Consider the following 57,671-nt stretch of genomic DNA (forward strand, 5'->3'; position numbering starts at 1 on the left):
GATTATATCAGCTCACACTTTCTTCCTTCATAGGTAATTCGTGCCGCCATATGCCAACCTGTTCCGAATATACCTACGAATCTGTGGCTCGATATGGTCTGTGGAATGGCAGTTGGATGGGGCTTTTGCGGATCATGCGTTGTGGCCCGATGGGTACCCACGGCTTTGATCCAGTGCCGAGAGAATTATCTAACCATTATCGTTGGTATTTGCCGTGGCGCTATTGGCGCGTTTCGTCACCGAAAAATTAAATTCTTTTGTAAAATCTGTTGATGAATTTTGCGCTGATTAGAATTCGTTAATGATAATTCTGTTTTATCGGGAAACGCAAACCAGTTTTAACCAACGTCTTTTTGACGCCGCATTTCAGCTGCATTTGCATCGTGTTTTCTAGTCTTGCGAGCCATCATGCATAAATCGTCCTCCCGCATCGCCCAGCTTATTGCCGGTGTTGCGCTTTCTGCCAGTGTTTTCTGTGCAACCAGCGCCATGGCCAATGTTTCTTGGGTCGTATTTGATGCGGATACGGGCGTCGTGGTGGGGCAGGACGGAGCAACTGAGCAACACGCGCCAGCATCGCTGGCAAAAATGATGACGCTCTATTTGGCATTTGAAGCATTGAAGACTGGTCGTATCCATTGGGATGACGAAATGCCGGTGACAAAAAATGCTTCGGCGAAAGTCCGCATGAAGCTTTATCTCAAACCCGGCGAGACGATTTCTGTACGTGACGCTATCAATGGCATGATTATTGTATCGGCCAATGATGCTGCGACAGTTATGGGTGAGTATCTCGGCGGTTCGGAAGCAGGTTTCGGACGCCTTATGACGCAAAAAGCCCGAAACCTTGGCATGAAGAGCACTTATTTCGTCAACCCATCGGGTTTGACAGGGCATTTGCCACAGCTGACAACGGCGCGCGATATGGCGGTGCTTGGAATGTCGCTGCGTCGCGACTTTCCGCAGGAATATGCGCTTTTTTCGCAGCGTTCGTTTGAATATAAAGGTCGCCTATTTAACGGCCATAACAATCTGATGTATCGTTATCAGGGCGTTGACGGCATTAAGACCGGATATACTGACGTCTCTGGCTATAATCTGGTTTCATCTGCAATCATCAATAACAAGCATCTTGTTGGTGTCGTTCTCGGAGCCGGATCCTCACGTGAGCGTGATGATCGCATGTCGAAGCTCCTGACGCGTTTTGGCACAGAAGGTGCCGGATTTGCAGGGCGTGAGTTAACTGCCTTTGCTGCGCCGATTGAAAACGCTTTACCAATCGTCACACAGATTAAGACGCCTGAGCCAAAAGAAGATGCCGTCTCGGATATGATCGATGATTCCAAGATAGAGCAGGGCGATGGTGGTTTTCTGGTCAATCCTGCAGCGTCGCCATGGCGTGTTCAGGTCGGCATGACTCCATCGCGCAAAGGTGCGGACGAGTTGCAGGCGAAATATTTGCCAGTTGTAGATCGATTGGTGCCGGGCACCAAAGCTGAGATTTCGACCGCACCGCGTGGTCGCAAGCTTTATCGCGTTCGCTTTACCGGCTTTAAAGATTCCGATGCTGCGCAAAAAACCTGCACCCAGCTTAAATTGCAGGGCGTTCCGTGTTTGGCTATTCGCAACTGATTTCAGCCAGATTTAAGACGTCCTGAAAGCACCGTGATGCAGTTTGCCACGGTGCTTTTGCTTTACGTAATGGCCAAAAAAGATTATTAGCCGGTCTTCATTTCCTGTTGTGTAAGCAACATATAGATGGTTCTGCCAATTCAAAGCAGGATCGTTTCATGACTAACCACCCGCAATCGTTGGCGGGACTGGATAAGGACAATACGATGTCGAATGTTTCCATGCAGTTTCCTGATGGATCGGTGCGCGAATATGATGCCGCAACAACCGGTTTCGAGTTAGCTGAATCAATCTCCAAATCACTCGCAAAAAAAGCCGTGGCTTACGCCGTAGATGGCACCGTGCGCGATCTGTCTGATCCGCTTGGCGCTTCCGGTGCAATTGAAATTCTGACCCGCGAAGACCCGCGCGCGCTCGAACTGATCCGTCATGATACGGCACACGTTCTTGCAGAAGCCGTGCAGGAGCTTTTCCCGGGCACACAGGTTACGATTGGTCCGGTTATCGAGAATGGTTTTTATTACGACTTTGCGCGTAATGAACCTTTCACGCCCGATGATCTGCCGGTGATTGAAAAGAAAATGCGCGAAATCATTCAGCGCAACAAGCCGTTTACCAAGCAGATCTGGTCGCGCGAAAAGGCTAAGCAGGTTTTTGCCGATAAGGGCGAGAGCTATAAGGTTGAACTCGTCGATGCGATTGCTGAAGGTCAGGATCTCAAGATCTACAATCAGGGCGAATGGTTCGATCTTTGCCGTGGCCCGCATATGGCGTCCACAGGCCAAATCGGCAACTCTTTCAAGCTGATGAAAGTTGCTGGTGCTTACTGGCGCGGCGATTCAAACAATCCAATGCTGACCCGCATTTACGGAACAGCATTTGCCAATGACGCCGATCTCAACGCTTATCTTCATATGCTTGAAGAAGCCGAAAAACGCGATCACCGCCGTCTTGGCCGCGAAATGGATCTGTTCCATTTCCAGGAAGAAGGTCCGGGCGTTGTCTTCTGGCACGCCAAAGGCTGGCGCATGTTCCAGACGCTTGTGGCCTATATGCGTCGTCGTCTCGACAGCCATGGCTATCAGGAAGTGAACGCACCGCAGGTGCTGGATAAGTCACTTTGGGAAACTTCCGGTCACTGGGGCTGGTATCGTGACAACATGTTCAAGGTCACAGTTGCCGGTGATGACACCGACGATGACCGCGTGTTTGCGTTGAAGCCAATGAACTGCCCGGGTCACGTACAGATATTTAAGCATGGTCTTAAGTCTTACCGCGATCTGCCTATAAAGCTTGCAGAGTTCGGCAATGTGCACCGCTACGAACCTTCGGGTGCTTTGCATGGTCTGATGCGCGTTCGCGGCTTCACACAGGACGACGCGCATGTGTTCTGCACTGAAGAACAGATGGCTGCCGAATGCTTGCGTATCAATGATCTTATCTTGTCGGTCTATAAGGATTTTGGCTTCAAGGAGATCACGATCAAGCTTTCAACACGCCCTGAAAAACGCGTCGGTTCTGACGAATTATGGGATCGCGCCGAAAGCGTGATGATGACGGTTCTTGAGCAGATCAAGGAACAGTCGGATGACATCAAGACCGGCATTCTGCCGGGTGAAGGTGCCTTCTACGGTCCAAAGTTCGAATATACGCTGAAAGATGCGATCGGTCGCGAATGGCAGTGCGGAACGACACAGGTTGACTTCAACCTGCCAGAACGGTTCGGCGCATTCTACATCGACAGCAACTCGGAAAAGACCCAGCCGGTTATGATCCATCGCGCGATCTGCGGTTCGATGGAGCGTTTCCTCGGCATTTTGATCGAAAACTTCGCTGGTCACATGCCACTATGGTTCGCGCCAATTCAGGTCGTTGTAGCAACCATCACATCCGAAGCTGACGGTTATGCTGCTGAAGTTGCAGCTAAGCTTAAGGCTGCTGGCCTGCAGGTTGTGACTGACGTTCGCAACGAGAAGATCAACTACAAGGTCCGTGAACATTCGGTTCAGAAGGTTCCGGTCATTCTCGTTTGCGGTATGCGTGAAGCGGAAGAAAAGACGGTCAATATGCGCCGTCTGGGTTCGCGCGATCAGGAATCGATGACACTGGATGAGGCGATTGCGCGTCTCACAGAAGAAGCAACGCCTCCAGATTTGCTGCGTCTACGCAATGCATAATAGCAAAAGGCCCGCTTAAAGCGGGCCTTTTCATTTCAGATATAATTTCATTAGTCTTGCGCGGCATCATCGTCCGTGAGTGCTTCGGATTCGCGGTTTGCGACCACCTCAACTTCTTCATTGGCACCAGAAGTCACTTTGAAATCACGCTGATAAATACGATCCTTGTTTTTTGCGACGGCAACATAGTCGCCCTCGATCAAAACCATGGACGAGTAAGCACCAGCACTTTCACGAACAACGTCGCCAGAGGCATTTAGGATCGACCATGAAGTGTCGGCGAGGGCTTCGCCGCCTTTTTTCGCCACCAGCTTGAGCAAGACTTCCGCTGCGCGATGCTGAACCGTTGCTTCTGTGAGCTTGCCCGCTTCCACGCGAATATCTGCGCGGATAATGGCATTCGCTGTGCCGTAGTTGGAAACGACGTGATAGGTGCCGCTATTCAACCGGATGATCGTGTCTGGCTTTACATCTGGCACGATGAGTGAACGGTCGCTGTTGTCTTCATCGGCATAAATTGAGAAGCGCACGAGATCGCTTTTGATTTTGCCCTGATCGGGCAAAACGGCGCTCAGTTTCATTCCGCCAGCATCAAGCGTCATAACTTCATGACGTGCATTTTTGTTCAGTGTAATACGCTTAGTTGCTCCAGCGCGCCCATAAGCAGCATGAACGAGATAACTGCCTTCCGGAAGGTTGAAAACTGTGCTGCCACCTTTGGCTGATGCAATCAGAGCCAGCTGTCCGTCTACGCCAACCTCTGGCGCAAATACGCGCCAAACGATTCCCGAAGAAATATCCGGTCCATCCTGCTTGAGGCGCGCCTTCAGATCGAGCTCGCTCGTTTTAATCAGCGGATTATTCTCTGGACTTGTCGGGTCGGCATAGGGACTGATTGATGGCAAATTCAGTTGTGGATCTGGGATATTTGGCAATCCAATCCCATTGTTAGACTGCGTTGGTCCAGTGTTTCCTGAAGGGGATTGCATTGCTGGTGCTGCTGCCGGTGCGGGTAATTCGAGCTGAAAGCTCGGTAATTTGAAACCACTGCCACCGGGACCACCTTGCGGCCCACCACCAAATCCGCCGCCGGGTCCACCCGGTCCACCGCCAGGACCACCTGGGCCTTGCGCTAAAGCAGACGATGCGATCAGGACAAACGAAAGTGTCGCTGCAAGTTTCTTGCGGCGCGATGATTTTGCACTGTTTGCCCGAAACGGACCCAGACTATCTGACATGATGTTGTTTTGAACCGAAGCGGGTGGCGAATTCAAGGCTAAATTGCCGGACACCTCCGCAAATTTACGTTTATGCAAAAACACCATCATAGATTTTTGACTTTACACCCCGATCCTATCGGGCGAGAAGGAACCGCCTCCACATTAAACTGGAGTGACATATACAGATTTCAGCGATGAGGTTTCCCCCGTGACGCATCCGGTTTTTGAGTTTCTGACACAGCGCAGCTCCACACCAATTTCCGCAATTTCAGAACCAGCTCCGCAAGGTGCTGAGTTGGATGAGTTGCTGAAAGTGGCTGCGCGCGTGCCTGATCATGGCCGTCTGACGCCATGGCGCTTCATTCTCTATCGCGGTGATGTGCGTCATAAGGTTGGTGAATATCTTGCCAAGCGCGCGGAGGAGCGGGAAGGACCGCTGAATGAAAGCCGTAAAGATCAGGAAAAGGCGCGTTTTGCGCGTGCACCACTGGTCATAGGCGTTGTTTCTTCGCCAGTAGATCATGAACGCATCCCCGAATGGGAGCAGTTTTTGTCGGCGGGTGCTGTCGCCATGAACCTCTGCACCGCTGCCAATGCGCTTGGTTATGCAACCAACTGGATTACCAACTGGTATTCCGATGATGCGCCAGCTCGCGCCTATCTCGGCCTTGCACCAGAAGAGCGTGTTGCCGGATTTATCCACATCGGCACGGCTGCAAACAAAATGCCAGAGCGTCCGCGGGCGGACATGGATAAGATTGTTTCTGATTACAGCGGGCCATGGATATCTTAATCGTTCTCCTCTAAAATTAGATATAAGTGACGGAAAACGCTGATGTTTTATGAACCTTCATCTGGTCATAATCTTCCTCATAATCCATTCAAGGCAATCGTTGCACCGCGCCCAATCGGTTGGATCGGTACGCGGTCGAAAGACGGTGCGGTGAACCTTTCACCATACTCATTCTTCAATGTGGTCAGCGACACACCGCCGATGATTATGTTTTCGTCCAGCGGTTTCAAGGACAGCGTTTCATTTATCGAAGAGACGGGTGAGTTTACCGCCAGTCTGGTCAGTGATCATCTCAAAGAGCAGATGAATGCGTCTTCAGTAAATGCGCCGCGCGGCGTGAGTGAATTCGACTATGCCGGTTTGACTGTTGCGCATAGCAAACTGATTGCAGCACCTTTTGTCAAAGAGGCTTATGCGGCACTGGAATGCGTTCTGGTCGAGATCAAGCGCTTACAGGACAAGGAGGGCAGGCCGACTGACAATTACATGGTGATTGGCGAAGTCGTCGGCGTTCACATCGATGAAAGCGTGCTGACCGATGGGCTGTTTGATATCAAAAAAGCCAAGCCGGTGACCCGCCTTGGCTATATGGACTTTGCGACAACAGATGATGTTTATCAGATGTTCCGTCCGAAATGGGACGATAAGATTTGAGGGAAGGGGCTGATTACAGCCCCTTTTTCTTTGCCTCGCCCCAGATCGCTTCCATGTCGTCGAGTTGGGCCGCTTCAAGGCTGCTGCCCGATTCCTTCAATGATGTTTCAATGAAGTCGAAGCGACGTTTGAACTTGTCATTCGCCGCAATAAGTGCAGTTTCTGCATCAATTTCGAGGTGCCGGCCAAGATTGACCATCGCGAAAAGCAGATCGCCATATTCTTCTGTGATATGCGCCTTGTCCTGCGATGCCATCGCTTCTTTAAGTTCAGCTGTTTCTTCAGCAATCTTATCAAAGATTGGGGCTGCCTCTGACCAGTCGAATCCTACCTTGGCGGCCTTTTGCTGGAGTTTAAGAGCACGGAGAAGGGCAGGGAAAGCATTTGGAATATCGTCCAGATAACGCGTTTTCTCGACCGTCTCCAAACCGAGCTTCGCACGGCGCTCTGCACGCTCGGCTTTTTCCTCTGCCTTGATGCGGTTCCAAGATCCCTTTGCCATTCCAGCATTTCTGGCTTCTGCATCACCGAAGACATGCGGGTGGCGGCGGATCATTTTGCGAGTAATGGCCTCCACAACATCGCCGAAACCGAATTTGCCGTCTTCTTCTGCCATACGTGCATGGAAAACGACCTGTAACAGCAGATCGCCCAGTTCTTCGCGAAAATCATCCATATCGTCGCGCTCAATGGCATCAAGCACTTCGTAGACTTCTTCGAGCGTATAGGGTGCAATAGATTGTGATGTCTGCTCTACATCCCAAGGGCAGCCTGTTTTCGGATCACGCAGCGCAACCATGATTTCGAGAAGACGGTCGATATTTTGCGAGGGTTCCATCTTCACTCCGTAAGAATTGATGTCGCATTGTTGGTACAAGCTGCAAGAATCAAATGGTTTGGGTTGCAGTCGGTCGCGGTATTTGCATAGTCAGCTCGCAATCGGGATCGCACATCAAGGCGATATGTTCAACAAGCAGGTATTTAAACAATGACGATTCTTGTGACAGGTGGTGCCGGATATATTGGTTCGCATACATGCGTTCAGTTGATTGAGGCCGGTCATGAAGTTGTTGTTGTCGACAATTTCGAGAACAGTAGCCCTGAATCGCTTCATCGGGTTGAGAAAATCACTGGACGCGCGCCGATCCGCGAGCCGGGAGATATCCGTGATCGTGCCTTGCTGGAAAAGATTATCACACGGCACAAATGCTCAGCTGTCATCCATTTTGCTGGGTTGAAGGCTGTTGGTGAGTCGGGTGAAAAGCCACTGCATTATTACGACTGCAATGTGCTAGGCACGTTGCGTCTGTTGCAGGCAATGGAATCCACCGGCGTCAAGACTCTTGTTTTCAGCTCTTCCGCCACCGTTTATGGTGACCCGCAAAAGCTGCCGATCACCGAAGATCAGTCACTTTCTGCGACCAATCCTTATGGTCGGACGAAGCTTGTAGTCGAAGATATGCTGCGCGATCTCTATAACAGCGACAACAGCTGGAAAATCGCGATTTTGCGTTATTTCAATCCGGTTGGTGCGCATGAAAGTGGTCTGATTGGCGAAGACCCAAAGGGTATTCCCAACAATCTGATGCCAATTATTGCGCAAGTGGCTACCGGGCGCCGCGAAAAACTCAATGTCTGGGGCAACGATTATGCTACGCCAGACGGAACAGGTGTTCGTGATTATATCCATGTCGTTGATCTTGCGGCCGGTCATCTCAAAGCACTGAAAAAGCTTGATCAACCACAGTGCTTCTCAGTTAATTTGGGAACCGGGCAGGGCTATAGCGTGTTCGATGTGGTCAAGGCTTTTGAGCATGTCTCTAACCGAGAAATCAAATATGAAATTGCCCCTCGTCGCCCGGGCGATGTGGCCGAATGCTATGCCGATCCGGCATTTGCACGCGATTTTCTAGGCTGGACTGCGCAGAAGGATTTGCGCGAAATGTGTAGGGATATGTGGAACTGGCAGTCCAAAAATCCGAATGGATACGAACCAGACTGACGATGCTCACCTTCCCGCAAATGTGAACTGATCAGCTGCTTAGCCTATCCTTTAGTATTGTACCAAAGTCTGATTGGACTATTACAAAAGGGAAAAGAGCTGATCAGCTTGCGGCCTGAAGGTTCTACGCGAGCTTATTAAGGACTATCGAGATAATGCGTTTTCTACCGGACAAATTCACCTCAATGTTGATTGCAACCATTGTGCTTGCGTCATTTCTTCCAGTGCAGGGTGATTTCGCCGAGTGGTTTGGCATAGCGACCAAAATCGCTGTTGGGCTCCTGTTCTTCTTGCATGGTGCGCGTCTATCGCGTGAAGCTGTCGTTGCTGGCGTCACGCATTGGCGTCTGCATCTGGCCGTCGCAAGCTCTACATTTATTCTGTTTCCTATACTCGGCTTGGTTGCTGGCTGGACCATTCCGGGATTGTCGCAATCGCCATTCTATCTCGGTATTCTCTATCTCTGCGTTCTGCCTTCGACTGTGCAATCGTCGATTGCTTTCACGTCGATGGCTGGTGGCAATGTATCAGCGGCGATTGTATCAGCATCCGCATCCAACATTTTCGGCATGTTTTTAACGCCTTTGCTCGTGGGGTTATTGTTTGCTGTTAAGGGCGGTGGCGGGATTTCCGTCGATGCACTTGAATCTATCCTACTGCAATTGCTCGCGCCGTTTGTGCTTGGCCAGATTCTTCAGCCATGGATCGGCAATTTTATGCGTCGTCATGGCAAATCATTGGGCCTTGTTGATCGCGGTTCAATCCTGATGGTGGTCTATCTAGCGTTTAGTGAAGCGGTTGTTGAAGGCTTGTGGCACAAGGTTTCTTGGAACGATCTGAGTGTGATGATCGGCGTCAATATCCTGCTTCTGGTGATCGTCATGCTGGCCACGTGGTATGGAAGTAAATGGCTTGGATTTAATCGCGCCGACCGGATTACGATCATGTTCTGCGGCTCCAAGAAAAGCCTTGCCAGTGGTGCGCCGATGGCGAGCGCTATTTTCATCGGCGCTGATGTCGGCAGCATCGTATTGCCGCTAATGCTATTTCACCAAATACAGCTTATGGCTTGTGCCGTTATAGCGCGAAAACTTGCTGATCATAAACCCGCATCCAACACGGTAACGTCGGCAGCGGAATAGAACTGTTCTTGCTGTTAAGGCGTTATAAGGTTAGGAGGGCAGGAGGTCTCAAGAAAAGGCAATGCATATGTCCGAGCAGAACGGCAAATCCACCGATACCGAGTCATTTGATCAGGAAGCTTTAGCAGAAGCTTACAATCAGGCACTTGCGCTGGAAAAAGCTGGCGATTTGGATGCTGCCGCGCTGGCCTATCAGGCCGTTCTTGAAATCGATCCCGAGGATCATGGTGGCGCTGCTGTGCGTCTCGCCAGCATGGGACGTGGCGCTGTTCCACCAAAAGCACCAGATGCCTATGTATCGACGTTGTTTGATCAGCATGCTGAAATGTTTGATACAATTCTAGTAGATCAGCTAGGCTATGATGTGCCTTTGCAGTTGCGTGAAATGCTTCTCGAAATGGATGAAGAATTTCAGGCTGAGAGAATGCTTGATCTCGGATGCGGAACCGGACTTTCAGCCGACGCGCTGGATGATATGGCTGACCACAAAACCGGCGTTGATATCTCCGAAAATATGATCGAAGTTGCCTATGAAAAAGGTGATTATGATGCGCTGTTTGTGGGTGAAGCGGTGCGCTTTCTTGAAGATACCAAGGAGGACGCCTGGGATTTGATCGTCGCCACCGATGTGTTGCCTTACATGGGTAATCTTGAGCAGTTCTTCGCTGGCGTGGCTGCGCATTTGACATCTGGCGGCTACTTCAGTTTCTCAAGCGAAACACAGCCTGACGAGCGATTTGCCGGACGTGATTTCATGGTTGGCGATTATCAGCGCTTTGCACATGCTCAGACATATGTACGTTCGCTTCTATTTAAGCATGGTATGGAATGTATCCGCTGCGAAGACATTACAGTGCGTAGTGAGCAAGGTTCGCCAGTGCCAGGGCATCTTTATATCGCCAAACGCAACTGATCGTAGAACGGTTAGCATATTTCGGTTCCATAAGATAGATTATGCGATCAACGTTTGTAGCCGGGGTGGATTATAGTTTAAACTGCGACTTGCAAATGATAACAATGAGTTATCCAATGCAAGGAACCTGTCAAGGACCGTACCTATTCCATATTGGTCTGGATGGACGCCGCAGAATAGCGCTTTGCTGCACAACTCTGCGTCCAATAAACAAAACCGGATGAGCGTTGCTCAACCGGTTTTGTTCTCTCTTAGATTTTCTGCCCTACATCGATGCGATTTCCATCCGGGTCTTCAAAAACAAAGGCCCGCAATCCATAGTCCTTATCCTGTAAGCCTTTTATGATCCGTAATCCGCTTTGCTTGCATATTGTGTGCAGAGCGTCGACATTATCCACCAGCATATGAGCGATGTTGAAATTTGCAGCCTTATGCTCTTTTTGCAACGATAAATGCAATTCGCCGTTCTCACGGCGCAGGATCATGAAACCCACCGGATTTCCGTTCTCAAAGACTTTTTCAAAGCCCAGTACGTTCATGTAAAAGCTACAGGCCCGGTCCATATCTTTAACGGGAATCATAACTGCAATTCGTCCGAAACCGACATTCTGATTAGCGACATTATTCATCGCGTAACCTCTGTTTGCGAAGGCCTTGCCTTCAGGCAGACGGTGCTGCTGAAAGAAATGCGCTTCATTGTTGTTATGAGAAGGACGGTGCCAACGCCCTATTCCTACTTTGTTTTCATTCCATTGGGAACTCGTTCGTGTTGATTAAAATCATTTTTCGGCTGGTGTATTTTGATATAGCTGCTGAGAGTTGATCTAAGACGAAAGCATGCGTGTAATAGCTGACTGCTTAGGCTATTACCTCTATGCGCCGACTCCGAATGCCAGTGTGAACATCCCTGCACGGAGAGCGTTGTTTCCAGCCTTCTGGGCTGGTCTGCAAGGAAGGTAAATTACATGTTGGAAGCTCGTATCAGGAACACATCTCTGCGTGATAAGATCATCACTGCGGAAGAAGCAGCAAGCCTGATAAAAGATGGCATGATTGTCGGCATGAGCGGTTTTACCCGCGCAGGTGACGCGAAGGCCGTCCCCCTCGCAATGGCAGCGCGTGCGAAGGATGACCCGTTTCAGATCACTCTGATCACCGGCGCTTCGCTTGGTCACGATGTCGACAAGCTGCTGACAGAGGCTCATGTTCTTGCACGCCGTATGCCGTTTCAGGTCGACCGGACTTTGCGTTCAGCCATCAATCGCGGTGAAGTCATGTTCATCGACCAGCACCTGTCCGAAACCGTAGAGCAACTGCGTTCCAACCAGATTGGCCCAATTGATTATGCCGTTGTTGAGGCGCTGGCGATTACCGAGAACGGCGGAATTATCCCGACGACTTCCATCGGCAATTCTGCAAGTTTTGCAATCCTCGCTGAGAAAGTGATTGTCGAAGTCAATCTCAATCAGCCATTGGCGCTTGAAGGGCTGCACGATGTGTATATTCCGACGAAGCGCCCTTCCCGCGACCCTATCCCTGTGACTGCTTGCGATAGCCGTGTTGGTTTGCCCTATATTCCAATTTCGCCTGAAAAAATTGCTGGCATCGTTATTACGCATGAGAATGATAGCGCATCTACGGTTGAGCCTGCCGATGGTGAGACAGTAGCTATTGCTTCGCATCTCATCAAATTTCTTCTCGATGAAGTTGAAGCCGGTCGTCTTGATCTGACGCTTAATCCTTTGCAGGCCGGTATTGGGACAATTGCCAATGCAGTTCTGAATGGTTTTGCTGAAAGCCCATTCCATAACCTGCGCATGTATAGTGAGGTGTTACAGGATAGCACTTTTGACCTGTTTGATGCGGGCAAACTTGATTATGCATCTGGCTCATCAATTACGCTAAGTCCAGCCTGTGGCGAGCGAGTATTTAACAATATTGATCGTTATCGCGATAAGCTGATCCTGCGCCCGCAGGAAATCAGCAATCATCCGGAAGTTATTCGTCGCCTTGGTATTATCGGTATCAACACGGCACTTGAGTTTGATATTTACGGCAATGTTAATTCCACGCATGTGGATGGAACGCATATGATGAATGGCATTGGCGGTTCCGGTGACTTTGCGCGTAACGCGTACATTTCAATTTTTGTTAGCAAGTCAGAAGCCAAGAACGGCGCTATATCGTCTATTGTTCCGATGGTCACCCATGTTGACCATACTGAGCATGACGTTGATATTCTTGTCACCGAACAAGGGCTGGCGGATTTGCGTGGTTTAGCACCGCGTGAGCGTGCAAGGCTCATCATTAATAATTGTGCTCATCCCGATTATCGCGGTCAGCTAAATGATTATTTTGAACGCGCATGCCAACGCGGCGGGCATACCCCTCACCTACTTGAGGAAGCATTCAGCTGGCATAGCCGCCGCAAACAGACTGGCTCAATGCAGGTCTAGCAAAGGCTGCTACAAGAGCTAAGGTTGGGCGACTAAAAGTGCGATCCACGCTTTGAAAATTATTTGGATCGGCGGCGTAAGTCGCCGATTTTGTGGAACCTTATTCTGATTGGAACGTTAACCGGCATATCATCTCTGCATCTGGGATGATGGAGATCGGGGACAGTTTCAGGCTCTTACATGAGCCGCGCTTCCCATATTATATGCACTTTCGGCATCGCGATGGAACGGCCGTCGAAAGTGTTAATAAACCGCCGTTCCGGGAAGGGTTCGACTGCCTATGTCTATCCTCATTAGCCTTCTGATAACAGTTCTTGTTATCTTTCTCGTCCTGTATCTCATCAATATGCTGCCCCTTGATGGCAAGGTGAAACAGATTGCTCAAGTAATCGTTATTATCATCGGTATAATATCGCTTTTGAAATATTTGGCAGTCTTCTAAAAATCGTGTTCCCTTTTTGTTATTGTAGAGGGGCGTCTTATGGCGCCCCTTTTTTGCGTTAATTATAGTCACATAAATTAGAAACATGTTAAAAATTACATTTCGTGTAATTTTTATTAAATACTGTTGCCGTGCGAATAATGTTTATGTAATATAATTTTCACCACCTGAGATTGCACTAATAGAGATACAAATTTATCAATAATTGCATATGGGCGGGGATATAACTTTCAGTATCAGTGCTCTTCTCCTATAAGCCCCCTGACGATTAGGTCTGTTCATAGAGGGTTCAGAAACAGGCACATAAGTATCTTCGGCGGGTTTGGGGAGTTGTTAGGCATGAAGACGGCTTTATGGAAAGCAGCGTTGATAACGTTGTATGTTGTTCTATTTTCCGTCGGAGTGAGCTTTCTCGTTGGATTAATTTCTGGATCTATGCCTGGCCGCGTTGCAATTGCTCTCAGCACGGGCATTCCGTTGGTGACGGCGTTTCCATCGCTTGCTTACATTTTCATTCAGCATAGCAAGCTCGGTGAAGCGTACTCACAGCTCGAAAAGGCGCATAGCGAGCTACAGGCGCGCTCGCGCGTCGATCACATGACCGGGTTGCTCAACCGCGAAGCATTGTTTGATGCGATGAAGATAAGCCGCTCGCGCATCGAAAGTGGAACCTTGCTGGTTATCGATGCAGACCACTTCAAAGCGATTAATGATACATTCGGACATAGCGTTGGTGATCGCGCCCTCAAGCTGATTGCTTTTGCACTGCAGAATGTGACGCGTAAAGGCGATCTCGTGGGGCGTATTGGCGGCGAAGAGTTTTGCGTCTTCCTTCCGGGCGCCACAGGCGAAACTGGCGTACGCGTGGCGCAGAGAATCCGCGCAGAAGTGGAAAACACACCATTTCACGCTACTGAATATCAGATATATCCGCTGACGATCAGCATCGGTGTCGCGTCGGCCCCAAAGAACGAAACCAATTCTCAAGTGTTAAGCCGCGCCGATCGCTGCCTTTATATGGCCAAGCAGCGCGGTCGCAATTGTGTTGTTTTCGATGAAGAAAGCGGTCGCATTACGGGCGCATCCGTCGTTTCGATCACCAACGGACGCGAAATCGCACGCGGTTAGTTTATTCCCACGGTGTGACTTCTTCTTCGGACCAGCCGACGGGCACAAATCCCATTCTCTGATAAAGCTGTAATGCACGCGGGCTATCAAGCGTATTCGTATGAATAGCCACTTTATGCGGTCCGTGCGACCATGCGGTCGAAATGGCTTCATTCAGGAAAAACTTGCCAAGTCCCCGCCCCTGATAGTCCGGCATGAGACCAAAATAGAGGATTTCAGCTGTTTCTGGCAGAGCCGACAAATCAAGCTCTAAAAGCCCTGCCGGGTTACCATCGACATAGAGAACATGAATATCGGTCGTTTCTGCATGGATTGCCGCCGCCACTTCTGCGTCGCTTTGCACGCGGCGCATCATCCAATGATGCTGGCGTCCGACCTGCTCATAAAGGTAGCGATAGAAATGCACCGGCGTTTGTGTCGAACGCATCAGTGCAAGGCGCAGGCCAGATGGCACTGGAGCCGACAACGCCGGACGCGCTGTCATTTCCAGATGGGTCACTCTGGCAATTAGTTTTTCAGCCATACTTAATCTGCTTCACCGGTCACCACAGGCGTATCCTGCCTGCTGCCCCATTCGCTCCATGAGCCATCATAAAGCCGATTGTCTTCATGGCCCAATGAGGTCAATGCGAGTGTGATGACCGCCGCAGTCACGCCGGAGCCGCAACTGGTGACGACCGGCTTATTGAGATCAACACCCGCATCAGCAAAGATTTCACGCAAGCTATCAAGGCTTTTCAGTTCGCCATTTTCAGACAGCGTACCAACGGGAACGTTTCGTGCGCCCGGCATATGGCCTGAACGCATGCCTTCACGCGGTTCTGCGTCGCGACCTGTGAAGCGGCCCGCAGCGCGCGCATCGGCTATTTGCGAACTATGGTCTTCGACGACTCTGCTCATCTCTTTGAAGCTAACGACTTTGGCTTCGTTGAATGTTGGTGTGAAAAGCGTTGCTGCGATTTTTGTAACTTCATCGGTGACGGGAAATCCTGCCGCCTTCCAGCCATCTAAACCGCCATCAAGCACCAAAACGTTCTTCACGCCCATCACGCGGAACATCCACCAGACACGCGGCGCGGAAAACATACCGGGGCCATCATAGACAACAACGGTTTCATCCGCCGTAATTCCCATTGAACCGACATGGCGTGCAAAAAGCTCTGGCGATGGCAAAGTGTGCGGGAGACCCGAATCCTTGTCTGCAATCAGATCCTGATCAAAGAAGACCGCGCCCGGAATGTGCGCTGCATCATATTCATCGCGCCCGTTGCGACCAGCTGCGGGCAAATACCAGGATGCATCCACGATTGCGAGACCCGGCTCGCCCAGACGAGCTTTCAGATCATCGCGGGAGATAACAAATGCGCTTTTATCGGACATGATTGCTCCTGAACTTAAACTAATGGTGCATTGCCAAATCGAATGCGGAAGCGGCGGTTTTCCTTGCCCTTCTTTTCGATTTTGCCGATGTGGATTTCGCCCACTTCCTGCGTGGTAGAAACGTGTGTTCCGCCGCAAGGTTGCGAATCCACCGAACCATTTTCACCAATAACCACAAGACGAAGACGCCCTGCGCCAACGGGCGGGCGTACATTCTTTGATTTCACAATATCCGGATTTGCCAGAAACTCTTCGTCGGTAATCCAGTGCAGCGTGACGGGATCATTGGCCTTCACCATCTCCATCAGCTTTTCAGTGACGAATTCCTTGGTGTAGCTCGCGTCCGGCAGATCAAAATCTACGCGGCTTTCCTCTTCACCAACGGCAGCACCCGTGATCGGAAATGGACAGGCTACAGAAAGCAGATGACAGGCCGTGTGCATGCGCATCAGCTTGAGACGACGATCCCAGTTGATATGCAGAGCAAGCTTCTCGCCGATCTCGGGAGACGCCTGCCCTTCGGCTGGCACATGGATGATTTCGCTTTTGTTCTCGCCGGTAACGGTCGCAGCAATCTCAATACGCGATCCATCAGCACGTTCAAAAAAGCCAGTATCTCCCGGCTGTCCGCCGGAAGTAGCATAAAAATTGGTCTGATCGAGAATAATGCCGCCGGTGTCTGTCACAGCTAAGACAGAGCCCTCCGCGCTTTTAAGATATGCATCTTCGCGGAACAAAGCTTCAGTCTCATATGCCATGGTCAGTCCTCGTAGGGGATGTCAATTTCAGTCTTCGTTTCCAGCCAACCCGGCACTGGCAGGTTTTTGCCGCGCAGGAAGGCCGGATTAAACAGCTTGGACTGGTAACGATTACCATAGTCGCAAAGCACAGTCACAATGGTGTGCCCCGGCCCGAGATCTTTTGCAAGGCGGATCGCACCGGCAATGTTTATGCCTGATGAACCACCCAAGCAGAGACCTTCTTCCTGCACTAGATCAAACACAATATCCAACGCGTCCGCATCGCCAACACGGTAGGAAAAATCGGGGGTAAAGCCTTCGAGATTAGCCGTAATACGCCCTTGCCCGATGCCTTCGGTGATGGAATCGCCTTCAGATTTCAGCTCGCCTGTCGTGTAGAAGGAATGAAGCGCTGCACCATGCGGATCAGCAAGTGCGATCTTGATGTCCGCATTCTTATCTTTCAGACCAAACGCCGTGCCTGCGAGTGTGCCACCTGAGCCTACAGCCGAGACAAAGCCATCAACCTTGCCATTGGTGTCGCGCCAGATTTCCTGCGCGGTGGTTTCAATATGTGCGATGCGATTGGCGACATTATCGAATTGATTGGCCCAGATTGCACCGTTCGGCTCGGTTTTGGCTAGTTGCTCGGCCAAACGCCCGGACAGACGTACGTAATTATTTGGATTACGATAAGGCGCGGCTGGAACCTCAATCAGCTCAGCACCTAGCAGACGCAGCGCGTCCTTCTTTTCCTGACTTTGCGTTTCGGGGATAACGATCACAGTGCGATAGCCAAGCGCCTTCGCAACAAATGTGAGGCCGATGCCGGTATTTCCAGCTGTACCTTCAACAATGACGCCACCGGGCTTTAGCAGCCCGCGCTTTTCAGCATCACGGATAATATAGAGTGCTGCGCGGTCCTTAACCGACTGGCCGGGATTGAGAAACTCGGCCTTGCCGTAGATTTCGCAACCTGTGATTTCAGAAGCCTTTTTCAAGCGGATCAGTGGGGTGTTGCCGATAGCATCGAGTGCAGAATTGAGCATGGCTTCTGTTCCTTCTGTTGAGAGGAAACTATGTTGAAGCATGACTTTCTTCAAGCAAGCGCGAAATAATTTTCCGTGTTAAAGCGCAATTGCGAACTGGTTAGTATCAATGAAACGAAAAAACCGCCCTGTTGAGGGCGGTTTAAAGGAAATGTCATTCTGGCAGATTAAGCAGCGCGCTGACCGCCACCGCCGCCACCTGTGCGGCGCTTGCGATGGAATGGACGCTTTGGCTTCGCAGCGCCTTCACTACCCGCAGGCTTTGAACCCTGGGAACCCTGACCCGAACGATGTTCGCCAGACTTTGCCATCTTGTTTGCAGGACGGCGATGCTTCTGCGGCACCGAGTGCGAACCAGGCTTGCGGTCCGAACGTGGCTTGTCTTCTCCATCACCGAACTTTGCGACTGGTGCAGGTGCCAGCTTAACAGGCGCTTCCTTGATGGTCAGCTTGTTACGCGTCACACGCTCAACGGCGCGTAGCTTTGTATCTTCCGTTGCTGCATCGTAAAGGGTGATCGAAGCGCCGCTTGCACCGTTACGACCGGTACGGCCAATACGATGCACATAGGTTTCAGGCTCATCTGGCAGGTCGTAATTGACGACATGGCTGATGCCAGGAACGTCAATGCCGCGTGCAGCAATGTCGGTCGCAACCAGAATGCGCAATGTACCATCGCGGAAACCGTTCAACGCGCGCTGGCGGGCGTTCTGCGACTTGTTGCCGTGAATTGCAGCAACATCAAAACCATCGCGTTCGAGATGACGAACGACCGCATCCGCGCCATGCTTGGTGCGCGTGAAGACGATAACCGACTTCATCGCTTTATCGCCAAGAAGACCGGAGAGCAGACGACGCTTATCTCTGGTTGGAACCGGATGCACAACCTGTGTGATTTCAGCGGCAGTTGTACCCTGCGGTGCAACTTCAACGCGTACTGGGGTGCGTAGCAGGCTCTGTGCGAGTTCTGCGATTTCCTTTGGCATTGTTGCCGAGAAAAGCGCTGTCTGGCGGTTCTTATGTGTGCCCTTGGCGATGCGCTTCACATCATTGATGAAGCCCATGTCGAGCATACGGTCAGCTTCATCGAGAACCAGCCAGCGGGTTTCCGACAGATCAACGCAATTTTCGCGGACCAGATCGGTCAGACGACCCGGTGTTGCGATCAGAACGTCCACGCCACCCTGCATGCGCTTGATCTGGCTCAGGCGCGACACACCACCGAGAATAAGCGCGGTGGAGATATGGGCCTGCTTGGCAACAGTGCGAATTGTTTCTTCGATCTGCACAGCCAGTTCGCGGGTTGGTGCGAGGATCAGCGCACGTGCAGTCTTGCCCTTACGCTTGTCGCCAAGTGCAATGATTTTCTGAAGGATCGGCAGGCTGAATGCAGCCGTCTTGCCGGAACCTGTCTGAGCGATGCCCAGAATGTCGCGGCCTTCCAGCTGATGCGGAATGGCCTGCGTCTGGATTGGCTTTGGCTCGGTCATACCAGCAGCTTCAACGCCCTTAAGCAGAACGCCGGTAATACCCAGAGCGGCAAAGCCGCTGGTGCTTTCAGCAATATTTTCAGTCGTCAATTTAAACTCTTTCGGCGGCACCGCAAAGTTGCGGTCCGCTTTAAAACTTCGGACAAGCGCAACTTGCCGAACGGGAATTTCATGGATGTACGACGGGACGCCGGAACAATCCGGTCGACTTGCGCTGCCGTGCCCGAAACCAGCCGGGTCTCCCCTGCTATCAGACCATTCTGACTGCAAGAGGCGAGACGCAACAAGTCCGATTCCGGGAAGGCTGAAACTGTTCAGCCCATGCGCCTGAGCCGCCATATGGGGTATTATGCCCCAAAAAGCAAATGAATTTTGTGTTTAGCTCTATCAGATGATGAAATCTGCAAGCACCTGATTGTCTGTAATATCCTGATAAGCCCAGCCCGCTTCCGCAAACTTCTTTTCAAGAATTTTGAAATTTCCAGCGTTCTTAGTTTCAATGCCAATCAGCACAGAACCAAAATTACGGGCAGACTTCTTCAGATATTCAAAGCGGGCAACGTCGTCTTCTGGTCCAAGCAGGTCGAGGAACGAGCGCAGCGCACCAGGACGCTGCGGGAAGCGGAAGATGAAATATTTCTTGAGACCTTCATAGCGAAGCGCGCGTTCTTTCACGTCCGGCAGGCGTTCAAAATCGAAATTGCCGCCAGAGACAACGATAACAATACGCTTGCCCTTAAGCTCGCTTTTCTTGAAATCCTTGAGTGCATCAATGCCGAGCGCGCCAGCGGGTTCAAGCACAACGCCTTCAATATTCAGCATTTCAACCATTGTGGAGCACAGGCGGTTTTCTGGAACCGTGATCACAGCGCTCTTGTCGAAGCCTTTGAGAAGCTTGAAGTTTTCTTTTCCAATTTCAGCAACCGCAGCGCCGTCGACAAAATTATCAACTTGCGAAAGCTTAATCCGCTTTCCTGCTTCAAGGCTACCTTTAAGGCTTGCAGCACCTCGTGGTTCAACAAAGCGATAAGACGCTTTCCAGCCGATACCATCGAAATACTGTGTCACACCCGCAGACAAGCCACCACCGCCAACTGGCAGAAATACGAAATCTGGCTTTTTGCCATCTGGTAACTGACGTTCGATTTCGAGCGCGACAGTTGCCTGCCCTTCGATGATGCCCTGATGATCAAATGGCGGCACCATAACGCCGCTGTTTTCTGCTGCATATTCCTGTGAAGCGGCATAGCAGACGTCGAAAATATCGCCGATGAGTTTGATTTCAATAAATTCCGCACCAAAAGCGCGGGTCTTGTCGATTTTCTGCTGCGGAGTCGTTACAGGCATGAACACAACGCCCTTGCGGCCAAAATGGCGGCAGGCGAAGGCGAAGCCTTGTGCGTGATTGCCAGCGGATGCGCAGACGAAAACTGCATTTTCATCCGTTGTCTTCACTGCGCGCGAAATGAAGTTGAAAGCGCCGCGTATTTTATACGAACGAACGGGCGTCAGATCTTCACGCTTGAGCCAAATCTCTGCGCCGTATTTCCGTGAAAGATAGTCATTGAGCTGCAATGGTGTCTCTGGAAAGAGCGCACGCATGGCAGTTTCAGCTTGAACTACGGCTTTAACGAAGGCGTTCATCGGTCGGCTTTCTGCATCCATAACAATATTCGCGCATGGCTACATGGCTTTCACGCCGCAAACAAGCGTGAAACGCAAAACATGAGTAAAATTGTTATGTTTTACCGATGAAGACAGGTGGTGCGGTCGGCGGGACTTGAACCCGCAAGCCTAAAAGGCGACGGATTTTAAGTCCGTTGCGTATACCAATTTCGCCACGACCGCAGCTGAGACTTTCTATGTCATGATTTGTGAAGCAAATTCAAGCGGTTTTGAGCAGTTGTAACAACTGGTTTTGATGACAGTGGAAAAAATTTAAAAAATAGCTCGCAACGTTTTCGTTGAATAAAAGTTATATTGATAACAATCAGCCGCATGCGGGGTCTCCAGCTTGAAAAACACAGAAAATCAGTTGCAGCTTTCATCTGCCGGGGATTAACTGTGCATATACAGAATGGAGTCTGGGCATGACGAATACCCCGCAGCAGGCCGTAACGGCTGCAATGCTTGCTATTGGCGATGAACTTCTCTCAGGACGCACCAAAGATAAGAATATTGGCCATTTGGCCGACGTAATGACGGCCGCCGGAATCGATCTCAAAGAGGTTCGCATCGTTCCTGATGATGAAGACGCCATCGTTACAGCGCTCAATGCTTTACGCCCCGGTTATGACTATGTTTTCACCTCGGGCGGAATTGGACCGACCCATGACGATATTACTGCCGATGCTGTATCCCGCGCTTTTGAAGTACCTTGTATCTATGACGAAAAGGCTATGAAGCTGCTGGCGGATAATTATGCCAAGCGCGAACTTGAATTCACGGATTCGCGTAAGCGCATGGCGCGGATGCCACAGGGATCAGAGCATATCGATAACCCAATATCAGCCGCACCCGGCTTTCATATCGGCAATGTTTACGTGATGGCAGGTGTGCCGTCAGTGTTTCAGGCGATGCTCGACAATGTTTTGCCCACGCTAAAAACGGGTCGTAAGCTTTTATCAAAAGCTGTGCGCTGTCCATTTGGTGAAGGTGTGATCGGCGCACCGCTGACGGCAATTCAGAAAGAAAACCCGGAAACAATAATCGGATCATATCCGAAATTTGAAAATGGTCGGTTCAGCACTGAACTCGTGGTCCGTGGCAGTGATGAAGCAAAAATCGACGTGGCAGTTGCTGCAATCGAAGGAATGATTGCAACACTGCAAGAACAAGGTGCAGCGTAAAGGCTCAAACTTTACCTAAGCTTAAAGTGCGCCATATGTTAAAAAGAGAGTATAGCCGGAAGGAGATCTGATATGTCCTACAAAACGGTCGTGGCCTATTCCCGCAGCGAGGCAGAACTGAAGCGGGTGTTGTCCGCAGTTGCTCTTCTGACACGCAGAACGCCTGATATCCATGTTATTGGCCTTTACTCTGTTCCCTCGCCCATCGTTTATGCCGACCCAAATGGTTTTATTGATCCGGGCATGTTTGAGCTGCATGATAAGCAGCACAAAGAAATATCTGAGCATCTGAAAGCGCAGTTTGAAGAAGAAATGCGGCGTCAGGGAATCAATCATGAATTCCGCATCACACGTTCTGAAACCGGAACCGCTGCCGATGGTGTATTAACGTCATGTCTCGGCGCTGAATTGCTCGTTGCAGGTCAGCCTGATCCAGACGATTCAGCGACCAACGATGAAACCGCCGATACGCTGGTGTTTAATTCGAGCTGTCCCGTTCTGTTGGTGCCTCATGCGCCCGTGGTTGCGATGGAAGCCATTGATCGCATCGTAGTCGCATTCAACGGCAAGCGTGAAGCATCACGCGCTGCTTTCGATGCTTTGCCTTTAATGAAACATGCGAGCCGAACGGAATTGGTTTGGATTGATCCACCGGAGCGCGAAGGTGAAGATGAAGCTCTTGCAGGCAGTGAACTGGCTGAAGCCTTGTCGCGTCACGGGGTGGATGTCAGCCTTACACCGCTTGCATCCAATAGCCGCAATGCGCAAGACGTGCTTCGGGAGCATATTATCGCGCACCGCACCGATCTTTTGGTGATGGGTGCATATAGCCATTCGCGATTGCGCGAACTGGTTTTTGGTGGTGTTACCCGTTCAATGTTGAACGACCTTCCCATCCTAACGCTGTTCTCACGCTAAAAATATCCATAGCGCCGGGCTGTTTCATGCAGTCTGGCGCTATATTTTTGGTGTTGAGAGAACGTGCGATCTCACGCCGCTCTTGCGCAAAAGGTGATTTTGCGGTTATCAGCATCACCCGGCGCTGACTGTGCCGGGCGGAGAGCCTTTCCTTCTTGGGCAGCATGCATATGAAATGCTGTGCGCGCATCAGGGAAAGCAGCAGATCCAGACAGTTCAGCGCGAGTGACACCCGTCATCGCGCATTTTTGGTTTGACAGATCCGGAGTGAAACTCGCGGATTTTCCATGGAGCGTTCCGATGTCGTTGCCTGATAAAGCCTTTCCCGTTTCCTGGGATCAGTTCCACCGTGATGCCCGTGCACTCGCCTGGCGTATTGCCGATATGAATCAGGAATGGCGGGCTATCGTCGCCATTACCCGCGGCGGTTTGGTTCCAGCAGCTATTGTTTGCCGCGAACTCGGCATTCGTCTGATCGAAACGGTTTGTGTTGCGTCATATCACGATTACACATCGCAGGGTGAAATGGAGATTCTCAAAGGCATCAGTGCTCCGCTTCTCGAAAATGGCGGTGAAGGCGTGATTGTCGTTGACGACCTGACAGACACCGGCAAAACCGCCGCTATCGTACGCGAAATGATGCCGAAGGCACATTTTGCGACCGTCTATGCAAAGCCGAAAGGCCGCCCGCTGGTCGATACTTTCGTAACGGAAGTCTCGCAGGATACGTGGATTTATTTCCCATGGGATATGGGCTTCACCTATCAGGAACCAATTGCTGGCGCAAAACGCGGCTAAACGAAAATAAATGAAAGTCGATTGCGGTGGTAAAGCTGCCGCAATCGCACTATATTGAAAGTCTGCCGAAATTATATGGAGGCGTAACATCAGGCTTTATAGCTAAAGCGTTGCGTTTACTAATTTAAGCAAGGCCTTAAAAATAAAAGCATTTTAAGCTTCTTATCTCGAGACCCTGTCAAACAAATCCATTGTTATTTTGGCGAATCAATCCATTCTGTTTTGAAAATGGTGGGACTTTCGCGGTGAAAACACAGGCTAAAAAATTTGTTGCAACGGAGAAGCGTATTTTGACGCCTTCTGGCCGTTTGCAGCAAGTTGCGGCTCTTGTTTACCGTTACGAGGCTGAAGAACGACAGGTTCTCGTCATCACCAGTCGCGGAACAGGCCGTTGGGTCATCCCTAAAGGCTGGCCGCAAATCGGTCGTACCCTTGCTGAGACGGCTGCGCGTGAAGCTTATGAAGAGGCTGGCGTGCGCGGAGAGATTTCATCTCATCCGATTGGCAGCTTTGACTATTGTAAAAACGATCTTCCGCCTGAATGCATCAATCAGTTTACCGTGGCAGTTTATGCTTTGCACTTCGTTGAACGTGCGAAGGACTGGCCGGAGCGTGAGCAGCGTATCTGTGAGTGGGTTTCCCCTCGTCAGGCAGCGGAACGTGTGGATGAAGTTGACCTGAAGCGCATTCTTTTGGGCTTTGATGGTTCGCTCACGGCTATTGCTGCGGAATGACAGCCGTATCCGCGTGATAAGTCGCTGTTTTGTCTGATAATCCCTCAATACAATGACCGGTGTTGCTGATTGGCATGTGTCACAGCATTATTTGAGCTGACCTTCATATATCTGTCATTCTCCCCGTTATCCACATTTACCCCCAAGGCTTGATCACAATATCTAGCGGCGGGAGCCATATGGTAAACCAAAGCTTGACGCTCATGTCCGAGTCGTTTTTTATGAGAATGTCGTTGCATACGTAGCGTGGCCGAGCGTAAAATTATGTCGGTCTTTTCTTCAATTTAGTCGGTCGAGTAACGGGCGTAGCGTTGAAAATACGTTTATCGCACGAGATTTTTTGCGTCTAAATTTCAAATGCTTAGCTTGGCGGAAAGATTTCGGTTTATTGGTGTCGATGTCGGATTAATACTAGATTTAGTATTTTTAATCATGATAACATACCAGATAAGCAAAGTCTTATCCGTGAGCATGTATGAATGGCTCTAAAACTGGCCCCATGGCTGGAACGTTCATCATGCCCTGTTTGAGGCATTTGATCGAAAGAATTCTTGAGGAGCTTGCTCCTCGATATGATTGCCCTCCCGCATTGGGGGGACGTTCGAAACGGATTTGCAAGACGCCGGTTGTGGCTGGCGTGCCAAGGCTGAACCGGGGCTGAAATCGATCAGCCCGGTTACTATATATAGAACGTTTGGATGGGACAGATGAAGATCGAACGCCGTTTTACGAAAGAAAACCAGTCAGCTTATGCGGAGATCGAATTTCGCACAGCGACGAGCGAGATCAAGAATCCAGATGGTTCGGTGGTGTTTCGCCTTGAAGGCATCAATGTTCCGGCACAGTTCAGCCAGGTAGCAGCCGATATTCTCGCGCAGAAATATTTCCGCAAAGCCGGTGTCCCTGCTTGCTTGAAAAAAGTTGAAGAGAACGATGTCCCATCGTGGCTCTGGCGTTCGATCCCAGATGAAGATGCTCTTGCAAAGCTTCCCGAAGAAGATCGCTTTGGTTCCGAAATGGACGGCTGCCAGGTTTTTGATCGCCTCGCCGGAACATGGACTTATTGGGGCTGGAAAGGCGGCTATTTCAATTCAGAAGAAGATGCACGCGCTTTCCGCGATGAACTGGCTTATATGCTGGCGACACAACGTGTGGCGCCGAACAGCCCGCAATGGTTCAACACGGGTCTTCATTGGGCTTACGGCATTGATGGTCCGGGTCAGGGGCACTTCTATGTTGACTGGCAGACCGGCAAACTGACCAAATCCAAGTCGGCTTACGAACATCCGCAGCCACATGCCTGTTTCATTCAGTCGGTTGGCGACGATCTGGTAAACGAAGGCGGCATCATGGACCTTTGGGTTCGCGAAGCACGTTTGTTCAAATATGGTTCCGGCACTGGCTCCAACTTCTCGCATCTGCGTGGTGCTGGCGAAAAATTGTCTGGCGGCGGCAAGTCTTCCGGCCTGATGAGCTTCCTCAAGATTGGCGACCGTGCAGCGGGCGCGATCAAGTCAGGCGGTACGACACGTCGCGCAGCCAAGATGGTGGTGGTTGATGTCGATCACCCCGATATTGAAGAATACATCGACTGGAAAGTGAAAGAAGAGCAGAAGGTTGCTGCCCTCGTCACCGGTTCCAAGATCGTAAAGCAGCATCTGACTGCAATAATGAAGGCTTGCGTGAACTGCGAAGCCGATAATGACGATTGTTTTGATGCGTCGAAGAACCCTGTTCTCAAGCGCGAAATCAAGGCTGCTAAGAAGAACCAGGTCCCTGAAAACTACGTCAAGCGCGTCATTCAGTTTGCGCGTCAGGGTTATACGGACATTGAGTTCAAGACCTATGACACCGACTGGGATTCAGAAGCTTATCTGACTGTTTCCGGTCAGAACTCCAACAACTCCGTGTCGCTCAAGGATGAATTCCTGCGCGCTGTTGAAAATGACGGCGACTGGAATCTGACTGCGCGCCGTGACGGCCGCGTGATGAAGACGCTCAAAGCCCGTGATCTTTGGGAAAAGATCGGTTATGCGGCATGGGCTTCGGCTGATCCGGGTCTCCACTTCAACACCACAATGAATGATTGGCACACCTGCCCTGCGGCTGGCCCAATTCGCGCATCCAATCCGTGCTCGGAATATATGTTCCTTGATGACACGGCTTGTAATCTGGCGTCGATCAACCTGCTGACCTATCGAAACAAGGACGGCTCGTTCGACATCGAAGCTTATGAGCACACAGCACGTCTCTGGACGATGGTTCTCGAAATCTCGGTGATGATGGCGCAGTTCCCGTCCAAGGAAATCGCCCGCCTCTCCTATGAATATCGTACGCTTGGTTTGGGCTTCGCCAATATTGGCGGCCTGCTGATGACGTCCGGCATTCCATATGACTCAGACGAAGGTCGTGCGATCTGCGGTGCGTTGACTGCAATCATGACCGGCGTTTCCTATGCGACATCTGCGGAAATGGCCAAGGAACTTGGCGCATTCCCAAGCTATGAGCCAAATGCTCAGAGCATGCTGCGCGTTATCCGCAATCATCGCCGCGCCGCTTATGGTGAGAATGATGGTTATGAAGGTCTGGCCGTTAATCCGGTTGGTCTGATTGCTGAAGATTGCCCTGATCAGAACATGATCATCCGCGCACGTGCTGTATGGGACAAGGCGCTGGAACTTGGTGAAAAACACGGCTACCGCAATGCACAGGCGACTGTTATCGCGCCAACCGGAACGATTGGCCTCGTCATGGATTGCGATACAACTGGTATTGAGCCTGACTTTGCGCTGGTAAAGTTCAAGAAGCTTGCTGGTGGCGGTTATTTCAAGATCATCAACCGCGCCGTTCCTGAAGCACTGCGCACCCTCGGCTATTCTGAAAGCCAGATTGCTGAAATCGAAGCTTATGCAGTCGGTCATGGCAATCTCAATCAGGCACCGGGCGTCAATCCTTCGACACTGAAAGCTAAGGGCTTTACAGATGAGAAGATTGAAGCACTGAATGCTGCGCTCAAGAGCGCTTTCGACATCAAGTTTGCTTTCAACAAATGGACGCTGGGCGAAGATTTCTGCAAAGACGTCTTGAAGCTGACCGATGAGCAGCTCAACGACTTCTCGTTTGAAATGCTGCCAGCAATTGGCTTTGGCAAAAAGGAAATCGAAGCAGCAAATGTTCATGTTTGCGGTGCGATGACCCTTGAAGGTGCTCCTTTCCTCAAAGAAGAGCATTACGCCGTATTTGATTGCGCCAATCCGTGCGGCAAAATCGGCAAGCGTTATCTTTCGGTCGAAAGCCACATCTGGATGATGGCAGCGGCACAGCCGTTCATTTCGGGTGCAATCTCGAAGACCATCAACATGCCAAATGAAGCAACGGTTGAAGATTGTAAGAGTGCCTACTTGCTTTCATGGAAGTTGGCTCTCAAGGCCAATGCGCTTTATCGCGACGGCTCCAAGCTTTCGCAGCCGCTCAATGCATCGCTGATCTCGGATGATGAAGACGAAGATGATGCCGTTGAAGCGCTGATCGAAGCGCCTGCTGCTGCACGCGCTGTTCAGATCACAGAACGCGTTGTTGAAAAGGTCATCGAAAAGATCGTTCATGAGCGTGAAAAGCTGCCGAACCGTCGTCAGGGTTACACCCAAAAGGCAGTCGTCGGCGGTCACAAGGTTTACCTGCGTACAGGTGAATTTGGGAATGGTCGCCTCGGTGAAATCTTCATCGATATGCACAAAGAAGGCGCCGCCTTCCGTGCAATGATGAACAACTTCGCCATCGCTGTATCGCTTGGTCTGCAATATGGCGTGCCGCTCGAAGAATATGTTGAGGCATTCACCTTCACGAAGTTCGAGCCTGCTGGCATGGTCATCGGCAACGATGCGATCAAGACAGCTACGTCGATTATTGATTATGTGTTCCGTGAACTGGCTGTGTCCTATCTTGGCCGCAATGACCTTGCGCATGTCGATACCAGCGACTTCTCGAACACCGCACTTGGCAAGGGCATTCAGGAAGGCAAGACCAATCTCGTTTCGACCGGCTGGACACGCGGCTACAAGCCAACGCTCGTGTCGAACACACAGGCCGGTACTGAATCAAAGGGTTCGGTCACATCGGCACCGCAAGGTTCCAATGTTACCACGCTGAAAGCGTCTGCGACACGCGCGGCAACTGTTGGTCTGGCAACGGATGGGGCAACTGCGCTGAAGCGTGAGTTTGAACAACAGCCAACGACTGCACCGCAGCAGGATAATGTCGCGGCAACGGAATTGTTTTCCGACAAGGCAGCGGCTGATGCAGCATCTGCGCGAGCTGAGACAAACAGTGCGGCTAAGAAGCTTGAGGCCGACCGTCGTATCAAGTCGATGATGCAGGGTTATACGGGAGATAGCTGCTCCGAATGTCAGAACTTCACCATGGTTCGCAATGGCACTTGCCTGAAATGCGACACCTGTGGCTCCACGAGCGGTTGCAGTTAATCTGAAGTTTAATTGAATATAAAAAACAGGCCGGATAATTCCGGCCTGTTTTGTTTTGGTACATCTGAATTCTTTTTCTTAAGCACCAGACTTCAGAAAAAAATCATATTAAAAATTGGAACCCTATTCGCATCTCTACGTTCAACTAATGGAACAAGATGAACAAAGGAGATGATTATGCTTAGAACAACACTGCTGACAACGACATGTGCGCTGCTGATTAGTGGTTCGGCTTTTGCCCAGACAGCGTCTCCCGCACCGACTGAAGCTGCGCCTGCGCCTGCTGCCGCAGAGCTTCCAGTCTCTTCGCAGAACATGTTTGGTAGCCCGCCAGCCGCAGAATCCGAAAAGATTGGTTTTGTGGAAGCGAAAGATGGACAGCTGCTCGTTTCGAGCTTCATCGGACAGACAGTCTATGAAAGTGATGCAGCCGATGCAGCCTCTGTCGGTAATCTCAATGATTTGATCGTTAGCCCCGACGGTGAAGTGCAGGCCGCAGTGATCGGCGTTGGCGGTTTCTTGGGCGTTGGCCAGAAGGATGTGGCCGTAAGCCCTGACCAGTTGCAGCTTGCAACACGGAGTGACGGTAAGAAATGGTTGGTGATCAAGGCTACTAAGGATCAGCTAACCGAGGCACCTGCCTTTGATCGTTCAGTGCTGTTTGTTGATGGTGTAGCCGACCCAGCCGCAGCGGGCGCAACAAATGCACCAGCGGCTGATCCTGCTCCGGCAGCACCTGCTGCGCCAGCGCAGTAAAGAAAAATACCCATTATATCGCGATAAAAATCCCGGCCACTGGTCGGGATTTTCTTTGAAACGAGGCCGAAAGGTTGATTTCAGAAGTTCACACACGTAGGACTCGTGAAAATCACCAAGCTATACGGGAAAATATATTGTCGGAATTTTTTATTGCCCACCCATGGGCGCAGACGCTTGCAGCCCTTACAGGTCTTTTCCTTGCAGCCTTTGTGACAAATTTTCTCATCAAAGCGATATTGCTGAAAGTTCTCGACCGAATTGTCCAGAAGACTGCTTTTGGTCAGGATGAAGAACTCAAACAGCACGGTGTGATTGCGCATTTGGCTAACATTGTGCCGGCACTGATCATTGCAACGGGCATTGTGGCTGTGCCTGAACTTCCGCAGACTGTATTAAAAGTCATCAGCAATGTTGCTATTGCCTTCATTATTTTAACGCTAGCCTTTACCGTCAGTGCGGCTCTGAGCGTTGTCGACACACTCTATAGCCGCCGTGAAGAATCCAAAGATCGTCCGATCAAGGGCTACGTACAGGTCAGCAAACTGGTGATTTACCTCGTCGCGGTGGTGCTGATCATCGCGACGCTTCTGGATCGTTCGCCTGTGATCCTGCTGTCAGGTGTTGGTGCCATGGCTGCGGTGCTTATTCTGGTTTTTCAGGATACGCTGCTTTCGCTTGTCGCCAGTATGCAGATTGCCTCATCAAATATGGTGCGCGTCGGCGACTGGATCGAGATGAAAAATCTTGATGCCAATGGCGACGTGGTGGAAATTGCGCTTTATACTGTCAAAGTTCAGAATTTCGATAAAACGATCACTACAATTCCAATTCGCAAGCTCATCACCGAGCCGATGAAAAACTATCGCGGAATGCAGCAATCGGGTGGCCGTCGCATTAAGCGTGCGCTTTTCATCGATCAGGCGACAATCCGCTTTTTGAGCGAAGATGAGCTTCATAGTCTGGCTTCTATCGATCAACTGACGGGCTATCTGTCGAAGAAGGAAAAGGAAATCGCTGACTGGAATGCCAAGCTTGGCGATAAGGCAAAGAACCCGGTCAATACGCGTCGCTTCACCAATATTGGCACGTTCCGCGCCTATGTCGAAACCTATCTGCGGAATCATCCCAACGTTCACAAGGGCATGACGCTGCTTGTACGCCAGATGGACCCGACGCCGGATGGTTTGCCGCTTGAAGTCTATTGCTTCACCAACACGACCGTCTGGGCATCTTACGAGCAGATCCAGTCTGATATTTTTGATCATCTCTATGCGGTTATGCCTGAATTTGGCCTCTATCCATTCCAGAACCCAAGCGGCGGCGATTTCCGGAAGCTCAATCTTGTGGACCTCACTCCATCTTCTGCAAAGCCTGAATGATAGCAGCCTGAAGTTCAGGAACCTTATATCCAGTGCGTGATGGCGTGAGGCCAAGGCGAACAATGGCGAGGTTCATGGATGGTACGATGATCAGGCTTTGACCATCGTGACCCGACATCCAGAAGGCATCCGCCGGAATGCCTTCTGTACCGGCTTTAACGCCCGCAGTTTGCAGCCAGGTCTGCGCTGATCCGTAGCGACCATCAGAGGCCTTGGATGGCTCCTGCATCAGTTGAATGAAATCTTCGCTTAGAAGCTGTTTGTCGCCCACTTTGCCTTTATCGAGCAGCAGGCGGGCGATGGAAAGCCAATCATGGGCATTGGCATAAAGATAAGATGAACCAACAGGAACGCCGCTGGCATCAGCTTCGAGTGTGGCGCTCGCAATGCCCAATGGCTCAAAAAGTGTGGTTTGCGCATAGGTCAGCGCCTGTTCGGGTGTATCAAAGCTTTCCATGTAAAGCCTTGATAAAATGTTGGCCGTACCGCTGGAATAGTTGAATTTGGTGCCGGGCTGTGCTTCGAGCGGAAGTGAGGCCGCTAATCCGGTCATATTGTTTTCGAGGAACAGCATACGCGTTACGTCGGTGACGTTGCCATAATCCTCATCAAATTTGAGGCCGCTTTCCATTGCCAGCAAATCTGCAAGCCTGATCTTAGATCGGTCGCCGCCTTCCCATTCCGGCAAAAGATGATCGCGCTGCAAATCCATTTTGCCTTCAGCAATGCGCATGCCAATCAGTGTTGCCATAACAGATTTTGTCATCGACCAGCCAAGCAGCGGTGTGTTGGCATCAAAGCCCGGCCCGTAGGTTTCAGCGATGATCTGGCCGTCTTTCAACACGGCAATCGCACGCATCCCCGACCCGGCCAATGCTGGATTTTCAATAATGTTTTGTATTGCCGGATTGATATTCACATCGGCAATGAGCGCTGCCGCATCCATAGGCTGATTCAATGAAGGACGCAGATCGGCGTCGTGCACATTGGCGCAGCCAAATCCCGGGCGATAAACGGCCTTGCTCGGTGCAAAGAAACCGAAAATATGGGAGGTAACTGTCTCGCTGGTATGATCGACTGAAACATCGACAAATTTCAGTAAAGGGTGACCGGGAGCCTGCACATCAAGAGCCAGCACTTCTTGCGGATCACGATTGGCCAGAAAGACATTCGAGCAGACGATTTTGGCAGCATAGCCGGTGCCAACTTTAAGAAGCTCGGGCGGGCGAAAACCAAGCCATAAGACAACAGCCAGAATAACAAGAAGGAGAATGGAACCGGTAACTTTCAAAAAGCGCATCGCATTTCCTCTTTGATACTAAAATGACTAACTGCCTTTCGTGAGCCAGTTATCTATGCCGTTCGCCGCCGCTAAGCCCGTTGCAAAACATGCGGTCAGAAGATAGCCGCCAGTCGGCGCTTCCCAGTCAATCATCTCGCCAGCGACAAACGTGCCCGGCAATTTGGTGAGCATGTAATGCTCGTCGATCTCACTCCATTCTATGCCACCAGCCGAGGATATAGCTTCCTCAATCGGGCGCGTACGAACGAGCGGAATTGCAAGTGCCTTAATGGACTGCGCAAGCTTGCCCGGGGCTTTGTCGCGCTGAAATTCAAGCACGAGGGCTGCTTTAACGCCCGTAAGTCCCGCACCTTTTCGCAATAGATTACTGATACTTAGCTTCTTATCCTGACGCGATAGATCATGCGTTAGGCGTTCAAGTGTGCGACCCGGCGCAAGATCGAGAATAAGGCCTGCATGACCGTCACATTGCAACGCATCACGTAAAGCACTTGAATGCGCATAGACAAGACTGCCTTCCACACCGCCGCGTGTGATCACAAACTCACCCTGAGTAACAGCTGCCTCGCTGGTGATGGTCACAGACTTAACCGGCTCACCTTCGAAACGCTCGGCAAAAAAATCGCTCCAGTTTACATCAAAGCCGCAATTGGCAGGGCGCATTGGAGCGGACAGAATGCCCTGCTTCGTAAATGGTTCAACCCATGCACCATTCGAGCCAAGTTTTGGCCAACTCGCACCGCCAAAGGCAAAGAGTGCTGCGTCACAGCTTATGGCCTCTGTACCTGTCGACGTTTCGATGACTGGCTTTCCATTCTCAAAACCTGTCCACTTATGGCGGGTGAGAATTTTGACGCCTTGTTCTTCCAGTCGCTTTATCCATGCGCGCAATAGCGGCGATGCTTTCATGGCTTTTGGAAAGACACGACCGGATGAACCAACAAAGGTTTCCGCACCCAGCGCATCTGCCCAGTCGCGCAAATTCTGCGGCGTGAACTTTTCCAAAGCAGACCGGAGGCGCTCATTGCTCGCACCATAGCGTTGCACAAATTGAGCGAAATCTTCCGAATGGGTGATATTGAGGCCGGACTTTCCAGCGAGCAGAAACTTGCGCCCGACGGTTGGCATCTGCTCATAAACACTAACGGAATACCCAAGCTCGGACAAATGTTCGGCGGCAAAAAGCCCTGCTGGCCCGCCGCCGAAAATTGCAATCACGCGCTTACGCATCGCTGTCTGCACCGCGTTCAGGCATTAATCTTCTTTCTCCAGCATCTCTTTAACAGCAGTTGCTAACTGCTTGAGAGAGAATGGCTTTGGCAAGAAACCAAACTTGGCATCCGCTGGCAGATTGCGCGCAAATGCGTCTTCTGCATAACCAGAAACGAAGATGAACTTGATGTCTGGATGGGTCTTGCGCAATTCTCGCAGCAGCGTTGGTCCATCCATTTCTGGCATCACAACGTCTGAAACAACAATGTCCACCTCGCCGTTGAGTTCTTCCAGAACCTCAAGCGCTTCAACACCGGATGCTGCTTCGTGCACGGTATAGCCACGCGATTGCAGCGCACGCACGCCGCCCATACGCACAGCATCTTCGTCTTCAACAAGAAGCACGGTGGCAGAGCCGGAAAGATCGGCCGCCTTTTCGACCTTCTTTTCCTTGACTGCGACAGGCGCATTGTCTGCGCCCTTTTCTTCGATATGGCGCGGCAGGAAGATTTTGAAGGTTGTGCCTTTGCCGACTTCTGAATCGCAATAGATGAAGCCGCCGGTCTGCTTGATGATGCCATAGACCATCGAAAGGCCAAGGCCCGTGCCCTTGCCTACTTCCTTGGTGGTGAAGAACGGCTCGAAGATTTTTTCGAGCACATCGGCCGGAATGCCGGTGCCGCTGTCTTCCACTTCAAAAACAACATAATCGGCTTCAGGCAGTTCGCGATAGTTGAGCTTTGCCGATTCCGAGGCTGTGACATTGCGCGTGCGTAGCGTGATTTCGCCACCCTCTGGCATTGCGTCACGCGCGTTAACAGCCAGATTGACCGCAACCTGCTCAAACTGGCCAAGATCAGCCTTCACCGGCCAAACATCGCGTCCATGCTCAATCTTGAGTGCAATATCCTTGCCCACCAGACGGGCCAGCAGCATACGCAGATCAGCCAGAACATCGGTGAGGTCAAGAACCTCTGGACGCAGCGTCTGGCGACGTGAGAACGCCAGCAACTGCCGTACGAGCGAAGCTGCACGGTTGGCATTCTGCTTGATGTTCATGACGTCAGGGAAGGACGGATCAGACGCGCGATAATTGCTCAACAGCAGATCTGACGACATGATGATCGCAGTCAACACGTTGTTGAAATCGTGCGCGATACCGCCAGCCAATTGGCCGACTGCCTGCATCTTCTGGCTTTGTGCCATCTGATTTTCGAGCGCTTTCTGCTCGGTGGTTTCCACGGCAGATATAATCGCTGCTTCTTCGCTGGTTTCGCCAAGATCGGTAACAGCGCTGAGGTAGAAGCGGATGTGACGATCTTCATTGCCCGGAAGCACCGTATCAACGGGCGAAATACTTGCCTGCCCTGCGAAAGCCGCCGCAAGCGCCTTGTTGAAGGTTTCGCGGTCACGCTCATGCACAACATTTTCAAGCTTCACACGGTTATCGACCGCATCACGATCAACCACTGGCGCAAAAATATCGAGGAAACGCGCATTGGTGCGCAGCGTATGGCCTTCGGCATCAACCGCAGCAATTGCCATCGGAGCTGAATTGAAGAAGCGCGTGAAGCGCACTTCGGCAGAACGCAGTGCGGCGGATGAATCTTCGCCCTCTGCACGATCCAGAACAATTGTGCGGCTTGTGCCGCGCGTGCCATCGCGCGCAGCCTGAACGCGGTGATAAAACCGAACCGCAAGGCTCTGACCATTGCGCTTGATAAGATCAAGATCAATCACGGTGTTGCGGCTGGTGCCCGGCTCTGCCTTGACGGCCTTGATGAGCGCCATGCCACTGCCCGCAACAATGTCTTTCAACGTAAGCGAACCCGGCGTGAATTGCGTCAGGTCAACGCCAAGCCATTCGGCAAGTGTTGCATTGAGATAAATTATCCGGCCCGAAGGATCAGCCGAGAAAAAGCCTGCAGGTGCATGATCGAGATGATTGATAGCTTCCTGCAATTCCTGAAAGAAGCGCTCCTGTTCGGCGCGTTCGTCTGAAATGTCGGCAATCTGCCAGGCGACGAGCTGACCTTTATAGTCCTGTCCGCCATCAACCGGGCGTGCTTTGATGCGATACCAGACCGGCGATGCGGAGCTTTGACCATCCCGCGAAAGACCACCAGAAATGCGCACTTCTTCTTGCGCAGAAAGCCCATCGCGCACCGCATTTGTCAGGCGATAGATTGCGTCAGACGCTGCCGGTTCACTTGTCAGAATATTATCAAGCGAGCGCACGCCATCAGCTGCCGCTACACCGGTCATTCCAGCATAAGCGTTGTTTGCATAGACGATCTGGCCACGCGCATCGGAAATAACGGTACCTTCCGGCATCGTATCCATAAAACGATGCTCAAGATCCCGCTCGCCATGGCGTTGGCCGAACTCGATCAATCCAGTTGCAGCGCCAAAAAGATAGAACACGCCGATCATCGACAGAATGCCCATCAAAACGATAGCAAATCCATCGCCAAGCTGATCGCGAAACACGAAATAGACGAGTGCTGCAACTGTCAGCACAATGCCGATGATCAGCAGCCGCAAAGCTGAACTTGAGCCACGCTTCGGCATGACGAGCGGTTTCGGATAATTATTGTCCGTCGGTCGCGACATCAGGCCCACTGCCCTTTCATGCTGTTTAGCTGAACTACAAGGGCCGCAAATCGTCCCGCTGCTGTTTGTTTCAGCTTAAGCGCTATCTTATTCATCAAGCAAAACCAATCACGTTCCCTGCTTCGTTTTCCAGCTTTATATCTTGTGCCAGATTTTGACGCATATTGCAGGGTATATACGATTCGCAGAATGCGTTAATCGCCCGGCAGCACAAGCTTGCAGACCTTAAATCAGCGTGGAATGGCGCGTTTTGCACTGTTTTGGCTGGGGATCATATGTTTCAGCCAAATGGATGGAACATTCCCAAGTGAGACAAATTGAATTAGTGTTGCATAAGAAATGCGTTGTCCGTGATTTGTGGCTTGGGGATTGAGGCGCGGGGAATGGTAGTTTCCGTCACGGACATTGTTGGTTTTAGTATGAGAGGGTTACCCGCATGAAAGAATGGCTCAGCGGTCTTGTTGGGGAAAGTGCTGCAAATATTATCGGCTTTATTCTCATTTTTGCGATCATTCTCGGCGGAATTTTCGTTGTTCTGAGCATTATCCGTCGGTTCAGTGGCAATAGTTTTTCCACGAATGGTCGAACAGGCCGTCAGCCAAGGCTTTCAGTCATGGATGCAGCAGCTGTTGATGGGCGCCGCAAGCTGGTTCTGATCCGCCGCGATGATGTCGAACACCTTCTGCTGATCGGTGGCCCTACTGATGTTGTCGTTGAGCAAAACATCGTCATGGAAGCCCGCGCTAATCCGCGTTTGCAGCCTTCGCGTATCGAGCCGGAACACATTGAGCGCTTCCGTCAGCATGAAGCCAGCGTGACATCGGAGGTTGCAGAGCGTCCAGCACTTGCTCAACCTGTTGCTCAAGTGGTTGAAAAAGACGAAGCCATTCAGCTCAATTCTCCAATTGAGCCAGTTGCACAGCGCAAACCTGAACCAGTTCAGCAGATTGCTCCTGAAGCCCAGCAATTTCGTGCACCTCCGCGCCCTCCGGTAGCGCCGCCTGTAACCCCAGTTGCCCTACAGGCTCCGAAAAAGGTTGAAGCACCAGTGGTCGCTGTTCCAGCGCGTCCACAGCCGCCTCGCCCAGCTCCTAATTATCCGCCGCAGCCGCGCACTGTTCTTCCAGCCGCGCATCCGTCTGAGCAGCCGCAATCGCCGCGTCTGCATCCAGCCTATCCACTAAGTCAGGTTTCCCGCGGCGTTTTGAGTTCAACGTCCGCAGCCAGTGCTGCCGCTGCTGCGAGCGTTGCAGCTGCCAATCTTGGCAATGTCACGCCAGCCAATGAACAGACGACGAGCCCACAGGTTACTGCACCTGAGGTTAGCCCGGCTGCAACAGTTGTGCCGACGTTCAGATCAGAACCAGAGCCGATCGTCTCAACAGTTAAAGAAGAACCAGTTGTCGTCATTGCTTCAGAGCCAGAACCGCAGTTTGAAGACGATCTGGGTGATATTGGCGGCGCGCTGCACGATGCTATCATGGCTGATCTTGCGGCAGATGGCGGCGATATTGCAGGTAACAAAGAACCTGAAATGCTCGAAATCGATATTTTCGAGGAAGAGCTGCTTGGCTCGCTCGACATTTCTCCAAATGGCCGCAAGCCGGATGACAGTATTGAGGACGAAATGGAAAAACTGCTCGGTGAACTCACCAGCGATGAAACCCGTAAGTTCTGATTAAATACGTGATCTGAAAAAGGGCGTCGGCAGAAATGCTGACGCCCTTTGCGTTTGACTGAGAAGCCAAAGAAAAAAGGCTGCGAAAACGCAGCCTTAAAAATTTCTGTTCGACTGAAATAAATCAATCGTCGCGATAAACCTTTTCGCGGCGCTCGTGGCGCTCTTGTGCTTCAATGGAAAGCGTTGCGATTGGTCGTGCATCCAGCCGTTTCAAACTGATTGGATCGCCGGTCTCCTCACAAAAACCGTAAGTCCCCTCGTCAATACGGCCTATGGCTGAATCGATTTTGGAAATCAGTTTGCGCTGTCTGTCACGTGCGCGAAGTTCAATGGCCCGATCCGTTTCGGAGGATGCCCTATCCGCCAGGTCCGGGTGGTTTGCATTTTCCTGCTGTAACGCGTCGAGAGTTTCGCGCGCTTCGCGCAGAATATCATTCCTCCATGCAATAAGCTTTCCACGGAAGTAAGACTTCTGCCGTTCATTCATGAACGGCTCGTCTTCAGTGGGCCTATAGTCAAGGTCGATCAATTCACTCATTCTGAATTACCCCACATCTAGGAGACGCGTGCGGTATATAAGTCGATCACAGCGATGACACAACATTAAACACACGCTGCATGCTATTTTTTAATTCATCAAAATTATGTGATTATGATGAATTTATAAGCAACTAAAATTGAAAATATAAATAATTCGATTTTATTTTGATAAAACGCTTGAAATCAGCAGTCTTAGAACTCTTTACGAAACATAATTACCGGATCAGGACAATCCTTGATCGATCTTATGCCCAATATTCAAGCAAAACTACCTGTGCATATTTATTCTTTTCGTAGATAAATTGGCTGAAATGGGAAACCCTATCCCTATTTTGAAGCAATTGTGGCATGAAATGTGTTCGTTTCTCCTCAAAATTTGCCCAGGAGTCCATGATGAGTCGCCTCTTTCTTCTTCGCCATGCAAAAGCAATCTGGCCAAAACCAGCCATGAAGGACTTTGACAGATCGTTGGATGAAGAGGGCATAGCTTCACTGGATGGACTGGCAAATGTGATGAAATCATCTGGCGCGCTTCCAGACAGGATTGTTTTGTCCGCTTCTTCCAGAACCCGCGAAACGGCGTTTGGATTAGTCGAGCGACTTGGTATCGATGTTGAGACGGTCATCGATCAGACCTTTTATAGCGGCGGCGCTGGTGAATATTTGCAGGCTATAAAGAACAATTCGAGCTCCGAGCAGTTAATGCTGGTCGGGCATAATCCGAGTATAGAAGATCTCGCACTGGCGCTTACAGGTGATGGTGATCAGCAAAGCATAGCACGGCTTGAGGCAGGTTTTCCCACGGCTGCACTCGCAACATTCACATTTGATGGCCCCTTGTCGCAGATTGCGCAGAAGCAAGGATTTCTGGAAAGTTTTGTTGTTCCGCGCTGATTGCGCAAACCAATGATATTGCTGACACCTTGTTGATATGCCTCACAAGTTCCTATCTATGGCTTTGACAGGACGTAATTTCTACGAGGGCACAATTGGTAAAACTGACCAGTTTCGGCGATGAAGTACGGATCGCACTCGACACATTGACCGATAGGGCAACCGGCCTGATGTCTCCTTCGCTAAGGCTTGGTGTCACTGGCCTGTCTCGCGCGGGCAAAACCGTTTTCATCACTGCTCTCGTGCATAATATGGTGCATGGCGGTCGTCTGCCGCTGTTTGAAGCCTATAAGTCTGGCCGCATATCGCGCTCGCAGCTTGAGCCGCAGCCAGATGATGCAGTTCCGCGCTTTCAGTATGAAGAACATCTTTCAGCGCTGCTTGATGATCGCATCTGGCCGGATTCAACGCGCGCCATATCGCAGCTTCGCCTGACAATTGAATATGAAACCGCATCTGCATGGGGACGCTGGCTTTCACCGGGGCGACTTTCCGTTGATATTGTCGATTATCCGGGTGAGTGGCTGCTCGACCTGCCCTTGCTTGGCAAGACCTATCGTGAGTTCAGTGCCGATTCCTTTGCGCTTGCTCATGAACCAACGCATAAGGATTTGGCTCAGAATTGGATCACTGAAGCCCACACCGTCACGCCTTCCAATAATGCCGATGAACTGACTGCGCAGCGCCTTGCGAAGAGTTTTACTGCCTATTTGCGTGCCGGTAAGGCTGATGAGCGTGCATTATCGACGCTGCCACCCGGTCGATTCCTGATGCCCGGTGATCTGGATGGCTCACCTGCCCTCACATTTGCGCCATTGCCTGATCTGAAGCCAGAAGATTTCAAAACCGGCAGTCTGGCTGCAATGATGGAGCGCCGTTACGAAGCCTATAAAACGCATGTCGTAAAGCCGTTTTTCCGCGAGCATATTGCAAGGCTTGATCGTCAGATTATCCTGATTGACGCAATGCAGGCCATGAATGCCGGTGGCGCTGTGGTTGCCGATCTGGAACGCGCACTGACCGACATTATGTCCTGCTTCCGTCCCGGTCGTGCCAATCTGCTGACAGGGCTTATCCAGCGCCGCATTGGCCGCATTCTCGTTGCCGCCACCAAGGCGGATCATCTGCATCACGAAAGCCATGACCGCCTGCAAGCCATTGTTCGCCGCCTTGTCGAACGCGCTATTGAGCGAGCAGATTTTTCCGAAGCGGACATCGAAGTTCTGGCTATGGCTGCCGTTCGCGCCACCCGCGAAGCAACGGTTAAAGAAGGCAAAGATACGCTGCCCGTTATCATCGGAACGCCGCTAAAAGGTGAGCGGATCGACGGTGAAATCTTTGATGGTGAAACAGAAACTGCTATATTTCCCGGTGATTTACCAAAAAATCCTAATATAATATTCGAACCATCGCTTTCGAATGATGATCCCGCTATTCGTTTTGTTCGTTTTCGTCCGCCGCGCCTTGAACGCACGGCAGAAGGTATCACGCTTTCGCTACCACATATTCGGCTTGATCGTGCATTGCAGTTTCTGATTGGAGATCGTCTGGCATGAGTGAGCAACCTCCACGCAAACCAGCGGCCTTTAGTGTTCAGCAACCTGCGGAAAAGGTTGCAGCGGCAGAAACACCGCGCCGCCCACGCGCCGTTACCGATCTTGAAAAAGTCGTACCAGACGTTGATGTTTTTGCACTGAGTGAAGAAGAAGCTGCAGAGCTTGAGATTCTGGATCCGGCTTTTGAAGCGCCACCGCGTAGTCGCTGGTCTTTGAGCAAGGTCTTGTTTGGTGCTCTGGGGGTTCTCGCGTCCTTTGCCATTGGTATCTGGATTGAAGATCTGATTCAGGCGCTGTTCTCACGCGCTGACTGGCTTGGTTGGACAGCGCTTGGCGTGGCGATGATTGCCCTTGCGGCATTTGCGGCAATTATTGCCCGTGAGCTGATGGCTCTTCGACGGCTGGCTTCTGTTCAGCATTTACGAAAACACGCGGCAGATGCGGCTGATCGCGATGATATGGCGGCAGCGCGCAAAGCGGTTGATGAGTTGCGCGGCATCGCGGCAAGCCTGCCGGAAACCGCACGCGGACGGCAGATGCTGGATGGTCTGACTCATGAGATCATTGATGGTCGTAATCTCATTCGCCTTGCCGAGACTGAAATCCTGCGCCCGCTGGACCGTGAAGCACGTGCATTGATCCTCAATGCGTCGAAGCGTGTTTCGATTGTCACGGCTATCAGCCCGCGTGCGCTTGTTGATATTGGCTATGTGATCTTTGAATCGGCGCGTCTCATCCGTCGGCTTTCACAGCTCTATGGTGGACGGCCCGGAACGCTTGGCTTTCTCAAGCTGGCACGCCGCGTTGTGGCGCATCTGGCCGTCACCGGCACGATTGCCATGGGTGATAGTGTCATTCAACAACTGATCGGTCATGGGCTTGCATCGCGCCTCTCGGCAAAGCTCGGCGAAGGTGTCGTTAATGGCTTGATGACTGCCCGCATCGGGATTGCGGCGATGGATGTGGTTCGGCCCTTCCCGTTTAATTCGGAAAAACGCCCCGGTGTTGGCGACTTCATTGGCGATATCGCTCGCTTAAATGGCGACAAGGCTGTAAAGCCAAAGGATCGGGGTTAAAAAGCTCTTTATTCTCGCTAAACTTGCCAGCTTTAATAGCGATGACAATAAAGCATTAACCATTCACGACGATTATAAGACATGAATTTAGGGTGCTCGAATCTTTGATCCTTGCACCATAAAACACTCTGCCCTTCGGTTGCGGCGTGTTTACAAATAATCTATTGGAAGCGTGCCCTTCAGGCCAAAATTCCGGGACAGAGCTGACTATGAAAAACACCATCGCTGCATGCCTCACGCTCCTGCCCGCATCGCTTTTCGTTGTGCCGTCTCTGGCCGCAGATAAGGATGAACAGTTTTTCCAGACAATCGAAGGCCAGTGGTCAGGCCCGGGTGAAATTGTTGCCGGTAAATACAAAGGCACGAAATTCGTCTGCAATCTCGCTGGTACAACGCCTGATGCCGCAGTCGGCATGACACTTGATGGCACATGCCGCGTAGGTGTTTTCTCGCAAGCGATGAAAGCGACAATTACACGTGATGGTTCAACCTATTCCGGTAAGTTTAATGATGGTGCAGAAGGCAAAGGCCTGAACGTCACTTCCGGCACTGTTTCCGGCAACAAAGTCGTTCTCGGGCTTAACCGCAAAGAACTGAATGGCGCCATGCTCGCACGCGTTGCGGATAAGAACACGATGAATGTCACTGTATCTGTGCGCGTTGAGAAGGAACTGGTTCCAGTAATCGGCATGAGCCTAAAGCGCGTTGACAATATCGCTGTCGGCAGCATCGCTAAGAACTAAAGCTCTCTATTCTTCAAGCCACCAGCCCGCATTCGTGCGGGCTTTTTCTATTTCAGAATTCGCGCAGATAGCATTCCATTCGGAAACACTTTTGCCTGCAATATTAAGTTCTGGTGCAATATCATTGAGTGGAACCAGCACGAAGGCCCGCTCCTGAATGCGCGGATGCGGCAGTTCTAGCGTTTCATCATTCATGATGATCGCCTCTCCCGCTTTTGTTTGCATCGCAAGAATATCAATATCAATGATGCGCGGTCCCCAGCGCTCAAGGCGAACGCGCTTAAGCGAACGCTCAACATCAAGACAGGTCTGGATCAATTGAAGCGGTGTAAGCGCGGTTTCAATTTCAGCGCAAGCATTGTGAAACCAAGCCTGATCCGTTTTGCCCCAAGGTGGCGTGCGATAGACCTTCGATACTGAGACGACTTTTGTGTCGTCCCGGGCATCAAGCAGCCTTAAGGCTTTTGCCATAGACGCAATAGGATCATCAATATTGCCGCCAAGCCCAAGCCAGGCGCGATAAGGCAATTCATTGCTCATCAGCGCGGATAAACCACCGTGACTTCAACATGGTCAAGCACACCCGGAACCGGTGCATTTGGCTTACGAATGGTGATTTCGGCGCGTTTAATCTGCGGGAAACGTTCAGTCAGCGCCTTACCGACGTCCAGCGCAAGCGTTTCGATCAGATAACGCTGACGACCAGTGATAATGTCCTGAATAACGGCAAAGGCGATACCATAATGAACCGTGCCTTCAATATCGTCATTTTCCAAGGATGAACCGGCATCGACATCAAGTATTGCATCGACATAGAAACGCTGTCCGAGCTTATTCTCTTCGTCAAAGACGCCGTGATGCGCAAAGAACGCGCAATTCATAATGCGGATGGTGTACACGGCTCTTTTCCTATTGTGAACTTGCTCTGCTTTGCAGGATAGCATCAGCAACTGCAAGGGCGTCTCTGTTAAACGCGACATTATGAACGCGGAAAATGTCGGCTCCTACCAAGCGTAGCGCTACCGATGTGGCAGCCGTTCCTGCATCACGCTGCAAAGGCTCAGCCTGTCCGGTCATGGCACCGATAAAGCGCTTCCTTGAAGTCCCGACCAACAGAGGATAGCCGAAACGCTGCAATTCTTCCATACGCGCCATCAGTGCGATGTCCTCATCCTGACTTTTGCCAAAGCCGAAACCCGGATCAAGCGTGATATTCGAAGCATTGATGCCTGCCCTGCCCGCAATTTCAAGCGACTTGTTCAGAAATGCAAACTGATCAGCGATCACGTCTGCATCGGTCTCCCGGTCGCGGCTTGTATGCATAATGACAAGGCCCGCACCCGTCTCTTTCGCAACTTGTGCAATTTCTGGCTCTTTTTGCAGCCCCCACACGTCATTGACGATATGTGCACCCGCTTCCACCGCAAGCCGTGCGGTTGAAGCACGATAGGTATCAATCGAAATGATGCAGCCAAAATTCTCGGTCAGCGCACGAATGATTGGCACAACGCGCGCAGCTTCGGTCTCTGCGTCGACTTTGGCCGCACCCGGACGGGTTGATTCACCGCCCACGTCGATTATCGTAGCACCCTCGTCGAGCATTGTTTTGGCCGCAGCCAGCGCATTATCGAGCTCAATATGCTTGCCGCCGTCGGAAAAAGAATCTGGCGTAACGTTCAAAATACCCATGATGACCGATTTTGAACCCAATTGGAGGCTACGGCCATGAGCTAGCTGCCATTGTTTGATCATTCAATGATATTCCAATTGTTTATTAACGCTGCTGACACAACTCTCTAACGAGAGTGCCATTTTATGAATGCGTTATAGTTCTCTTGACGATTGCATGCCATGTTGCTCATCAATGAATTTGCAATTTTCTTTCTGGTTGATGAAGAGGTGCCGGAACATGTCTTTGAAAAAACGAGTTCTGGCATTGGGACTAGCTATTGCCGTCATTGCACCACAGGCGCAGGCTGCCTCGATTTTCCGTACCTTCAGCTATTATAATGTGAACGGAAAGACTGCGGAAGATCTCGATAAAGCATTATCGCGCAGCGGACCTTTTCTGAAAAAGACCGGCCAGCATCATCCGGGTGCCGCCGAGATTCGGTTTGATGCGAAAGTTCGTTATGGCCGCGCCACAGGTCAGCAAGCCTGTAAGGTGCAGGATGTTTATGTGAACGTTCACGCTAAGGTCATGCTACCGCGCTGGAAACAGCGCCGCAAAGCTGAACCAGAAATCGCATTGATCTGGGATACGCTATATCAGGATATTCGCCGTCACGAAGAGAGTCATATCGTGATTGCCCGTAGCCACGCGAGCGAAATGGAACGTCAAATACGGTCTCTACGTAGTCGCAAAGATTGCGCCTCGCTCCGCTCTGACATTGATAAAGTAACGGAAAAGCTGATGGCAGCACATGATAAAGCGCAGGAACGCTTTGATCGTGTTGAAACGATCAATTTCGAGCGCCGCTTTGAACGCTTGCTGACATACAAGCTCGAAAAGATGGTTCAGTAGACGAAAATTACAAATGCCGCTGAGGTGCATCAACACATTTCAGCGGCATCTTTATATAATGTGTTCTTAGTTCTGGCGTTCTGGCACCCTGATCACAACACCGTTGAGCTCGTCGCTCACACGGACCTGGCAGGAAAGACGCGAGTTGGGTTGCGGCTCGTAAGCGAAATCCAGCATGTCTTCTTCCATAGCGTCCGGTCCGCCGACAACTTCAGTCCATTCATCGTCAATATAGACGTGACAGGTTGCGCAGGCACAAGCACCGCCGCATTCGGCATCGATCCCCGGCACACCATTGCGAACAGCCGCTTCCATCACACTTGATCCGTTATCAGCCTCAACTTCAATGCGTGAAGCACCATCGGCAGATACGAAGATAATCTTTGTCATTTTAAGTTCCTGAACACGCGTGTTCTGCGTGTTTGATAAGCTCATGCGATGCAAAGTTATCGCTGTGAGTTCTATTAATATCTTGCAGACGCAAATACGGCCTTATTCAAAGAGTTTCAACCGCCATAATCCGCTGTTTAAGCCAACTGCGCCAATATGCCGTTATGATCACAGGTTCTGACTTAACCCGCCTTTTCTTGCATCTATGTGTGCGCAGCTTTCCCGAGCCATGCGGTACAGATGAATCAACCTATCAATAGTGCAATATTGCCAGTTCACTTTTTACGTGTAATTTTGTTAACGAATTGATGTATCGGTATTATGGTTGTAGGATGCGTGAGACCGATTTCCACAGAATGATCGTTAACCAAAAAACGCCGCATTTCCGGGATTTTCTGCAAGCTCTCTCCTGTTTGTTAACCTTGTATTTAAAGTTTTACATATCCTGCCCGGGTGCCTATTTCCTTAACAAGCCCGAGCCGATACGATGAAAAATGGCGGAGTAAGTTTTGTAACGGCTCTCAGTTGATCCGGCCGTCGCAGTAAAGAGTACGAGGTAGGCAAGGCTATGGCTTCTAAATCCAAGGCGCAAAAGCTCGACCACGAGGTTGAACAGGCACTTGAACATGCACTCGACATCGAATTCGGTGACGACTTTGACATCGATATGGATCTGAGTGCACTTGACGAAGAGTTCTCTGTCGATGACCTCGAAGAGCAGATTTCGCGTGCAGCCGAAGAACTTGTTGCTGAGCAGAACACTAAAGTGGTCGATGCTGCGACTGTCTCTCCTGTAGACATTACCACTGACGGAACAGCGAAGGCTGAAACGATTGCTACCGTTTCCGTCATTGCAAGCCCTGCCGCGCCGCCAATGCCGCCAGTTGTTAATGCTGCCTTCCCAGCTGCTAAGCCTGAAGCTGCCAATGTTGCGCCAAAGTCAGCCAACAAAGCAAAACCTGCCGCTCAGGAAGCAGCGCCGAAGCCCGCCGCTTCGCCAGCGCCTGTTGTTGCTGCCACGCCTGCTGCAGCTCTTACACCGGCCAATGACGATTCGCGTAGCAGCCGTACAATCACTGCTGCGCCTCGCCGCGTAACGGAACGCTCTTCCAAGCTTTACTGGACGACAACCGCCATGAGCGTCCTTTGGGCTGCCGGTGGTGTTGCGATCAGCAAAGCAATCAGCCCTGACGTGTTTTCGAGCCTTCAGGCGACCACGAATTTCTTTACCTCGCCTGCCGGTATCGGTGTGATGGCTGGTGTCGCACTTCCAGTCGCGATGTTCTGGGGCTTTGCGCACATCGTTAAGCGTGCGCAGGAAATGCATATTGCTGCACGCAGCATGTCAGAAGCAGCACTCAAGCTCTTGCAGCCTGAAGCAGCAGCTGGGGATCGCGTATCGACGCTCAGCCAGGCAGTTCGTCGCGAAGTTGCTGCGATGAATGAAGGAATTGAACGCACACTTGCACGCGCTGTTGAGCTTGAAACGCTTGTTCAGTCTGAGGTCAATCAGCTTGAGCGTGCTTATACAGATAACGAAGTTCGTATTCGTTCGCTCGTGAGTGATCTTGGCAATGAACGCGAAGCCGTGGTCAGCCATGCGGAGCGCGTACGCTCGTCCATTACGGGTGCGCATGAGCAGCTTAAGGAAGAATTGTCGAGCGCTGCCAATATCATACGTGATAATGTTGCATCAGCATCTGAACAGCTCAGCTCGCTCTTGGGCGATTCCGGTGAGCGTCTGATCAGCAGCATTAATGAAAGCGGCGGTGCAATTGCTGATGCAATTGAAACGCGTACCGGCGACATTGCTACCCGCATCACGACTTCTGGCGAAGCTTTCTCAAGCCAGCTCGACTCTCGCATTACGACACTCGACCAGCAGTCGCGTGAAATTTCGGAACGGGTCAGCGCGGCACTTGATGAGCGTACTGCTGGCATTGCAACGTTGCTCGGCGGTGCCACACAGTCGATGGTCAGTGAGTTTGATGCACGTCTGACACAGCTCGACACAACGCTTAATGAACGTGGTCGCTCGCTTCTCACAGAGTTTGAAACGCGTGCTCATGCGCTTGATAGCAGTACAGAAAAGCTTAACGCGGCTCTTGAAACCCGCTCGCGCCAGATCAATGAAAACCTCATTGCACGTACCCGTGAAATTGCTGAAACCTTCTCTGGTGGCCGCAATGCACTGAGCACGATGATTGATGAGACAAAGGCCAAGATCAGCGATGATCTGACCTCGATCAGCGTCAGCGTTGGCAATGTTCTCAATGAAAATGCAGCAGCATTTGCCGGTAAGCTTTCAGAAAGCCGTGATGTTCTTGCAGCGTCGCTTGAAGGTGAGACCGAGCGGGTTTCCGCTGTCATTCGCGGTCATGCCGATACACTTGCTGCCCGCACGAACGACATTGAAAATGCAATTAATAACAGCGCTTCGGCACTCAACTCGGCTGCCGAACATCATGCCGCTATTCTTGCTGACAGAACGAACGTTCTTCAGGAAGAAATGGCAAACAACGCTTCGCGTCTTGATGCGACATTTGCTGATCATGCCCGTTCGCTGGATGAACGCGCCGCTTCACTTAGCGGTGTGATTGCCGGCAATCAGGCTATGCTTGCTCAGCTGATGGATGAGCGCACCACGGCACTGCGCGATAACTTCAATGAAAATCGCGAAGTTCTGGCACGCACTTTCGATGAACGCGTTGCCTCGCTAGAAGCGCTTATTGCTGGAAATCAGCAGGAACTGGCTCGTGTATTCGACGAGCGTTCGCATGAAATCAGCGAAACAATTGGTGCCAGCCGCGATGCATTCGAGGCGACATTTACCGATCATGTACAGCGCGTCGAAGAACGCACAAGCGGTCTTCGTTCTGTCCTGAACGACCACAATAGCGCCCTTGCCCAGATTCTTGATGGTCATGAACAGACCATTGAAGGTCGCACGGCTGCAATTCGTGAAACACTGACCGAAAGCACAGCATCGCTGAGCCAAACGCTACAGGATCACGGCGATATTCTTTCGCAGCGTACAGCCAACCTGCACAATGCGATTGAAAACAGCAGCGATAGCATCAGCCGCGCCTTTGAAGGTCAGACTGGCATTATCGAAGAACGCACCCAGACGATGGAAAAGGCGCTTACGATCGGCGTCGACAATGTTCGTCGTGCGCTTGAACAGAGTGCTGGCGCGGTTGCAGGTTCGCTGCGTGACAAGATCACAGAAGCAGCAAGCATTCTCTCCGCAGAAGCTGCAAAAGCTGGTCAGTCGCTTGATGGATTTGGTCAGACCTTCAGTGCCGATCTCAGCAGCAACCTTGCGGCTACGGAACAACGCCTCAGCGAACGTGCCAATGCCATTGCATCGCGCATGTCTGAGATTGAATACAGCATTGCAGACACCGCGGCCAAAACCAGTGAAACACTCGCTGGTCATGGTGAAGCTTTCGCTGCAAGCGTTGCTGAAAATCTCGCAGGCACAGAAGCTCGCTTGAATGAGCGTGCAAGTACGATTGCTGGTGGCCTTGAAGCTATTGAAAGCCGCCTCACCGGCGAACTTTCGGCGATTGAAGCGCGTATCGCTGATACTGCAAGCAAGACCAGTGAAACACTGGCTGGCCACAGCGAAGCCTTCTCGTCGAGCGTTGCTGACAATCTGGCTGGCACGGAAGCGCGTCTTAACGAACGTGCAAGCGCAATTGCGGGTGGCCTCGAAGCTATTGAAAGCCGCCTCACCGGCGAACTTTCGGCGATTGAAGCACGCATTGCTGATACTGCAACCAAGACCAGTGAAACGCTCGCTGGCCATAGCGAAGCGTTCTCAACAAGCGTTACAGAAAATCTATCGGGTACCGAAGCCCGTCTTACAGAGCGTGCGGATGCTATTGCGACACGCCTTGGAGACATTGGTTCGCGTATCACGATGGAACTGGGTTCTGTTGAAGCACGTATCGCACAGGTTACGGACACAACTGCTGTTACGCTTGAAGAACGGACCCGTGAACTCAATGCAGTTCTCTCCGCTCGTTCGCAGGAAATCACGCAGATCCTCAACGATACTGCCGAACCACTTGTGCAGCGTTTGGCTGATAGCGGTCGCGGCCTTGCAGAACAGCTTGAACAGGCAACCCATGCAGCAACTGATCGTCTGCGTGCTGAAAATGCTGCTCTCGTCAATGCACTGGCAAACCGTACAGCTGAAACCATTGCTGCGGTTCAGCAAGCCAAATCCGGTCTTTCGGAAAATGTCAGTGAACTGATTGAACGCCTCTCGGCGTCGAATGGCGAACTTGGCAAGTTGATCGATGCGGCTGCAAACAATCTTAATAGCATTGATGGTCGCCTCGTTGAAACCACAAGCAGCTTTGTTGAGAATGCAAACCGTGCAGCGCAGATGTTCCAGGCTTCAACTGGTCTCATCGATACGAATATTGGTACGTTGCGCGCACTGTCCGACGGAACACTGTCGCAGATTGCAGATATTGCCGAGCGCTTTGAAGATCATGGAAAGGTTCTCTCGACCGCTTCCGATATGATCAATTCAGCACAGAACGGTCTTGCTGGTACTCTTGAAGATCGTCATCTGGCGCTCGACAAGCTGGCTGCTGGTCTGGTTGAAAAGTCGGAAGGCATCGAAAAGTTGATGCAGTCGTTTGAAGCTGTCGTCACGCTCGCATTCCAGCGTGCCGAAGGCCAGACACGTACATCGGCTGAAAAGATGCGCGAAAGCGTCGCTGAGATCGTTGAACAGGCTTCGCAGAAGTTCTCTGCTGCTACCGATGACATTCGTCGCACGGCAACGGAAATCCGCAGCGAACTCGACACGACCCGAGGCGAACTCAAGCGTGGCGTTCTCGATATGCCAGCGGAAGCCAAGGAAACGACGAGCGCAATGCGCAAGGCAGTTGGCGAGCAGATCAATGCTCTGAAAGAACTGGCTGAAATCGTCAATAAGTCGGGCCGTCTGGTCGATGTTGGCGAAAGCCGTGCAGACCGTACAGTTTCACGTCCGGTACAGACACAGCGCGCAGCACCTGCTCCGGTTCAGGCACCTGTAGCAGCGCCACGCCCGCAGCAGGCAGACGTTGCAGTTCGCAGCCGTGCTGTTGAGGCTCCAAAGGTTACGCAGCCAGCGCAGCCTTCAGAAAAGCCACGCGGCTGGGTTTCTGACCTTCTGGCACGCGCATCGCGTGAGGATGAAGTTGCTGCTCCTTCTCAGGCACAGCCAACACAGACGCCACGTTCGCCAAGCCACGTTGTCGAATCTCTCAACTCGCTCTCGGTGGACATCACACGCGCAATTGATCATGAAGCATCGGTTGAGTTGTGGGATCGTTACCGCCGCGGTGAGCGCAATGTCTTCACGCGTCGTCTTTATACCCTCAAGGGTCAGCAGACGTTCGATGACATCAAGCGGAAGTATCAGACCGATGGTGAGTTCCGCCGCGCCGTTGATCGCTACATGGACGACTTCCAGCGCCTTCTTGAAGACGTTGCACGTAACGACCGCGACAACATGGTGACACAGACTTACCTGACGTCGGACACCGGCAAAGTTTACACGATGCTGGCTCACGCAAGTGGACGCCTTCGCTAATCAAAGCGAGCATAAATCAGAAAAACGCAGCCAAATGGCTGCGTTTTTTTATGTTTATTTTAATGATGGTTACGGGTTTTTAGCGTCAACTTTATGCCAAACTAACGGCCACGCTCAAATTTAAGAAATCAGGCCAACAAAAAAGCAGCTCGTTTTACCGGGCTGCCTTGAATATTTTAGTGTTTCAGAGGATCAGAGTGAAGAGATTGTCCAGCTGACAATTTCACTGGCGACCTGATCAAACGCCTTGTCCAGCGCGCGCACATATTCGCTGTTTGTCGTGCCATGAACAGGCGTAGAGGCGCGGAAAACACGTGTCGAGCGCACTTCGCCATTCTTGTCGTTCATCAGCCTTACAGCGATCTCTACGACCGCGGCTCGCTGAGAGCCATAGGCTTGAATGCTGAATACCCGCAGATCGCTCAGGATCTGGTAGTTGATTGCAAGACCATCTCCTGGACGGCCTACGCCACCGAATACGCCAGCGTTTTCATAGGCCTGCACAAGACGAGACTGAACGAGATTTGGCAATCGATCGCCCCATTGTGCACCTTTGAGGTACTCAATCGCACCGGGCGCAGTGTTGACAACGATATTTTCGCTATCGAGCGCCTTCAGCGCATTGGGCGATGGCACGAGTATCTGGAGGTTCTTACGGCTAACCGATGTGCCTTGCACCTGTTGCGGCGCTGACAGGCTGAATGTATCGAGTGGCGTCGTGGTTCCGCAACCGGCAAGCATGGTTGTCAAAAGAAGCGGAACGATCAGCTTACGATGGGATTTTGTCACGATAGAACCTGTAATGGACATTAATGACGCGTCCTTCCGTTATACTGCGGTACACTGCCGGAACCACCAAAGATCAAACGCTGTGGGTTACGTTCTAGTTCTGTAATCGCCTGCTCTACGCGCTGTACAGCGCGACGGCTGTCACCGATCAATGCCTGAACATCGCTCAGACCTGAACCGGAGAACCGCTCAAGATTGCTGGCAATCGGCGTAATGCGCTTATCGAGATTGTTCGATAACTGACGGATCGATTCAAGTGTGGACTTAGCCTGTGCAACAAGACCATCCTTATCATCACTCGAAAGCAGCTGGTCTGCCTTAGCAATAACGTTTTCAACACGTGCAGACGCAGCGTTCAAACGCTCCATCATCTGCTTCGCTTCCGAAACGATCTGATTGATGTTGCCCGCGTTGGAGCCAAGCTCATCTATCACGTCGGCATTCTTAGCCAAAGCATCTGTAAAGGTCTTTGTATTGTTGATCGTATCGATCAGCGGGCCGCGTGCTTCTTTAGCAAAGCCTTCGAGTTCACCCAGCACCGAGTTTGCGCGTCCGAAAATGTCCTGCGCGGTTGCAAGCAGATTGTTGATTGATGAAGGATCAGCATCAATACGCGCAATCGTATCTTCTTTGGCTGCTTCAGTAAGCAGATTAGGCTCTTCGAGACTGCCACCATTCAGTTCAATATAAGCCTGACCAGTCAATCCCTGAAAGCCGAGTGAAGCCTTTGTCGAGCGTGTAATCGGTGTCGTCGCATTTACGCGCGTCTGCACAATAACCATGCTGGGATTGGATTCATCCAAATGCAAACGACGAACGTCGCCGACCTTGATACCGTTGAACAGAACCTGACTTCCGATGCCAAGGCCGGTCACAGAACCCGGAATGCGAACATCAAGACCAACAGAATCCCGTGCCTCGCCGTAACGCGCAATCCAATACACGAAACCGAAAGCCAGCAGGCTGACGATCAGCGTGAAAACTCCCACCACAACGTAATTGGCCTTCGTTTCCATATCTTATCCCGTCTGCATTTGGCTGTTAGGCCGACGTCTGCTCGGCGCGGAAGTGTCAATCTGACGTGCGCGCTTTCCTCGAAAATAGGATTTAACCCATGGATCATCTACAGTCAGCATGTCTTCAATGGAACCGCTCACCAAGATTTTTTTATTACCTAACACGGCAATACGGTCGCAAATCGCAAAAAGACTATCGAGATCATGCGTTACCATAAAGACCGTCAGGCCCATTGTATCGCGCAGATTGGCAATCAATTCATCAAAGTCCGCAGCACCAATAGGATCAAGCCCAGATGTAGGCTCATCCAGAAACACGATGTCGGGATCGAGAGCCAGCGCTCGCGCCAATGCTGCACGCTTAATCATGCCGCCTGATAACTCAGAAGGGAATTTTTCCGCCGCATCAGGGCTGAGACCAACCAGATCGATTTTAAGGCGTGCCAGTTCATCCATCAATTTGGGCGGAAGATCCAGATATTCACGCATCGGAACCTGGATATTCTCAAGGACGCTAAGGGCTGAGAACAAAGCGCCGTGCTGAAACAGCACGCCCATACGCATGTCGATAGCCATTTTCTCAACATCGGTCAGCTTATCGATATTATTTCCTAATATCTCAATCTGTCCTGCCTGCTTTTTATTCAAGCCCAGAATGGTTCGGGTCAGCACGGATTTACCTGAGCCAGAAGGCCCGATAAAGCCGAGAACCTCACCTTTATAAATATCGAGTGAAAGATTATCGAGCACAGGCGCACGACCGCCAAAACCAACGGTGACATCCCGCACAGAAATGATCGGTACAGGCTGATCGTTGTTGCCAACGTCCTGCAATTGCGGCTGATTATCTATACTCGTCTCCATGAATATTCTTTATCCGAGCTTATTGCGAGACTGAACCGCGAGAAACGGCTTTCTTCAGTTTTATCCCTTATTGTGTCCGAAAGACCCCATAAAGTTGCAAAACTATAAGGTTAGAAGTCAATTGCGGCATAGAACATCGCAAACATGCCGTCTACGACAATGACAACGAAGATCGATTTGACGACCGAAGCTGTCACGCGGCTACCCAGTGATTCTGCACTTCCGCCGACTTTCATTCCTTCAACAGAAGCAAGTATGCCGATGATGAGTGCCATGAAAGGAGCTTTGATCAAACCCGCGAAATACGTGTTCAGTGCAACGGCATCATGCAAGCGACTGATGAAAGCTTCCGGCGAAATATTTGAGTAAAAGTAAGTAACTGCTGCTGCACCGACCAATGCTGACAAATCAGCGATAATCGTCAGAAGCGGCAGAATCACCACCAAGGCGACAAGCCTTGGAAAGACAAGGACGCCCACAGGATTAAGCCCTATTACTGTGAGTGCGTCGGTTTCCTCCCGCATCTTCATCGAGCCAATTTCAGCTGTGATCGCACTGCCCGAACGACCGGCGATCATAATTGCAGTCAAAAGCACGCCCAACTCACGCAGAACGAGAATACCAACTAGGTCGACGACAAATATTTCCGCGCCGAAGTAGCGCAACTGAAAAGCGCCCTGCTGTGCAATGATTGCACCAACAATCGTTGACATGAGGACGATGATCGGGATTGCACCGACCCCCATCCGATCAATCTGCTTTACAATCGCCGGAAATGGGATGCCACTGCCGCGCCCGGCTTTAAGCTGTGCGCCACGAATGGTTGCCCCCAGAATGTGCATCGCCATCAGGAAATCTTCGTAAACCGAGGCGACGCCTCGTCCGATAGAGTCCAGCATTTTGATGAGAAAAAACGGCTTTTTCTCTGGCTTTACATCAAGGGTACGCTCAACCGAATTACCTACCTCCTCAACGAGCGGTAGCCATGCAGGTCTGACACCTTCAAGATGAACATCGATATTCTGAGACACCAGCCTCTGGCGCAGGCGTTCAATCAACCAAGCGCCAGCAGTATCAAGTCCCGCAACATTCGTTGCATCGATAATAATTGAATGCGAGCCGCCAACATTTTCCAGCTCACGCATCTTCTTGTCGACAATGCCAATAGTTTGCGAAACCCAGCGTCCGCTAAGATTTACGAGGCGCGCGCCTTCATGCTCGGCCAAATCAATCTTTGGCGCGACATCAGAAGCAGCACTTGCTTTGTCGGCAGTGTCGGTCAACATGGCCTAACCTCTTATACGAGTCGGTTCACGACCGAAATACTGCGTCCTAAAGGGCATATCCATGCACAATAGTTTGAAAATCATCCAAGAATGCTATCCCATTGCCGGAAAATTCACAATCTCTCGCGGCTCAAAGACCGAAGCTTTGGTCATAGTTTGTGAAATAAGCCACAATGGAAAATTGGGGCGCGGTGAATGTGTACCTTATGCACGATATGGAGAATCAATCGAGAGCGTCAGTGAACAGATTGAAGCGGTGCGGAGTGCGATAGAAAGCGGTGCGGATCGTCTGACTATTCAAACGCTCATGCCCGCAGGCGCAGCAAGAAATGCCGTTGATTGTGCTTTTTGGGATCTGGAAGCAAAGCTATCGGGCAAGCGTGTTGCGGACACGCTTGGCACCCTACCCCATCCTCTTGAAACTGCGATCACCGTATCGCTTGGTACACCTGAAGAGATGGCGGAATCGACCGCTAAAGTTGCTCATTATCCATTGATTAAAGTAAAAATGGGCGGCGACAATGATATTGAGCGCATTCATGCCGTTGCAAATGCTGCTCCAAACAGCCGAATAATCATTGATGCCAATGAAGGCTGGACTGACGATAACATCGAAGAAAACATGGCTGCGGCAGCTAAAGCTGGCGTAGTTTTGATTGAACAGCCTTTGCCTGCAGGCAAAGACGAAATTTTAAGCCGCATAGATCGACCAGTGATTATCTGCGCAGATGAGAGCGTGCATACATCTGTTGGACTGGAAGACTTGGCGACCCGTTATGGTGCGGTCAACATCAAGCTCGATAAGGCGGGCGGGCTCACCGAAGGACTGGTTATGCGTGAGAAGGCCATATCGCTTGGTTTAAAAGTGATGGTTGGTTGTATGGTCGGCACGTCGCTTGGAATGGCGCCGGCAGTTTTGCTCGCGCAGAAGGCCGATGTTGTCGATCTTGATGGACCATTGCTTCTTGCGAAGGACCGTGCTCCGGGCCTTAAATATGAAGGTGCACTTGTTTATCCGCCGGAAGCCACGCTCTGGGGCTGATCATATAAGTTGTTTGATCGCTGATTGACACTGTTGGTTGCTGCAAGCACATTTTCGAAAATATCCGCGCAGGCATCCCATGTGAAAGGTTTGAGCACCTCAGCAGGATCGAATGCAGGCATCTCAAGCGCCGCCAGACAAGCGGCGTGCAGGTCCTCAGATAAAACTCCAGCGCCGGTGGCTCCGACAACATCAGAAGACCCCGGAACTGGAAAAGCAGCAACAGGTAAACCCGATGAAATCGCTTCAAGCAGAACCAGACCAAATGTGTCGGTTCTGCTAGGAAACACAAATACGTCGGCTGATGCATAAGCTTTAGCCAATTCATCGCCTTCTTTTTTGCCAATGAATACGGCATTCGGAAAACGAGCTTTAAGGTCTTCAAGCGCCGGTCCGTCTCCGACAATGAGCTTGGTCCCGGGCAAATCTAGTTCAAGGAATGCTGGCAGGTTTTTTTCAGTTGCCACGCGACCCACACAGATAAATACGGGCTGCGGCAAATCTTTCGTTACATCGTTTTGCGAATGAAACAGACGACGATCCACGCCCCGCGTCCATAATTCAAGTCCCGTAAACCCACGCGAATGCAAGTCATTGAGAATAGACTGTGTTGGGACAAGTGTATGGGATGCGGCATTATGGAATTTACGTAAAAACGAATAGGTCCAGCTCAGCGGAATTGGAAACCGATCTCTGACATATTCCGCAAAGCGGGTATGAAAGCTGGTGGTAAAGCTCCAGCCCATCTTAATACATGCACGCCGCGCCATAATTCCAAGCGGACCTTCGGTTGCGATATGCACATAATCGGGCTGCAAGCCGACCAATTTTTGCCGAAGCGCCGATGGTGTTGTCATTGCCAACCGGATTTCAGGATAGGTCGGGCATGGAAAAGAGCGATAGTCCTGCGGTGAGATAACGATAACTTCGTAACCGCGCTCAGTCATCAGTTCACAGCATTTGGTCAGTGTCCTCACAACGCCATTTACCTGTGGGTGCCAAGCGTCCGAAACGATCACCAGCTTCTTCATTTGCTGCCGTTCGCTGTTTTTCGCGCTACGCGCGGCAACCTAATCACCTTATTGCCGTCTTGAGCGGAAGGAAGCGATGATCGCTGGCCGAGACGGTCGGTCCATTCCAACAACTCCATACGACCATCAAAATGTTCAACGACAGCGGTGCAGCTTTCAACCCAGTCGCCCGTGTTGATATATTCAACACCATTCATCTTGCTGATGGTTGCGTGATGGATGTGACCGCAAATAACGCCGTCAACGCCGATGCGTTGCGCTTCTTCAGAAACCACGTCTTCAAAATTTCCGATGAAGTTAACGGCCTTCTTAACGCGAAACTTTGCCCATGCGGAAAATGACCAATAACGCAATCCAAACTTGGCGCGCACCCGGC

General features: G+C 51.2%; 48 protein-coding genes, 1 tRNA gene and 1 pseudogene (2 of these 50 cut by a window edge). 26 read left to right on the top strand and 24 right to left on the bottom strand.

All coding sequences use genetic code 11. From position 1 onward, the window contains the following. The 3 genes from yidD to thrS form a co-directional block, all read left to right on the top strand. Positions 1-251, top strand: the 3' portion of a protein-coding gene (yidD, locus tag J2782_RS03035) for a membrane protein insertion efficiency factor YidD (RefSeq protein WP_310010070.1). The gene continues 121 nt to the left of window position 1, outside the view; the window shows 251 of its 372 coding nt (coding positions 122-372); its start codon lies beyond the left edge, outside the window; the stop codon is at positions 249-251. 157 nt (positions 252-408) lie between these two features. Then, positions 409-1,632 (top strand): D-alanyl-D-alanine carboxypeptidase, encoded by a 1,224-nt coding sequence (locus tag J2782_RS03040; protein WP_310010071.1) that lies wholly within the window; start codon positions 409-411, stop codon positions 1,630-1,632. 206 nt (positions 1,633-1,838) lie between these two features. Beyond that, entirely contained in the window at positions 1,839-3,809 is a 1,971-nt protein-coding gene (thrS, locus tag J2782_RS03045) for a threonine--tRNA ligase (protein WP_310011049.1), read from the top strand. 50 nt (positions 3,810-3,859) lie between these two features. On the opposite strand, the gene J2782_RS03050 is transcribed toward thrS, so the two are convergent. Next, positions 3,860-4,798 (bottom strand): hypothetical protein, encoded by a 939-nt coding sequence (locus J2782_RS03050; RefSeq protein WP_404989604.1) that lies wholly within the window; start codon positions 4,796-4,798, stop codon positions 3,860-3,862. A 439-nt stretch (positions 4,799-5,237) separates the two neighbouring features. Here J2782_RS03050 and J2782_RS03055 point away from each other — a divergent pair, with 439 nt between their 5' ends. Then, positions 5,238-5,822 (top strand): nitroreductase family protein, encoded by a 585-nt coding sequence (locus J2782_RS03055; protein ID WP_310010072.1) that lies wholly within the window; start codon positions 5,238-5,240, stop codon positions 5,820-5,822. Between the two features lie 42 nt (positions 5,823-5,864). Further along, on the top strand, positions 5,865-6,476 hold the full coding sequence (locus J2782_RS03060; RefSeq protein ID WP_310010074.1) for a flavin reductase family protein: 612 nt from the start codon (positions 5,865-5,867) through the stop codon (positions 6,474-6,476). Positions 6,477-6,489: 13 nt separating this feature from the next. Here the strand turns inward: J2782_RS03060 and mazG are convergent, their stop codons facing one another. Then, on the bottom strand, positions 6,490-7,314 hold the full coding sequence (mazG, locus tag J2782_RS03065) for a nucleoside triphosphate pyrophosphohydrolase (protein ID WP_310010075.1): 825 nt from the start codon (positions 7,312-7,314) through the stop codon (positions 6,490-6,492). 150 nt (positions 7,315-7,464) lie between these two features. On the opposite strand from mazG, the gene galE reads away from it, so the two are divergent. The 3 genes from galE to J2782_RS03080 all read left to right on the top strand — a co-directional run bounded on the left by galE (position 7,465) and on the right by J2782_RS03080 (position 10,533). Next, positions 7,465-8,478, top strand: coding sequence for a UDP-glucose 4-epimerase GalE (gene galE, locus J2782_RS03070; protein WP_310010076.1), 1,014 nt, complete (start codon positions 7,465-7,467; stop codon positions 8,476-8,478). 155 nt (positions 8,479-8,633) lie between these two features. Beyond that, the gene (locus J2782_RS03075; RefSeq protein WP_310010077.1) at positions 8,634-9,620 is read left to right on the top strand and encodes a bile acid:sodium symporter family protein; all 987 of its coding nucleotides are present in this window, start codon (positions 8,634-8,636) and stop codon (positions 9,618-9,620) included. A gap of 67 nt (positions 9,621-9,687) precedes the next feature. After that, entirely contained in the window at positions 9,688-10,533 is an 846-nt protein-coding gene (locus tag J2782_RS03080; RefSeq protein ID WP_310010079.1) for a class I SAM-dependent DNA methyltransferase, read from the top strand. Between the two features lie 251 nt (positions 10,534-10,784). Here the strand turns inward: J2782_RS03080 and J2782_RS03085 are convergent, their stop codons facing one another. Beyond that, a complete protein-coding gene (locus J2782_RS03085) occupies positions 10,785-11,162 on the bottom strand; it encodes a glyoxalase superfamily protein (RefSeq protein WP_310010080.1) in 378 nt (125 codons plus the stop codon). A gap of 336 nt (positions 11,163-11,498) precedes the next feature. Here J2782_RS03085 and J2782_RS03090 point away from each other — a divergent pair, with 336 nt between their 5' ends. From J2782_RS03090 to J2782_RS03100, 3 genes are all read left to right on the top strand, one after another. Continuing rightward, positions 11,499-12,989, top strand: a complete 1,491-nt coding sequence (locus J2782_RS03090) for an acetyl-CoA hydrolase/transferase family protein (RefSeq protein WP_310010081.1) — start codon at positions 11,499-11,501, stop codon at positions 12,987-12,989. 280 nt (positions 12,990-13,269) lie between these two features. After that, positions 13,270-13,431 (top strand): Thivi_2564 family membrane protein, encoded by a 162-nt coding sequence (locus J2782_RS03095; RefSeq protein WP_250040694.1) that lies wholly within the window; start codon positions 13,270-13,272, stop codon positions 13,429-13,431. A gap of 339 nt (positions 13,432-13,770) precedes the next feature. Then, positions 13,771-14,559: a GGDEF domain-containing protein gene (locus J2782_RS03100; protein WP_310010082.1), complete on the top strand. Its 789-nt coding sequence runs from the start codon at positions 13,771-13,773 to the stop codon at positions 14,557-14,559. A 1-nt stretch (position 14,560) separates the two neighbouring features. Here J2782_RS03100 and J2782_RS03105 read toward each other — a convergent pair whose 3' ends face one another. The 7 genes and pseudogenes from J2782_RS03105 to J2782_RS03135 all read right to left on the bottom strand — a co-directional run bounded on the left by J2782_RS03105 (position 14,561) and on the right by J2782_RS03135 (position 21,066). Then, positions 14,561-15,082 carry a GNAT family N-acetyltransferase gene (locus J2782_RS03105; RefSeq protein WP_310010083.1) on the bottom strand — a complete coding sequence of 174 codons (522 nt, stop codon included), beginning with the start codon at positions 15,080-15,082 and terminating at the stop codon, positions 14,561-14,563. A gap of 2 nt (positions 15,083-15,084) precedes the next feature. After that, positions 15,085-15,939, bottom strand: coding sequence for a 3-mercaptopyruvate sulfurtransferase (sseA, locus tag J2782_RS03110; RefSeq protein WP_310010084.1), 855 nt, complete (start codon positions 15,937-15,939; stop codon positions 15,085-15,087). 14 nt (positions 15,940-15,953) lie between these two features. Next, positions 15,954-16,697 (bottom strand): alanyl-tRNA editing protein, encoded by a 744-nt coding sequence (locus J2782_RS03115; protein ID WP_310010085.1) that lies wholly within the window; start codon positions 16,695-16,697, stop codon positions 15,954-15,956. 2 nt (positions 16,698-16,699) lie between these two features. Next, on the bottom strand, positions 16,700-17,728 hold the full coding sequence (locus J2782_RS03120; protein WP_310011050.1) for a cysteine synthase A: 1,029 nt from the start codon (positions 17,726-17,728) through the stop codon (positions 16,700-16,702). Positions 17,729-17,895: 167 nt separating this feature from the next. Continuing rightward, positions 17,896-19,557 (bottom strand): annotated as a pseudogene (locus J2782_RS03125) (DEAD/DEAH box helicase). Between the two features lie 48 nt (positions 19,558-19,605). Further along, complete coding sequence (gene ilvA / locus J2782_RS03130; RefSeq protein ID WP_310010086.1) at positions 19,606-20,862, bottom strand: threonine ammonia-lyase IlvA; 1,257 nt, start codon at positions 20,860-20,862, stop codon at positions 19,606-19,608. Between the two features lie 118 nt (positions 20,863-20,980). Next, positions 20,981-21,066, bottom strand: a tRNA-Leu gene (locus J2782_RS03135). Positions 21,067-21,308: 242 nt separating this feature from the next. Between J2782_RS03135 and J2782_RS03140 the strand changes: the two genes are divergently transcribed. From J2782_RS03140 to J2782_RS03170, 7 genes are all read left to right on the top strand, one after another. Next, positions 21,309-22,067 carry a competence/damage-inducible protein A gene (locus tag J2782_RS03140; protein WP_310010087.1) on the top strand — a complete coding sequence of 253 codons (759 nt, stop codon included), beginning with the start codon at positions 21,309-21,311 and terminating at the stop codon, positions 22,065-22,067. 72 nt (positions 22,068-22,139) lie between these two features. Next, positions 22,140-22,985 (top strand): universal stress protein, encoded by an 846-nt coding sequence (locus J2782_RS03145; protein WP_310010088.1) that lies wholly within the window; start codon positions 22,140-22,142, stop codon positions 22,983-22,985. Positions 22,986-23,285: 300 nt separating this feature from the next. Continuing rightward, entirely contained in the window at positions 23,286-23,783 is a 498-nt protein-coding gene (gene gpt / locus J2782_RS03150; protein WP_250040706.1) for a xanthine phosphoribosyltransferase, read from the top strand. Positions 23,784-24,028: 245 nt separating this feature from the next. Beyond that, positions 24,029-24,517: an NUDIX hydrolase gene (locus tag J2782_RS03155; protein WP_310010089.1), complete on the top strand. Its 489-nt coding sequence runs from the start codon at positions 24,029-24,031 to the stop codon at positions 24,515-24,517. 707 nt (positions 24,518-25,224) lie between these two features. After that, positions 25,225-28,998, top strand: coding sequence for a vitamin B12-dependent ribonucleotide reductase (locus tag J2782_RS03160; RefSeq protein ID WP_310010090.1), 3,774 nt, complete (start codon positions 25,225-25,227; stop codon positions 28,996-28,998). Positions 28,999-29,175: 177 nt separating this feature from the next. Further along, positions 29,176-29,754 carry a PRC-barrel domain-containing protein gene (locus J2782_RS03165; protein WP_310010091.1) on the top strand — a complete coding sequence of 193 codons (579 nt, stop codon included), beginning with the start codon at positions 29,176-29,178 and terminating at the stop codon, positions 29,752-29,754. Between the two features lie 137 nt (positions 29,755-29,891). Then, on the top strand, positions 29,892-31,136 hold the full coding sequence (locus J2782_RS03170) for a mechanosensitive ion channel family protein (protein WP_310010092.1): 1,245 nt from the start codon (positions 29,892-29,894) through the stop codon (positions 31,134-31,136). Here the strand turns inward: J2782_RS03170 and J2782_RS03175 are convergent. The 3 genes from J2782_RS03175 to cckA are packed head-to-tail and all read right to left on the bottom strand — an operon-like array spanning position 31,108 to position 36,264. Beyond that, entirely contained in the window at positions 31,108-32,436 is a 1,329-nt protein-coding gene (locus J2782_RS03175) for a serine hydrolase domain-containing protein (protein ID WP_310010093.1), read from the bottom strand. The genes J2782_RS03170 and J2782_RS03175 overlap by 29 nt on opposite strands. Positions 32,437-32,463: 27 nt before the next feature. After that, entirely contained in the window at positions 32,464-33,669 is a 1,206-nt protein-coding gene (locus J2782_RS03180) for a TIGR03862 family flavoprotein (RefSeq protein WP_310010094.1), read from the bottom strand. Positions 33,670-33,693: 24 nt separating this feature from the next. Beyond that, positions 33,694-36,264 carry a cell cycle histidine kinase CckA gene (gene cckA / locus J2782_RS03185; protein WP_310010095.1) on the bottom strand — a complete coding sequence of 857 codons (2,571 nt, stop codon included), beginning with the start codon at positions 36,262-36,264 and terminating at the stop codon, positions 33,694-33,696. 436 nt (positions 36,265-36,700) lie between these two features. Here cckA and J2782_RS03190 point away from each other — a divergent pair, with 436 nt between their 5' ends. Further along, on the top strand, positions 36,701-37,942 hold the full coding sequence (locus J2782_RS03190; protein WP_310010096.1) for a flagellar biosynthetic protein FliO: 1,242 nt from the start codon (positions 36,701-36,703) through the stop codon (positions 37,940-37,942). A 124-nt stretch (positions 37,943-38,066) separates the two neighbouring features. Here J2782_RS03190 and dksA read toward each other — a convergent pair whose 3' ends face one another. Continuing rightward, a complete protein-coding gene (gene dksA, locus J2782_RS03195; protein WP_250040726.1) occupies positions 38,067-38,483 on the bottom strand; it encodes an RNA polymerase-binding protein DksA in 417 nt (138 codons plus the stop codon). 395 nt (positions 38,484-38,878) lie between these two features. On the opposite strand from dksA, the gene J2782_RS03200 reads away from it, so the two are divergent. The 4 genes from J2782_RS03200 (at position 38,879) to J2782_RS03215 (ending at position 42,754) form a co-directional block, all read left to right on the top strand. Then, complete coding sequence (locus J2782_RS03200; RefSeq protein ID WP_310011052.1) at positions 38,879-39,379, top strand: SixA phosphatase family protein; 501 nt, start codon at positions 38,879-38,881, stop codon at positions 39,377-39,379. A gap of 95 nt (positions 39,380-39,474) precedes the next feature. Beyond that, the gene (locus J2782_RS03205) at positions 39,475-40,935 is read left to right on the top strand and encodes a YcjX family GTP-binding protein (protein ID WP_310010097.1); all 1,461 of its coding nucleotides are present in this window, start codon (positions 39,475-39,477) and stop codon (positions 40,933-40,935) included. Next, positions 40,932-42,011 (top strand): YcjF family protein, encoded by a 1,080-nt coding sequence (locus J2782_RS03210; RefSeq protein ID WP_310010099.1) that lies wholly within the window; start codon positions 40,932-40,934, stop codon positions 42,009-42,011. The genes J2782_RS03205 and J2782_RS03210 overlap by 4 nt, the downstream gene beginning before the upstream one ends. Before the next feature lie 209 nt (positions 42,012-42,220). Then, on the top strand, positions 42,221-42,754 hold the full coding sequence (locus tag J2782_RS03215) for a hypothetical protein (RefSeq protein ID WP_310010100.1): 534 nt from the start codon (positions 42,221-42,223) through the stop codon (positions 42,752-42,754). Between the two features lie 6 nt (positions 42,755-42,760). On the opposite strand, the gene folK is transcribed toward J2782_RS03215, so the two are convergent. Genes folK through folP form a run of 3 tightly spaced genes read right to left on the bottom strand, consistent with a single transcriptional unit; the run spans position 42,761 to position 44,506 of the window. Continuing rightward, the gene (gene folK, locus J2782_RS03220) at positions 42,761-43,294 is read right to left on the bottom strand and encodes a 2-amino-4-hydroxy-6-hydroxymethyldihydropteridine diphosphokinase (RefSeq protein ID WP_310010101.1); all 534 of its coding nucleotides are present in this window, start codon (positions 43,292-43,294) and stop codon (positions 42,761-42,763) included. Then, the gene (gene folB / locus J2782_RS03225; RefSeq protein ID WP_310010102.1) at positions 43,294-43,653 is read right to left on the bottom strand and encodes a dihydroneopterin aldolase; all 360 of its coding nucleotides are present in this window, start codon (positions 43,651-43,653) and stop codon (positions 43,294-43,296) included. The genes folK and folB overlap by 1 nt, the downstream gene beginning before the upstream one ends. 10 nt (positions 43,654-43,663) lie before the next feature. Further along, positions 43,664-44,506, bottom strand: a complete 843-nt coding sequence (gene folP / locus J2782_RS03230) for a dihydropteroate synthase (RefSeq protein ID WP_310010103.1) — start codon at positions 44,504-44,506, stop codon at positions 43,664-43,666. Between the two features lie 157 nt (positions 44,507-44,663). On the opposite strand from folP, the gene J2782_RS03235 reads away from it, so the two are divergent. After that, the gene (locus tag J2782_RS03235) at positions 44,664-45,278 is read left to right on the top strand and encodes a DUF922 domain-containing Zn-dependent protease (RefSeq protein ID WP_310010105.1); all 615 of its coding nucleotides are present in this window, start codon (positions 44,664-44,666) and stop codon (positions 45,276-45,278) included. A 66-nt stretch (positions 45,279-45,344) separates the two neighbouring features. Here the strand turns inward: J2782_RS03235 and J2782_RS03240 are convergent, their stop codons facing one another. Then, on the bottom strand, positions 45,345-45,668 hold the full coding sequence (locus tag J2782_RS03240; protein WP_250040736.1) for a 2Fe-2S iron-sulfur cluster-binding protein: 324 nt from the start codon (positions 45,666-45,668) through the stop codon (positions 45,345-45,347). A 568-nt stretch (positions 45,669-46,236) separates the two neighbouring features. Here J2782_RS03240 and J2782_RS03245 point away from each other — a divergent pair. Then, positions 46,237-51,267: an apolipoprotein A-IV repeat region-like domain-containing protein gene (locus tag J2782_RS03245; RefSeq protein WP_310010107.1), complete on the top strand. Its 5,031-nt coding sequence runs from the start codon at positions 46,237-46,239 to the stop codon at positions 51,265-51,267. Positions 51,268-51,459: 192 nt separating this feature from the next. Here J2782_RS03245 and J2782_RS03250 read toward each other — a convergent pair whose 3' ends face one another. The 4 genes from J2782_RS03250 to J2782_RS03265 form a co-directional block, all read right to left on the bottom strand. After that, positions 51,460-52,077, bottom strand: coding sequence for an ABC-type transport auxiliary lipoprotein family protein (locus J2782_RS03250; RefSeq protein WP_310010108.1), 618 nt, complete (start codon positions 52,075-52,077; stop codon positions 51,460-51,462). Continuing rightward, positions 52,077-53,072, bottom strand: coding sequence for an MlaD family protein (locus tag J2782_RS03255; protein ID WP_310010109.1), 996 nt, complete (start codon positions 53,070-53,072; stop codon positions 52,077-52,079). The genes J2782_RS03250 and J2782_RS03255 overlap by 1 nt, the downstream gene beginning before the upstream one ends. Before the next feature lie 3 nt (positions 53,073-53,075). Beyond that, entirely contained in the window at positions 53,076-53,936 is an 861-nt protein-coding gene (locus tag J2782_RS03260; protein WP_310010111.1) for an ABC transporter ATP-binding protein, read from the bottom strand. A 110-nt stretch (positions 53,937-54,046) separates the two neighbouring features. After that, a complete protein-coding gene (locus J2782_RS03265; RefSeq protein WP_310010113.1) occupies positions 54,047-55,222 on the bottom strand; it encodes an ABC transporter permease in 1,176 nt (391 codons plus the stop codon). Between the two features lie 61 nt (positions 55,223-55,283). Between J2782_RS03265 and dgcA the strand changes: the two genes are divergently transcribed. Beyond that, positions 55,284-56,264, top strand: coding sequence for an N-acetyl-D-Glu racemase DgcA (gene dgcA / locus J2782_RS03270; protein ID WP_310010114.1), 981 nt, complete (start codon positions 55,284-55,286; stop codon positions 56,262-56,264). Here dgcA and J2782_RS03275 read toward each other — a convergent pair. Both J2782_RS03275 and J2782_RS03280 read right to left on the bottom strand, forming a co-directional pair. Next, positions 56,234-57,295 (bottom strand): glycosyltransferase family 4 protein, encoded by a 1,062-nt coding sequence (locus J2782_RS03275; RefSeq protein WP_310010115.1) that lies wholly within the window; start codon positions 57,293-57,295, stop codon positions 56,234-56,236. The two genes, dgcA and J2782_RS03275, sit on opposite strands and share 31 nt — an antisense overlap. Further along, positions 57,292-57,671 carry the final stretch of a UDP-2,3-diacylglucosamine diphosphatase gene (locus J2782_RS03280; RefSeq protein WP_310010116.1) on the bottom strand. Its footprint extends 469 nt past the window's final position, so the window shows 380 of its 849 coding nt (coding positions 470-849); its start codon lies beyond the right edge, outside the window; it ends in the stop codon at positions 57,292-57,294. The genes J2782_RS03275 and J2782_RS03280 overlap by 4 nt, the downstream gene beginning before the upstream one ends.

It is taken from the genome of Brucella pseudogrignonensis (assembly GCF_031454375.1).
Taxonomy (GTDB): Bacteria; Pseudomonadota; Alphaproteobacteria; order Rhizobiales; family Rhizobiaceae; genus Brucella; species Brucella pseudogrignonensis_A.

Coding starts and splice junctions, on each gene's coding strand:
- J2782_RS03040 (WP_310010071.1), top strand. CDS start 409: ATGCATAAATCGTCCTCCCGCATCGCCCAGCTTATTGCCGGTGTTGCG.
- thrS (WP_310011049.1), top strand. CDS start 1,839: ATGTCGAATGTTTCCATGCAGTTTCCTGATGGATCGGTGCGCGAATAT.
- J2782_RS03050 (WP_404989604.1), bottom strand. CDS start 4,798: ATGCAATCCCCTTCAGGAAACACTGGACCAACGCAGTCTAACAATGGG.
- J2782_RS03060 (WP_310010074.1), top strand. CDS start 5,865: ATGTTTTATGAACCTTCATCTGGTCATAATCTTCCTCATAATCCATTC.
- mazG (WP_310010075.1), bottom strand. CDS start 7,314: ATGGAACCCTCGCAAAATATCGACCGTCTTCTCGAAATCATGGTTGCG.
- galE (WP_310010076.1), top strand. CDS start 7,465: ATGACGATTCTTGTGACAGGTGGTGCCGGATATATTGGTTCGCATACA.
- J2782_RS03075 (WP_310010077.1), top strand. CDS start 8,634: ATGCGTTTTCTACCGGACAAATTCACCTCAATGTTGATTGCAACCATT.
- J2782_RS03080 (WP_310010079.1), top strand. CDS start 9,688: ATGTCCGAGCAGAACGGCAAATCCACCGATACCGAGTCATTTGATCAG.
- J2782_RS03085 (WP_310010080.1), bottom strand. CDS start 11,162: ATGAATAATGTCGCTAATCAGAATGTCGGTTTCGGACGAATTGCAGTT.
- J2782_RS03090 (WP_310010081.1), top strand. CDS start 11,499: ATGTTGGAAGCTCGTATCAGGAACACATCTCTGCGTGATAAGATCATC.
- J2782_RS03095 (WP_250040694.1), top strand. CDS start 13,270: ATGTCTATCCTCATTAGCCTTCTGATAACAGTTCTTGTTATCTTTCTC.
- J2782_RS03100 (WP_310010082.1), top strand. CDS start 13,771: ATGAAGACGGCTTTATGGAAAGCAGCGTTGATAACGTTGTATGTTGTT.
- J2782_RS03105 (WP_310010083.1), bottom strand. CDS start 15,082: ATGGCTGAAAAACTAATTGCCAGAGTGACCCATCTGGAAATGACAGCG.
- sseA (WP_310010084.1), bottom strand. CDS start 15,939: ATGTCCGATAAAAGCGCATTTGTTATCTCCCGCGATGATCTGAAAGCT.
- J2782_RS03115 (WP_310010085.1), bottom strand. CDS start 16,697: ATGGCATATGAGACTGAAGCTTTGTTCCGCGAAGATGCATATCTTAAA.
- J2782_RS03120 (WP_310011050.1), bottom strand. CDS start 17,728: ATGCTCAATTCTGCACTCGATGCTATCGGCAACACCCCACTGATCCGC.
- ilvA (WP_310010086.1), bottom strand. CDS start 20,862: ATGAACGCCTTCGTTAAAGCCGTAGTTCAAGCTGAAACTGCCATGCGT.
- J2782_RS03140 (WP_310010087.1), top strand. CDS start 21,309: ATGACGAATACCCCGCAGCAGGCCGTAACGGCTGCAATGCTTGCTATT.
- J2782_RS03145 (WP_310010088.1), top strand. CDS start 22,140: ATGTCCTACAAAACGGTCGTGGCCTATTCCCGCAGCGAGGCAGAACTG.
- gpt (WP_250040706.1), top strand. CDS start 23,286: ATGTCGTTGCCTGATAAAGCCTTTCCCGTTTCCTGGGATCAGTTCCAC.
- J2782_RS03160 (WP_310010090.1), top strand. CDS start 25,225: ATGAAGATCGAACGCCGTTTTACGAAAGAAAACCAGTCAGCTTATGCG.
- J2782_RS03165 (WP_310010091.1), top strand. CDS start 29,176: ATGCTTAGAACAACACTGCTGACAACGACATGTGCGCTGCTGATTAGT.
- J2782_RS03175 (WP_310010093.1), bottom strand. CDS start 32,436: ATGCGCTTTTTGAAAGTTACCGGTTCCATTCTCCTTCTTGTTATTCTG.
- J2782_RS03180 (WP_310010094.1), bottom strand. CDS start 33,669: ATGCGTAAGCGCGTGATTGCAATTTTCGGCGGCGGGCCAGCAGGGCTT.
- cckA (WP_310010095.1), bottom strand. CDS start 36,264: ATGTCGCGACCGACGGACAATAATTATCCGAAACCGCTCGTCATGCCG.
- J2782_RS03190 (WP_310010096.1), top strand. CDS start 36,701: ATGAAAGAATGGCTCAGCGGTCTTGTTGGGGAAAGTGCTGCAAATATT.
- dksA (WP_250040726.1), bottom strand. CDS start 38,483: ATGAGTGAATTGATCGACCTTGACTATAGGCCCACTGAAGACGAGCCG.
- J2782_RS03200 (WP_310011052.1), top strand. CDS start 38,879: ATGAGTCGCCTCTTTCTTCTTCGCCATGCAAAAGCAATCTGGCCAAAA.
- J2782_RS03210 (WP_310010099.1), top strand. CDS start 40,932: ATGAGTGAGCAACCTCCACGCAAACCAGCGGCCTTTAGTGTTCAGCAA.
- J2782_RS03215 (WP_310010100.1), top strand. CDS start 42,221: ATGAAAAACACCATCGCTGCATGCCTCACGCTCCTGCCCGCATCGCTT.
- folK (WP_310010101.1), bottom strand. CDS start 43,294: ATGAGCAATGAATTGCCTTATCGCGCCTGGCTTGGGCTTGGCGGCAAT.
- folP (WP_310010103.1), bottom strand. CDS start 44,506: ATGATCAAACAATGGCAGCTAGCTCATGGCCGTAGCCTCCAATTGGGT.
- J2782_RS03235 (WP_310010105.1), top strand. CDS start 44,664: ATGTCTTTGAAAAAACGAGTTCTGGCATTGGGACTAGCTATTGCCGTC.
- J2782_RS03240 (WP_250040736.1), bottom strand. CDS start 45,668: ATGACAAAGATTATCTTCGTATCTGCCGATGGTGCTTCACGCATTGAA.
- J2782_RS03245 (WP_310010107.1), top strand. CDS start 46,237: ATGGCTTCTAAATCCAAGGCGCAAAAGCTCGACCACGAGGTTGAACAG.
- J2782_RS03250 (WP_310010108.1), bottom strand. CDS start 52,077: ATGTCCATTACAGGTTCTATCGTGACAAAATCCCATCGTAAGCTGATC.
- J2782_RS03255 (WP_310010109.1), bottom strand. CDS start 53,072: ATGGAAACGAAGGCCAATTACGTTGTGGTGGGAGTTTTCACGCTGATC.
- J2782_RS03260 (WP_310010111.1), bottom strand. CDS start 53,936: ATGGAGACGAGTATAGATAATCAGCCGCAATTGCAGGACGTTGGCAAC.
- J2782_RS03265 (WP_310010113.1), bottom strand. CDS start 55,222: ATGTTGACCGACACTGCCGACAAAGCAAGTGCTGCTTCTGATGTCGCG.
- dgcA (WP_310010114.1), top strand. CDS start 55,284: ATGCACAATAGTTTGAAAATCATCCAAGAATGCTATCCCATTGCCGGA.
- J2782_RS03275 (WP_310010115.1), bottom strand. CDS start 57,295: ATGAAGAAGCTGGTGATCGTTTCGGACGCTTGGCACCCACAGGTAAAT.